Raw genomic sequence first — 57553 nt, 5'->3', positions numbered from 1 at the left:
TCGGCGACGATGCGCGACAGGTCCTTCGGGTCCTTGACGTCCTTGCCGTCGAACTTCACGACGACGTCGCCGGGCTCGATGCCGGCCGGCTTGGCCGGGCCCTTGTCGTCGACGCCGGCGACCAGCGCGCCGCGCGCCGGCTTGATGTTGAGGCTGTCGGCGATCTCGTCGGTGACCTGCTGGATGCGCACGCCGAGCCAGCCGCGGCGCAGCTCACCGAACTTCTGCAGCTGGTCGACCACGCCGGCCACGGTCTTCGACGGCACCGCGAAGCCGAGGCCGATCGAACCGCCGGTCGGCGAAATGATCAGCGTGTTGACGCCAACCACCTCGCCGTCGAGGTTGAACAGCGGCCCGCCGGAATTGCCGCGGTTGATCGAGGCGTCGGTCTGGATGTAGCTGTCATAGGGTCCCTGGCTGATGTCGCGGTTCTTGGCCGAGACGATGCCCGCGGTCACGGAGCCGCCGAGGCTGAACGGGTTGCCGATCGCGATCACCCATTCGCCGAGACGCAGCTTGTCGCTGTCGCCGAACTTGACCGCGGTGAGCGGCTTCGGCGGCTTGAACTTCAGCACCGCAAGGTCGGTCTTCTTGTCGACGCCGACCACCTCGGCCTTCACCTTGGTGCCATCGTTGAGAATGACATTGATCTCGTCGGCGTCTGCGATGACGTGGTTGTTGGTGACGACGACGCCCGCGGCGTCGACGATGAAGCCGGAGCCGAGCGAGTTGGTCTTGCGCGGCTGGAAGTCGCCGCCCTTGTCGCCGCCCTTGCTGCCGCCCGGCCCGCGGCGGTTCTTGAAGAAGTCGTCGAAGAATTCCTCGAACGGCGAGCCCGGCGGCAGTTGCGGCATCGCGCCGCCGCCACCTTTGGCCTCAACGTTCTGCGACGTCGAGATGTTGACGACGGCGTCGATCACCTTCTCGGCGGTGTCGGCGATGCCTTCAGGACCGCGCGCGAACGCCGGCACCGAGCTCAGCACGGTCGCAGCACCGATCGAGATCGCAGCCCCCATCAGGCGGAGGCGGCGGCTCAGGGCTGGTCTGGCAGCGGTCATGTCGGAATCTCTCCAGGCAAGCGGGTCGAAAATCATTGGTCACAGAGTGCGCCCGAACCGGCGTGCGGGCAAGCATCTCAGCCGGGCATTTCGGCGAAAAACCGGCTGCAGAAGGCTCACGATTGCGTAGAGTTTACGTCGTCATTCCGGGGCAGCCCGACGAGGCTGAACCCGGAATCTCGAGGTTCCCCGGTGCGCAATTGCGCACCTGAGGCTCATGCTTCGCATCGCCCCGGAACGACAATCTCTCTACTTTCGCACCAGCCAGATCAGGATCAGCCCGACCACCGCCGAACCGATGCCGACGACGCGCAGGATGTTGTCCGGCGTCTCCAGCGCGCTCTTCATCGCCCGGCGCATCCAGGACGGGCTTGCCGCGAACAGGATGCCTTCGAGCACGAACAGGATTCCCAAGCCGATGAGGAAGTCGCCGAACGCTATGGACCTCATCAGATGGCAACCTCCCGCTCGATGCTTCTTGTTGTTTGACGGCGGCGAGGCGTGATCCGCTTCGCCGCCGTGCCGCGACGCTACTGTTTGGGCGCAGCGGCCGCCTCAGGCGCCTTGCCGCTAGCGCTGCCGAAATATTTGAAGAACTCCGAATCCGGCCGCAACAGGAAACGCGTATCGCTGGAGCGCAGGCCGTTCTCATAGGCCGTCATCGAGCGATAGAACGCGAAGAAGTCCTGATCCTTGCCATAGGCTTCGGCGAACAGGCGGTTGCGCTCGGCATCGCCGGCGCCACGGGTCTGGTCGGCGGTCGAGTTCGCCTCGGCCACGATCACGGTGGCCTCGCGATCGGCCTTGGACCGGATCTCCTGCGCCTTCTGGCGGCCCTGGGCGCGGAACTCGGCGGCCTCGCGTTGCCGCTCCGTCTTCATCCGCTCGTAGACGGCCTGGCTGTTCTGCTCGGGCAGGTCGGCGCGGCGGATCCTGACGTCGACGACCTCGATGCCGTAGCCGTCGGCTTCCCTGTCGAGCTGCTCGCGGATCCGCGACATCAGGCGCTCGCGCTCGTCGCGCACCACCGTGATGAAGCTGACCTCGCCGAGCACGCGGCGCAGCGCTGCGTTCAACAGCGTGGTCAGCTGGATGTTGGCGGCCTGGATCGAGCCGACGCTGGTGTAGAAGCGCAGCGCATTCTTGATGCGATAGCGCGCGAAGGCGTCGACGACGAGCCGCTTCTGGTCGGAGGCGATCACCTCCTGCGACGGGTTCTCCAGATCGAGAATCCGCTTGTCGATGTTGATCACGGAATTCCAGGGCGCCTTGAAGTGCAGCCCGGGGTCCGTGACGATTTCGACCGGCTCGCCGAACCGCAGGACGATGGTCTGCTCGGTCTGCTGCACCGTGAACATCGAGCTGTAGGCGAGCGCGAGCACCACGAACAGGACGATCAGGGTCATGATGCCCGTGACGGGGGACCTCATCGGGTGCCTCCCTGCTGCTGCTGGCCGGTGGTGGCCGCCGGTGCTGCGGGACGCCGCGGCGTCAATTCGCCGAGCGGCAGATAGGGCACGATGTTCTGGCCCGCGCCGCCGTCATAAACCAGCTTCTCGGAGCCGCCGAGCACGCGTTCCATGGTCTCCAGGTAGATCCGCTCACGCGTCACGTCGGGTGCCTTCTTGTACTCTTCATAGACCTTCAGGAAGCGCGCGCTCTGGCCCTTGGCCTCGGCGACCGCCTGCTCCTTGTAGCCTTCGGCGGCCTGCAGGATCTGCGCGGCGCGGCCGCGCGCCTCGGGCACGACGCTGTTGGCATAAGTCTGCGCCTCGTTCTGCAGACGCTCGAAGTCGGCGCGCGCAGCCTGCACGTCGCGGAACGCGTCGATCACCTGCGCCGGCGGGTCGACCTTCTGCATCTGCACCTGGGTGATCTGGATGCCGGCACCGTAGGTGTCGAGCGTCTTCTGCATCAGTTCCTGGACGTTCTGCTCGGTGACGTTGCGGGCGCCGGTCAGGATCGGCTGGATCTGGGAGCGGCCGATCACCTCGCGCATCGCGCTTTCGGCAACCGCCTTCACGGTGCCTTCGGGATTCTGGATGTTGAACAGGAAGGCGCCGGCGCCGCCCGGCTTGATCCGCCACAACACGGTGAAGTCGACGTCGACGATGTTTTCGTCGCCCGTCAGCATCAGACTCTCCTCCGGCACGTCGCGCATGGTGCGGCCGCGCCGGGAAGGATCGTCGATCAGGGTCATGCCGATCGAGATCGTGCTGACGCGCAGTGCCTTCGGCAGCAGCACCGTCTCGATCGGATACGGCAGGTGATAGCGCAGGCCCGGCTGGGCGTCGCGCACATACTTGCCGAAGCGCAGCACGACGCCGAGCTCCTCCGACTGCACGCGGAAGATGCCGGTCGCAAACCAGATCACCAGCGCGGCGGCCACGACCAGCGCGACCCCCATGCCGCTGAAATGCCCGCCGGGCAGCCACTGCTGCAGCCGGTCCTGGCCGCGGCGCAGCAGGTCCTCAAGGTCCGGCGGCCTCGGCCCGACCGACTGCGGACCGGAGCCCCATGGTCCTTTCGGACCCGAGCCCCACGGCCCCCCGCCCTGATTTTTCCACGGCATCAAATCTCTCCTCGGGCAAGCCCGGACCGGATCGGTCAAGGGCTCGAATGTCCGGCCCGGTTATAGGGGACCGTCGGGACCCTTACAACGCAAGCTTCATGGCGGGACGAGCTATGCGCCGGGGCATAATTGTCAATGCAAACATTGGTTAACCGCGGCCGCGCCGACGATATGTCACATACGAAAAGTCGGCGCTGTCGCCCTCGCCGGCCGGATGCCGCACGCGCGCCACCTCTTCCCAGTGCTTCGCATCGATGGCGTCGAACCGCGTGTTACCCTCCGGCCTGGCATGGACTTCGGTAAGCTCGAGGCGATCGGCGACATCCATCCATTGCCGGTAGATTTCCGCGCCGCCGATCACGGCGATCTCAGTGGCGAAACGCCGCAGCGCGTCGCCGAGCGCAACCGCGCGGGCACTCTCGAACGACGTCGTGACGATCACCCCGCGCGCCCGGTAGGCGGGATCGCGCGTCACCACGATGTTGGTGCGCCCGGCAAGCGGCCGGCGCAGCGATTCAAAGGTCTTGCGTCCCATCACGACCGGCTTGTTCATGGTGATGGCCTTGAAGCGCTGCTGGTCGGCCTTGAGCCGCCACGGAATTGCATTGTCGCGGCCGATCACGCCGTTCTCGGCGACTGCAACGACGAGCACGATCTCCATCAACGCGCCCCTTCCGCCAGCGCCGCGAGCGCCGGGCCGGAGACGCGGCAGATCGTCCATTCGTCCATCAGCTCGGCACCGAGCGATTTGTAGAATGCGATCGACGGCGCATTCCAGTCCAGCACCGCCCATTGCAGGCGCGACCAGCCCTGCGCGACGCATTCCCTTGCAAGATGCATCAGCAACGCCTTGCCGATGCCCTTGCCGCGCAACGCCGGACGCACGAACAGGTCTTCGAGATAGATGCCATGGCGGCCGGCGAAGGTGGAGAAGTTGACGAACCACACCGCGAAGCCGGCCGGCTCGCCATTCCATTCGGCGATGTCGCAGTACAGCCGCGGATTGGCGCCGAACAGCGCCTCGGCGATGTCGGCCTCGCTGGCCTGCACCTCGTGCAGCAGCTTCTCGTATTCGGCGAGCTCACGGACCAGCGAGAACACCAGTCCGGCCTCGTCGGGCCGCGCGCGGCGGATGGTGAGAGACATCAATCCCTCACACCGCGACTTCGGCCTTGATGTGCGGATGCGGGTCGTAACCTTCGAGTTTGAAGTCCTCGTAGCGGAACGCGAAGATGTCCTTCACGTCGGGATTGATCGTCATGGTCGGCAGCGGCCGCGTCGGCCGCGTCAATTGCAGGCGCGCCTGCTCGAGATGGTTCGAGTAGAGATGCGCATCGCCGAGCGAATGCACGAAGTCGCCCGGCTTCAGGCCGGTGACCTGCGCGACCATCATCGTCAGCAGCGCATAGGAGGCGATGTTGAAGGGCACGCCGAGGAAGACGTCGCCGGAGCGCTGATAGAGCTGGCACGACAATTTGCCGTTCGCGACATAGAACTGGAACAGGCAGTGGCACGGCGGCAGCGCCATCTTGTCGACCTCGGCCGGATTCCAGGCGCTGACGATCAGCCGCCGCGAGTCCGGATTGCGCTTGATCATCTCGATCACGCCAGCGATCTGGTCGATGCTGTGGCCGTCGGGTGCGGGCCACGAGCGCCATTGCGAGCCGTAGACCGGACCGAGATCGCCATTGGCGTCGGCCCATTCGTCCCAGATCGTGACACCGTTGTCGTTGAGATATTTGATGTTGGTGTCGCCGGCGAGGAACCAGAGCAGTTCGTGCACGATCGCCTTCAGCGGCAGCCGCTTTGTCGTCAGCATCGGGAAGCCGGCCGACAGATTGAAGCGCATCTGATGGCCGAAGACCGACAGCGTGCCGGTGCCGGTGCGGTCATGCTTCTCCGCACCATCGGCGAGGATGCGTTCGAGCAGGTCGTGATACTGGTTCATGGGCGTCTGTTTCGGGGGCTCCAGGGAGCGGCGAATGTAGCGGCCGAGGCCGCCGGTCGACACGCCCGATTCGGCTGATTGCACCGATTATACCCTGAAAAATGAACACTCTTCCGGCAAACGACAAGGGGCGGAACTCGCGTTCCGCCCCTTGCCTATCTACCTGATTGCGCTGGTTTAAGTCGCCGGCTTGAGCACCGGCGTCCACTTCGCGATCTCGCTTTTGACGAGCGCGGCGAGCGCCTCCGGCGTGCGGTTGGCCGGCGCCGGGATCACGCTGCCAAGTTCGAGCAGCCGCTTCTTGACGTTCTCATCGTCGAGCGCCTTGACCGCAGCGGCGTTCAGCGTGGCGATGATCGCCGGCGAAGTTCCCTTCGGCGCGAAGATCGCGTTCCAGGCCTGGGCCTGGAACTCCGGCAGGCCGGCTTCCGTCGTGGTCGGCACGTTGGGCAGCGACGGATTGCGCTCGGGCGTTGCCACCGCGTAGGCCTTGATGGTGCCGGCGTTGATCTGCGGCACCGCGTTGACGATCTGGTCGCACATGTAGTCGACCTGGCCGGCGACCAGCGCGTTCATCGCGGGACCGGTGCCATTGAAGGGCACGCCGACCGGCTTGATCCCGAGGATCGAATTGAGCAGTTCGCAGGACACATGCGAGACCGAGCCGATGCCGGCATGCGCGGCGTTGACCTTCTCGGCATTGGCCTTCACGTAGGCGACGAACTCCTTGAGGTCCTTCGGCGGAAAATCCTTGCGGGCGAGGATCAGGATCGGCGTGCCGGCGAGCAGCGCGACCGGCTCGAAATCCTTTTCCGGATGGTAGGCGAGCTTCGGGTACAGCGGCGCGGAGGCCGCGTGCGTGCCCATATGCCCGGTGATCAACGTATAGCCGTCATTGGCGGCGCGCGCGGCCCGCGTGGCCCCGGTGGTACCGCCGGCGCCGACCACGTTCTCGATGATGATGCTCTGCCCCAGCGTCGGTGCCATGTGCCCGGTGACGATGCGCGAAATCACGTCGGTCGGCCCGCCGGCCGCGAACGGCACGATCATGGTGATGTTGCGCGTCGGATATTTTTGCGCCGCAGCGGGTGCAACTGCGCACAGCGAAGCGAGCGCAGCAAGGCAAGCGCCCGCAAACGAGCGAATGGGCATCATCTCAATCTCCTCGGAACGTCCAACCAACAAAAATGCCGGCCAATGGCCGGCATTTTCATTTCATGAAGCTGCCGTGAAAGTCTACTCGACTTCCGGCTGCGCGCCTGCGGCGCGCCGACGCAGGCCGCAGCTATCCCTCGGACTCCGTGAACACCTCGTCGCGCTTGGCACGCAGGCTCGGCAGTACCGCGAGCACCAAGAGGCCGGCCGCGATCGCAAGCAGCACCGCCGACAGCGGCCGCGAGAGGAACACGCTCCAATCGCCGCGCGAGATCAAGAGCGCACGGCGCAGGTTCTCCTCCATCAGCGGGCCGAGCACCATGCCGAGCAGCAGCGGTGCCGGCTCGAAATCGTGCTTGATCAGCCAGTAGCCGACCAGGCCGAACACGCCGGCGAGGATGACGTCGACCGGCGCGTTGTTCACCGAGTAGATGCCGATCGCGCAGAAGATCACGATCGAGGGGAACATCAGCCGGTACGGCACACGCAGCAGACGGACCCAGATGCCGACCAGCGGCAGGTTGATGATGATCAGCATCAGATTGCCGATCCACATCGAGGCGATCATGCCCCAGACCAGGTCGGGCTGCTTCTGCATCACCTGCGGACCCGGCACGATGCCGTGAATGGTCATCGCGCCGACCATCAACGCCATCACCGCGTTCGGCGGGATGCCGAGGGTGAGCAGCGGGATGAACGAGGTCTGCGCCGCGGCATTGTTGGCGCTTTCCGGCGCCGCCACGCCCTCGATCGCGCCGCGGCCGAACCGCGACGGATTTTTCGCCAGCTTCTTCTCCAGCGTATAGGCCGCGAACGAGGCGATCACGGCGCCGCCGCCCGGCAGGATGCCGAGGATCGAGCCGAGCACGGTGCCGCGCCCGATCGCCGGCGCCGAGTCGATGAGATCCTTTCTGGTCGGCATCAGGCCGGTGATCTTCTGCTGCACCAGATCGCGGCTCATCTCGGCGCCATGATCGAGGTTGCGGATGATCTCGGCGAAGCCGAACACGCCCATCGCCACGGTTGCAAAACCAAGGCCGTCCGCAAGTTCCGGGATGTTGAAGGCCATGCGCGAGGCGCCGGTCTCGATGTCGGAGCCGACCATCGACAGCAGCAGGCCGAACACGATCATGGCGATCGCCTTCAGCACGCTTCCCTTGGCGAGCACCACCGCGAAGATCAGGCCGAGCACCATCAGCGAGAAATATTCGGCCGGGCCGAACGCCAGCGCGAGCTTGGTCAGCGGCGCGCCGAGCACGGCGATCAGCACCGTTGCGACGCAGCCGGCGAAGAACGAGCCGATCGCGGCGATCGCCAGCGCCGGACCGGCACGGCCCTGCTTGGCCATCTGGTGGCCGTCGAGCGCGGTGACCACCGAGGTCGCCTCACCGGGAATATTGACCAGGATCGAGGTGGTCGAGCCGCCATACTGCGCGCCGTAATAGATGCCGGCGAGCATGATCAGCGCACCGACCGGCGGCAGGCCGAAGGTGATCGGCAGCAGCATCGCGACGGTGGCGATGGTGCCGATGCCCGGCAGCACGCCGACCAGCGTGCCGACCAGCGCACCGATCAGACACATCAGAAGGTTGATCGGCGAGAACGCGACCGCGAAACCGTGAGCGAGGTTGGCAAACAGATCCATCACGTCCTCACTGGATCAGAAAACGCGGGAACATCGGCATCGGAAGTCCGAGGATGTAGGGAAACAGGATCGCGCAGCCGAGCGTCAGGCAGGCGCCGACAATGACGGCCTCGAGCCACGTCGTCTCATGCGAACCGATCGCCGCGATCAGGAAGCTCGAAAATGCGGTGACGACGAGCCCGAGCGGCCGGATCGCCAGCGCGAAGAAGATGATCGCCGCCGACACGAACAGCGGCCCTCGCCAGGAATAGTGGGAAAGCCCCTCCCCCTCGTGGAGAAGCCCGGTCAGGGCGATGCTGGCGCTCAGCGCCACCAGCAGCACACCGAACATCCGCGGCGCGGTTCCGGCGCCGAAGGAGAAGCCGTGCATACCCTGCAGATCGCTGGACGCCCACAGCGCAAACAGCGCCACCGCCATCAGCACGACACCGCCGATATAGTCCTGCGGCGCCCGGATCCTGACGAACAGCGTCAGGATCGCGACGGCAAACAGAGGGTAGGAATAGATCAGCGCCAGAAGCTCGTCCGACGACAGCGTCGACTTCGCGGCCGCGGCAGCCGATCCCGGAGAAAAATAGCTCAGGATCATGCCGGGAACGGCGGCCAGAACGGCAATGAGGCTGGGGACCGAGGTCACGAGGGCCGTCAGATGCGCGGTCACCACCTGCAGCGGACCACGGCCGGCCCCCAGTCCGACGAGCGTTCCCAACGACCACACCAGTTCAAAGATCTGCGGCGCCAGCCCCAACAGGACGATTCCGAGCGCGACTGACGTATTTCGCGTCATATTGTCCGTCGCTGACGCCGTGTGGCCCATCGTGTCGGCCATGCGTGTCTCCTCCATGACCCGCTATCGCGGGCCTTGCTTCTTCTATCGGCTGGAATAGGTCCCGCCCCGCCCCTGCCTAGCGATTTTCGTCAGACAACGCCAGCAAAACCCAAGACGCCCCCGGCGAGCAGCAGCCAGAACGGATTGATCCGTGTCGCAAAGGCGAGTGCAGCTGCGATAATCGTGATCAGGGCCGCGATCCAACTTTGGTCTGATGTCCGCGCCAGGATCAGCCCGCTCGCCGCCATCAGGCCGATCGAGAGCGGAACAAGTGCGGCCTGGATGATCGCGGGCCAGCGTGCATGCTTCGAGCGCTCGAGGAAGCGGCTGACATAATAGGCCAACAGCGCAGTCGGCCCGCACATCGCGACCGTCGCTGCCAATGCGCCGCCGATCCCGGCGACGGAATAGCCGATCAGCGTCACGATCAGCACGTTCGGTCCCGGGGACAGTTGCGAGATCGCGAACACATCGGCGAACTGCTTGTCGGTCATCCAGTGATGGACGTCGACCGCGGCACGGTGCATTTCCGGTATAGCCGAATTGGCGCCGCCGACCGCAAACAGCGACATCAGGGCGAAGGTCCAGACCAGTTCCGCAATCGGATTGGAATTGCTGCTCATGCCTTCACCATGCGGCGCGTCAGGATCGTGATCGCAAGGCTCAGCGGGATCGCGACCAGCAGCACGATCTGCAGCGGCCATCGGATCAGGCCGATCGCCGCGAACACTGCGGTCAGGATGACGAGGCCGGTGACATCGCGCCGCTTGATTAGCGGCATCATCATCTTGAACACGACCGCGATCAGCAGCCCGACCGCGGCGCAGGCGACGCCGGCGAGGGTGCGGCGCAGCGCAGGGATATCGCCGTAATGCATGTAGAGCGCGGCCAGGATGGTCGCGATCACCATCGGCGGGCCGACCAGGCCGGCGAACGCCGCGAACCCGCCGGCGATGCCGCGGAAGCGCGCCCCGAACACGACCGACAGGTTGACGATGTTCGGCCCTGGCAGAAAATGGCACAGCGCGAAGGTCTCGTTGAATTCCTCCGCGGTCATCCAGCGGTGCTGCTCGACGATGCCCCGCCGGGCCCAGACCAGCACCCCGCCGAAGCCGGCCAGCGACATCTTGGCAAAGGCAAGGAACAGCTCGAGCAGGCCGGGCTGGGTGGGCGGGGATGGTGCAGAGGCATCCGGCGCCGGGGCGGCAACCGGCAGGGATTCCGGGGGCATGGGCAAAATCTAGAACGGCCACGGGACACAGGCCAACCCAAATCGGCGTGTTTTCACAGCCGAAGGCGCCTGAATCGGCACTGTTTTTCTCTGAGCCAGCCGCCTATATTGGGGGTGCCGGTTCGCCGGCTATGGAAATAAATGACCGTCGCAATAAACCATTCGGACCCGGGGGCGGTACCCGGCGCCTCCACCAAAGCCCATCCGGGGAACGTTTCCAGGGTGGCTTTTGGCGGGGGCGAAATAGGATCGACGAGGGCGTAAAGGGCGCGTTTTTTCTCGGTATGGTTCCGCCGACATCGGGCCAATGCAATAGTTGCCAACGACAACTTTGCTCCGGTTGCTCAGGCTGCGTAACGCAGTTTGAAAGACCATCTTAAAGTCCTAGCGGGTTAAGCTCCGCTAGGCGGGGTTCGGAGGCACCTGGCAACAGAAGCCTCCACTTCCACCTCTTTTTAGACCGGGGTGTTTCCGCCCTGCATTTTCAGTTTGCCGTCCCTGCTGATTTCCGGCTCCCGGCAGGTTAGATTGGCCAAGACAGGGGGCGAGTCGGATGGGTCCGGCAGCGCCTTCAGACATGCTGGCCATTTTCGAAAGCGACGGAATTACCATGGCGACCGATCACATCCGATATGACGTGCTGGCGCGGGACGCGCTGCGCGGGGTGCTGCGCCGGGTGCTGGCCGACGCTGCCGAACATGGCCTGCCGGGCGAGCACCATTTCTACATCACCTTCCTGTCGGGCGCCGACGGCGTGAAGCTGTCGTCACGGCTGCTCGCGCAATATCCGGAGGAGATGACGATCATCCTGCAGCACCAGTTCTGGGACCTGGTGGTGACCGAGGACCGGTTCGAGGTCGGCCTGTCGTTCGGCGGCATCCCCGAGCGGTTGACCGTGCCGTTCGCCTCGGTGACGCGTTTCCTCGATCCTTCGGCGCCGTTCGACCTCAGGTTCGACGTTTCGGACGCGCTCTCCGAAGCCCCGCCCGCCAAAGTGCCGGCCGCGCCGGCGGCCTCCTCGCTCGCCGCGACGCCGGCCCGCGCTGCCGCCGAGAGCAATGCAGCCGAGACCGAGGACGAGCCGGAGAAGCCGAGCGAAGGCGCCGAGGTGGTGCGGCTCGATCGTTTCCGCAAGAAATGATCCGAGAAATAATCTAAGCGCAGAGCACTCCCCGACCCTGTAGGATGCCGGCGAAGATCGGGATGACAGACCGTCGTCCCGCACTATCTTCTGCTTGAACGTGACCTTGGCGCAGACGCCTGGCGTTGCCGCCTGAACGCTGGCGCGATTGCCGGATCACGTGCTGATGACGCAACGGAGAGCATCCATGGCTCAGTCGACGACACCATCCCACGCCGCCACCCGCAGCGAGACCGACAGCTTCGGTCCGATCGACGTGCCCGCCGACCGCTACTGGGGCGCGCAGACCGAGCGCTCACGGCAGAATTTCAAGATCGGCCACGACCGGATGCCGATCGCGATCATCCACGCACTCGGCATCGTCAAGCTCGCAGCCGCCGAGACCAATCGCGAACTCGGCCAGCTCGATGCGCGCCGCGCCGACGCCATCATCAGCGCTGCAAAGGAAGTGATCGACGGCAAGCTCGACGATCATTTTCCGCTGGTGGTCTATCAGACCGGCTCGGGCACCCAGACCAACATGAACGTCAACGAGGTGATCGCCAACCGCGCCAACCAGATGCTCGGCGGCGAGCTCGGCGCCAAGCAGCCGATCCACCCGAACGACCAGGTCAACATGAGCCAGTCGTCGAACGATTCATTCCCGACCGCGATGCACATCGCCGCGGCGACGCGGATCATCGCCGACCTGATCCCGGCGCTGACCGAGCTGCATCAGGCGCTGCACGACAAGCAGGACGCGTTTGCCAAGATCGTGAAGATCGGGCGCACCCATACCCAGGACGCGACCCCGCTGACGCTCGGCCAGGAATTCTCCGGCTATGCCGCGCAGGTCGAGAGCGGCATCGCGCGGCTCAAGACGGCGGTGAAGGAGCTGTTTCCACTGGCGCAGGGCGGCACCGCGGTCGGCACCGGCCTCAACTCGAAGCCGGAATTCCCAAACGCCTTCGCCAGGCATGTTGCCGAGATCACCAAGCTGCCGTTCACCAGCGCGGCGAACAAGTTCGAATCGCTGGCGTCGAACGACGCCTATGTGCTGGTGCACGGCGCGATCAACTCGGTGGCGACCGGGCTGTTCAAGATCGCCAACGACATCCGCTTCCTCGGCTCGGGGCCGCGCTCGGGCCTCGGCGAATTGATCCTGCCGGAGAACGAGCCGGGCTCATCGATCATGCCGGGCAAGGTCAATCCGACGCAGTGCGAGGCGATGACCATGGTGTGCTGCCAGGTGTTCGGCAATCAGACCACGATCACGGTCGCCGGCAGCCAGGGCCATTTCGAGCTCAACGTGTACAAGCCGGTTTTGGCATATTGTATGATAAATTCCATTCAGCTGCTGGCCGACGTCGTCCGCTCATTCACCGAGCATTGCGTTGTCGGCATACGCGCCGACGAAAAGCGCATCAGCGAACTGATGCAGCGCTCGCTGATGCTGGTGACGGCGCTCGCGCCGAAGATCGGCTACGACAACGCGGCCAAGGTCGCCAAGTCGGCGCATGCGCACGGCACCACGTTGAAGGAAGAGGCGTTGCGGCTTGGATTCGTGTCTGCAGATGAATTCGATCGTCTGGTGCAGCCGGACAAAATGACACACCCGGGCTGAGTGCCCGGCGCAATGTCCGGATAATTGATCCGGATAATTACGGCCAACGTGCGTGATATAATTATGGATCATAACGCCTAAAGACTAAGGCCGTTCATCTATCAGCTCTGCGCTGGCGCATGGTACAGCATGCAGACGTCTAGTTTTCGCAGAGCGAAACCAGTTCTTTGATGCTATCACAAGCATCAAACGGGGATTCTGGATGGAAACCGAGCCAGGCGCGCAGCGCGACCACACTTGCTTTCGTCACGATGCATCACCAATTCGGACCAGGGGACGATGAGGGACAAGCATGGGCGACGTGGTCAACTTGAAACGATTCAAGAAGCGCGGTGAGCGCGAACAAGCAGCGAAGCAGGCCGAAGCCAACCGTGCGTTATTCGGTCGCACGAAGTCCGAACGCACGCGCGATGAATTTGTTGCCGAGCGCAATGCGCGTCAGCTGGATCAGCATCGCATCGACGGTGGAGACGCATCATGAAGTCTCCCGTGGTGAAACGTTCGATCGTCGTCGCCGGACACAAGACCAGCGTCAGCCTCGAAGAGGCGTTCTGGAACGGCATGAAGGAAATCTCCGGACTGCGGAACATGACGCTGTCGGAGCTGGTCGGCGAGATCGACAGCAATCGCCAGCAGGGCAATCTGTCCTCTGCGATCCGTCTCTTCGTGCTGGACTACTTCCGCTCGCGCGCCGCGCCGGCCGTGCCGGAGGTGCGCTCCCAGCAAGTCGATACGCGTCAGCAGGCCTGAGCGGCCTGCACGCCCCTTAACCTGATTCCTAGTTCTGCATCGCCGGCCGCGGCGGCGGATTGGCAACCTGCGGCGTCAGCGACAATGGCGGACGCAGCTGCTTTTGTTTGGCTGCGCCCGGCAGCGGCTTGACGTCGATCGGCGGCGGCAGCGGCGCGAGCTGGGGCTGGCTTCCGACCGGCGGCGCTGACGGCACGATGGCCGGCGCGTTCGCCACCGGCGGCACGATCGGCGGATGCGGTGCCACGATCTTCGGCTTCGCCGGCGCGCGGCGCGGCAGCGGCACTTCGCCGGGCGGCACCGGCGCATCGGGCGCGGCGGCCCCGGTCGATGGCTGAATCGCCGCAGGCTGCGGGTCGGCCGGAGGCGGCGGCTCGCCGCGTTCGATCGCATCGAGCCGCCTGGTCTCGCGATCGATCGCACGCACGGCAAGCCATGACGACAGCGCCGCGATGTCGACGCTGCGCGAAAGGCCGTCCGGCGTCCCCACCGCGAGCAGCTGGATTTCCGGACGACTGTTCGCGGTGCCGATCTGCGTCGATGCCAGCGCGACACGGATGTCGGCCTGGTCGTCGGGAATGGCGTAGCCGCCCGACACGACGACATTGGCGCCGCTGGCCGCGAGCGTGGTGGCGCCGACCCGGATGCGGCCGTCGCGGATGTTGAACGGGATTTGCGCCGACGCGACTGGCAGCGCACCGCCTGCGAGCGCCGGCTCGACGATCTGCCGCAGCCGGTTGTCGTCGGTCGCCTGTCCGGAGTCGCTGGCACGGATCGCGACGTCGAAGGCGCGCGGATCGAGCCCCGGCAGGCTGATCTCCTCCAGCGTCACAGTGCCGCTACCGGAGAGCGCGCCCATGAGCGCCGAGGCGCTGCGGCCCTGGGTCAGCAGCGTCATCTGCATCGCGGCGCGCCCCTTTGGCAGCGCCAGACTGCGATAGCGCAGCGCCGAGCCGTCGACGCCGGAGAGCTGGAGGTTGGCGTTCAGCGCGAGCCCGTTGACGCCCTGCCGCGCATCGATGCTGGCGCTCGCCTCGCCGCCGCCGATCTTGCCCTTGATGCCGTCGAAGGTCACCGCCTGCCCGTCGGACCTGATGGTGCCGCTCACCGGCTGCAGCTCGGCGCCGCCCGGCAACAGGCCGCGCAGCGCCTCGAACGTGACCTTGCCGCGCCAGCCGCCGGTCAGGCCGGCGCCGAGCGGCTCCTTCGCATCATGGCCCGCAGCCCCGATCGCGGCGGCAAAGACCGGCGCCAGCGAAATCTGGTCGAGGCCGATCTCACCCTCGATGCTCTTCTGATCGGCAAGCGTCACCGCAAGCCGCCCGCGCAGCCGCGAGCCGGCGACGATGCTGTCGAGATCGTCAAAGCTCAGGCGGTCGCCCGCGATCGTCAGGCGCGACGTCAGGCGGATATTTCCGGCCGCATCCGATGGTTTCAGATTGAGCAGCGGTGTGATGTCGGCGCTGCGGACGCGCAGGCTGACGCTCGATTTGGCATCCTTCGCCCACGGCTCCGCGGTGCCTTCGGCATCGGCGTCGAGTCCGCCGCCCCAGAGCTTCGCCTTCAGTCGCAGCGGCGCGTGCCACACGCCATTGACGCTGCCCTCGAACTGCAGCGGGCCCGCGCCGGCGGCGATCGTCCGATCAAGTCCAAGCAGCGCCAGCAGGGCATTGCCCTGGCCGGCCGAGACCTTGGCCTCCGCGGCGACCTCGCTGCGCCCGAGCGCATCGATATCCAGCGCGCGGATTGCGGCGACCGGCGGCGTTGCCGACAGCACCGTTCGTCCCTTGAGCTGCGGCGCGTCGAGATCGAGCGTCGCCTGTGCGGCGGTGCGATCGGCCGCCTTGCCCTTGCCGAGCTCGAGCGCCAGCTTGGCTCTGATAGGGCCGGCATCGGCCTGCAGCACGCCGAGCCGCGCGGCAGCCGACGGCGCGAACGGCTGCACGATCGCAGCGAACCGGCCGAGCGAGGCGGCGGTCGCATCGATCGTCAATTTGCCGGTCGCGTTGCCGCGGTCGAAGGTGCCGCTGCCATCCAGCGTGACATTGTCGGGCTGGCCGATCCTGACGCGCTCGACCACGATGCTGCTCGGCCCATAGGCAATCTTCGCCTGCAGCGGCCGCAGTTCCTGGCCTGCGGAAATCGCGCGGCCGACGTCGAGCGACAGCTGCATCTCGTCGGGCCATTCGCCCTGCGGGCCGGCCAGCGAGCGGATGAATGCCGTGGTCGCATCGAGATCGAGCCGCTCCGCCTTCAGCTGCGCCTCGATCTTCGATCCCTTGCTCGCCGCGCGGTGCGAGACCGCGATACGGCCCTCGAGCGTGCCCCCCTCGAGCTCCGCCTTCATGGCATCGATCGCAAAGCCTGCCGGCGACACCGCGACGTCGCCGCGCAGCCGCAGCGGCTTCTGGCTGCGATAGGCGGCGTCGCCGCGCCCCTCCAGCCAGTTCATCAGCGCATCGGGATCCGTCGATTCGATGTTGAGCGCGGTCTTGAAGCTGTCGGCTGCTCCCGCCTGCGCGCTGGCGCCGCTCATCGACACCCGCGTCGATCCCGGCGCACGGAACTCCAGCCGGCGCACCGTCCAGGATTTCGCATCGGTCTGCAGCTCGGCCGCGATGTCCTGCAGCGGACGGCCGCCGAGCATGATCTGCTCTGCGGCCAGTTCGATCTGCGCCGCGATCGGGCTTTGCGGAAGGCCCGACAACACCGCGCGCAGCGCCGGCAACACTTTCGCCGGCTCGGCATTGCCGTCCTTGCCGGTATCCTTACCCGTATCCTTGGCGGCGAACCTGTCGGCATCGAGCTGCCGTGCCGCGAGCGAGGCGCGCAGCAGCGGCGTCGCGCCGAAACGGATATCGCCGCTGCCGGCAAGCTTCAGCGCGCGGTCCTCGGCGCCATAGCTCAACTCGACCTGGTCGAGGCGCGCCGCCGCAGAGTCCGATTTCACCTTGGCGGCAATCCGCCATGGCGGCGCATCGCTGCCGCCGCGCTGGCCCGGCAGGCCCGCCAGCGTCACGTTCCCCTCGAAGCGCGGCGCGCGGTTCTCGAAGCTCAGGACGCCGTCGAGATCGGCCGACACCGGCCGCTGGCCGGGATCGACGGAAAAATGCACGCGGGTGCCGTTGCTATCAGCGCCCTGCCCCGAGGAGATCCGAAACGGGTAGCGATTGCCGCCCATCATGAAATTGCCGTCGCCGCGGATCGCGCCGGCGAGCGAGCGGACATCGCCGCTGAAGGCGATGTCGTTCAGCTCGAGCGTGCTGCGGCTCGCCGCATCGTGCAGCGCGACGCGGCCGGTCAGGTTGAGGCGGTCGATCGCCAGCGACGCCAGGCTGAGGGCCCCGCTCGACACCGGCCAGTCGACCCGCCCCTTCGGATCGAGCCCGAGATCGAGCGACACGCCGTTGATGGTGAGCTCGGTCGCGCGCCACTCGCCGCGCATCAGCGAGCCGAGGCTGAACTCGACGTCGAGGTTGGCGGCGCGGACCTTGCCGAGGTCGTTGGCGCCGCCGATGGTGACGGTCTTCAGCCGCAGCCAGGGCGCCGGCAGCAGGCGCGCATCGAGGTTGCCGGCGACACGTACCGGCGCACCGATGATCCTCGTCGCCTCTGCCTCGAACTGCGGCCTGAACTGGTTCCAGTCGACGAAATACGGACCGACCAGCGCGGCCACCAGTGCAAGAATGAATGCGATTGCCAGGCCGAGCAGCGTCGTCTGCACGGTGTCTCCCTTTGAGCCCGCTCCGCGGCAGCCGCCTCACGCTGAACCTTGGCAAACCTTTGGCCGGAGCAGCTCAATATATAGAGACAAGTATGGCGAAGTCACAGCGACTTTCCCGCTGTAACTTCAGACTGGACACCGGTTTTCCCCGTGAGCGCGGCGGGAACGCTGCCCGCCGCAACTCCGGGAGATCACCAGCTGGCGGGCAAGCACTTCAGCCCACGCAGCACGAAGGTCGGCCGCCACTCGGGATTTTCCGCGTCATCGAGCCGCAGGTCCGGGATCCGGCGCAGCAGGGTCGAGATCGCGATCTCCGCCTCGATCCGCGCCAGCTGGGCGCCGAGGCAGAAATGGATGCCGCCGCCGAACGACAGCGGCTTCACGTTCGGCCGCCGGATGTCGAGCTTCTCGGGGTGGTCGGGATACACCGCGGGATCGTGATTGGCCGAGCCGAGCAGACAGAGCACGGTTTCGCCCTTCGGAATCCGCTTGCCGCCGAGATCCTCGATGTCCTCCAGCGCGACACGGCCGGTCGCCTGCACCGAGGAATCATAACGCAGGAACTCTTCGATGGCGTTGGTGATCAGGCCGGGATTGGCCTTGAGCAGCGCCAGCTGATCCGGGTTGCGATGGAGCGCCAGCAGGCCGTTGCCGATCAGGTTCACGGTCGTCTCGTGGCCGGCGCCGAACAGCAGGATGATGTTGGCGGTGAGCTCCTCGTTGGTGAGCTTGTGACCATTCTCCTCGGCCTGCACCAGCTGCGTGGTGAGGTCATCGCCCGGCTGCTTGCGGCGCAGCTCGAACAGTTGGTGGAAATACATCGCCGCCATCACGTTCCCGGCATTGGCCTGCTTGATCTCCTCGGGCGACAGCGGCACCGGATCGAGCAGGCGTCCGCCGTCGCGGGAGCCGTTGTAGAAGGCCTCGCGGTGCTCCTCGGGAATCCCGAGCATGTCGCAGATGATCGTGACCGGCAGGCGGAACGCGAAATCCTCGATCAGGTCCATCTTTCCCTGCGGAATGATGCGGTCGAGCGTCTCGTCGACCACCTGCTGGATGCGCGGACGCATGTCCTCGACCCGGCGCGCGGTGAAGGCCTTGACGACGAGGCCGCGCAGGCGGGTGTGATCGGGCGGATCCTGCTGCAGCATCCAGTGGCTCATGCTGCGGAACGCCGGCTCCTCCATGATCTTGGGGCCGTAGCGGCGGATGGTGCGCTCGGAAAAATCCTTGCCGAAGCGCTTGTCGCGCATCACCAGGCTGACCTCGGCGTGACGGCTGGCGACGAAGGCGCCGTGCACATTGAGGTGCACCGGGTCCATGGTGCGCAACCGCTCGTAATACGGATAGGGATTGCGGATGTATTCGGGCGCCAGCGGATTGAAAAGCGGCTCGCTGCCTGTCGACTGAACATGCTCGTTCATGGTGACCTCGTTCGCTCGCTGCGCCGGGTGCCCGCACCGTGACGCGCCTTGGTGTCATCCTCGGGCCGGCGGCTTTGGCCGGATATTCTGGTTTTGCTGAAATGCAATTCGATACACTCTTGTATCGAGTTGCATTGTGCCCTAAACTGCGCCAATGTCAAGGGTTCGAACCAGACCAACACGCGACGACACCCGCGAGAAGCTGTTCGAGGCGGCGGCGCGGGTGTTCGAGGAACAGGGTATCGGCGGCGCCAGCATCGAGGCGATCGCGGCCGCGGCCGGCTTCACCCGCGGCGCGTTCTATTCGAACTTCACCAGCAAGGACGAGTTGATCTTCGCGATGCTCGAGGATCACGTCGAGCAATCGGTTAGGCGATGTCTCGATTTGCTCGCCCAGCACCAGAATCTCGCCGATTTTCTCGAGGCGCTCCGCACCATGGATCGCAGCCGGCAGGATCCGCTCGGCCGCTCGCCACTGCTGCACATGGAGATGATCCTGTTCGTGGCGCGCGCCGAGAAGCGCCGGCCCGAACTGGCCAAGCGGCTGCGCGCGCGGCGCAAGCTGATCACGGATATCGTCACCGCCACGGCGAAGAATGGCGGCCGCAACAACGCGCTCAACCCGGAATGGACCGGCGCGGTTGTGCTGGCGCTGGAGGACGGATTTCGGCTTCACCGCCTGATCGACCCGGAGACCACGCCGGCGGACAGTTTTCTGCGCGCCATCACCGATCTACACCGCGCGATCGGCGTCGCGTCGGCCTGAGATCAGGGGGCGCTTGCGATCTTGTGCATCTGTCCGGCGACGGCGCGGACCTTGCCGGGCGAGGCCTGCCAGATCGCGAACGCCGACAGCAGGCTGGCCGCGATGCCGAGCACGAATGCAGCCGTGTAGCTGCCGGTGAGATCGTAGAGCTGTCCCGTCAACCACGGCCCGGCGGCGCCGCCGGCAAGCGCGGCCAGCATCACGGTGCCGAAGATGCTGCCGTAATGCTTGCCCTGAAAAATCTCCAGCACGACCGGTCCCATCACCGAGGTGAGGCCGTAGCCGAGCGCGCCCTGGGTCAGCACCATCAGCCAGACCAGCGGCATCGCCGGCCAGTATCGCAGCGCCACCAGCGCCGCAAAGCAGATGACGAAGCCGAAGCAGGAGATCGCCCACACCCATTCGCGGCCGATCCGATCGGACAGATGGCCGAGCCAGATCTGGCCGGGAATGCCGAGCAAGCTGACGACGCCGAGCGCCCAGACGCCGACATTGGAGCTGAAGCCGATGTCGAGCAGGAATTTGGTTTGGTGCACCTGCACCGCGTACCAGATGTACAGGCCGCAGAAATAGCCGACCGCGATCCACCAGAACCGCGCGGTGCGCAGCGCGCGCGGCAGCGTCCAGTCGGTGCCGGCCCAGACCGGATCGACGATGTTCGAGGCCGGCTTCGCCGAGGCCGCCGTCGGCGCGGCATCGCCGTCCGGCCGCAAGCCGATGTCCTCCGGCCGCTTGCGCAGCAACAGATTGATCGGCGCGAGCACGACCAGCACCATGATCCCCATCGCGGTGCAGGCGGTGCGCCAGCCGGTCTGCTCGATCATGTGCTGCACCCACGGCAACAGCGTCACCGAGCCGATGCCGACGCCGGCAAAGGCTAGTCCGATTGCAAGGCCACGGCGGCGGATGAACCAATTCGGCACGAACAGCGATTGGCCGGAATAGCCGAGGCACACGCTGCCGGAGCCGACCAGCACGCCGATCGTGAGGTAAAGGTGCCAGGGCTGCGTGGTCAGCGGCGCCAGCAGCAGCCCCGATCCCATCAGCAGCACGCCGAGCTCCATCACCGCGCGCGGACCGCTGCGGTCCATCAGCCGCCCGATCAGCGGGCTCGCGATCGCCGACGCCACGAAGCCGAACGAGAACGCGCCGGCGGTGACGCCGCGCTCCCAGCCGAACTCGGTGATGATCGGCGGATAGAACAGCGAGAACGCGGTGCGCGCGTTGACGCCGATCGCCATGGTGACGAAGGTCACCACGACGATGATCCAGCCGTAGAAGGGGAGACGCATGGAATTCTTTCATTCCGCGATCGGTGACAAGATGCCGCGGTGCTGGTTCAATGACACGGCTGGTATTTAACGCCCTATAGAGCATGAAATACCGGTCGCTGTGAAATTGATCACAACCTCTCCTCAGGAAAAATGGCATAATAGTCAGGAGCCTGGATCATAGTCAGGAGCCTGGATCGGCGGATCGGTTGGAAATTCTCCCGTAACATGAGCCTTGGGAGGTTTTGGTGCATTCGACCTGCTCGGCTCAGTCGCCAACAGGCCCAAGCCGGAATGGCGACGGCGGGCCATCCGCGCCCTATGGGGTGGACGAAGATGACGAGAACCACGCGCAAGATGCGCTGTCCGGTCGTCCGATCGCGGACGGCGGTCTTGTGCGACAACAGGCGGTCGTCCTGCTGGTCGACCTCGTGGAATCAGTGCGGCTCATGCGCGAGCATGAAGCCGAAACTGTGCGCCGCTGGACAAGCTTCGTCCACACCGTAACCACGCAGATTTTGCGTCGCCATCACGGCGTTCTGGTCAAGAGCCTTGGCGACGGATTGATGGTGCGGTTCGAGACCGTGTCTGATGCCGTGGCCGCAGCCGCGGAAATGCATCGCGCACTCGCTGCGCAAAACGCGACGATACCCGAAGACCGCCGCTTCCACCTCCGTGCCGGGATCAACTCCGCCATCGCCTGGACCGACGGCGTGGATATCTATGGAACGGGCGTGAACCTGGCAGCCCGGCTGGCAACGCTGGCAGGACCCGGTGAGACCATTGCCAGCGCGTCGGTGCACGAACAATTGGCCGCCGGGCTGGCAAGCCTGGCGGAGCCGGGCGAGACCATTGGCAGCGCATCCGCGCGCGATGAGCTGACGCATGGCGTGGATGCAATATGCGAGGACATGGGCGAATGCGTACTCAAACATTTTGACAAGCCGGTTCGCGCCTATCGCGTCGGTCCGGCGGGTCCATATCCGAGCCTCGCCGCCCGGCGCGATTACGGCACTCCCATGGAACCAACGATCGCCATCATCCCCTTCAACGCGCGCCGTGACACCCACGAACATTTCGACGTCGGCAACCTGATCGCGGACAGCGTGATCTGGCGATTGTCCAAGACGCCGAATTTGAAGGTGATCTCACGTCTGTCCACGAATGTGTTTCGCGGACGGGTGAACGACGTTGCCGAAGTCTCCGCTTATCTCGGTGCCACCTACATCCTGAGCGGTGGTTATGTTGTGGATGCCGGTGAGGTGATGGTGACCGCAGAACTTTCGGCCGCGCGCACCAACCGCGTGGTTTGGACCGACCGCATTCGCGGAACCGTTGCGGATCTCCTGCAGCCCGACAGCGAGCTCGCGCAAAGGATCGCCAGTGCCGCACATCTGGCGGTCTTCGACGCCGAGGTCGAACACGTCCTGACCCAGCCGCTGCCGACACTGGAAAGCTATTCGCTGCTGCTTGGCAGCATCCGGTTGATGCATTGCTCCGGCAAGGACGAGTTTCTCCAAACCCGCAAGATCCTCGACGAACTGATCAACCGGCACAGCCGGATTGCGGCGCCGCGCGCCTGGCTCGCCAACTGGTTCATTTTGCGTGTCACACGCGGGTGGTCGGAAGACCGCAAGCGCGAAGCAACCGAAGCACTGAACGCGACGCACGCGGCACTGGATCGCGATCCCTCCGATGCGCTTGCACTGGCGACCGAAGGATTCGTTCACTGCCATCTGCTGAAAGATCTCGACGCCGCCCGCGAGCGATGCGATCAGGCCGTCGAAGCGAACCCGAGCCACGCGCTCGGCTGGCTGTACCGCGGCACGGTGGATGCGTTCAACGGGCGGGGGCAAGCCGCCGTCGAGGCGACCCGGCGGGCATTGCAGCTCTCGCCGCTTGATCCTCAGCGCTACTACTTCGAGTCGCTCGGTGCCACCGCCGAACTATCCGCGCACAACTATCAGGAAGCCGAGCGACTGGCGCGCTCGTCGCTGAGCCTCAATCGCATGCATCCTTCGACCTGGAGGGTGCTGACAATTGCGCTTGTGCTGCAGGACCGAATCGACGAGGCGCGCGCAGCGTTGGCCGGTATGCGCAGGCTGGAACCGGCGTTGACCGTCCAGAGATACATCGCACGCATTCCGAATGCACAACTCGAAACCGGCAGGCAATGGGCGCGCTGCCTTGAAATCGCGGGCTTACCGACGACGGGCTGATTTTACGCAAGCATATTGATCATGAGGAGGCAGCAATGGCTCAGCTAGGCGGTGCTGGAGGTGCAGGTGGCGCGGGCGGTGCCGGTGGTGCCGGCGGCGCCGGCGGCGCCGGCGGGGCTGGTGGAGCCGGAGGAGCCGGCGGGGCCGGCGGCGCGGGAGGCTCGTTCCTCGGGACGATGGCCGATGCCTACGCAAATTCGATCATGGTCGACGCGCTCATCCAGAGCCGCGAGGGGACCATCGTTCCCGAATTCAACACCTATGCACCGGGACTGCCTTCGATAGAAGACGCTGCGCAGTTGGAGCGCTGGGAGCCATGGGTCCGCGCCTACACGGCGATCGGCGAGATGCTGCAAGGCATCAGCTTCGCACCGACGACAACAGGCAACGGCTTCCAGGTGCAGTCGTCGCAGTCCGCCGCCTCGTCGACGACCGCTTCCCCGTTCGTCATTGCCGCGATCGAACGACCGAACCAGGCAACCTTCGTTGCGCAGCTTCCGATCGTGCTGAGCTGGGCCGAGCTGCGCGACGAACGCGCGACCGAGACCATGGCGCAGATCGATCCGCAATACGCCTTCTGGTCGTCGATCATCTACATGCATCCGGACCGCACCAAGCGCACCTTCGAACTGATCAACATGCTGTTGCAGTTCTGCGTCTATGTGGAGATGCGCTTCAAGCATGCGCTGGCATGCTGGCGTCCCGTCGAGTACAACGCGGAAGTCCAGCCCATGATCACGACGCCGGGGCACGGCAGTTTCCCCAGCGGGCACTCCACCCAGGCCCATGCCGTCGCCTACATGCTGAAGCAACTGTTGTTCCTGGATCGCGGCGGCGCCTCCACCACGGGATATGACAAGATCAAGGATCAGCTCGATCGCCAGGCCGCGCGCATCGCCGTCAACCGCACCGTTGCGGGCGTTCATTTTCCCGTCGACAGCATGGCGGGACGAATGCTCGGGGTTGCACTCGGCGAGTACTTCGTCGGCCGATGCCTCGGCACCACGACGAGATCGGGCTCGACCGCATCGACGATCCGGACATTCAACGCGACGTGGATCGATCATCACGCGAGCACGGACTTCAATCCGTTCAGCTCGGATCAAGATCTTGGCGCCGGCAAGCTCTATTCGACGTCCACGGGAGTCAACATCCAGCAGTCTCTCTTGATGCAGCACCTGTGGGCCGCGGCCCAGGCGGAATGGCAAACGAGATTCCCCTACCCTTGAGGAACGCCCGAGCGCAATCATCCGAGTGGAGAATTCTCCATGTACGATCGGCCGAACTGCTTCGATCCATATCTGCGCTACGCCATCGCGAGCGACTTCAAGAATTTTGCGTCGTTCGACGAGAAGACCTTTCGGGTCTTCCTGCTCGTGGAGTTCAGGAGCCTCGACCGGGCAAACGCCTTCAAGAAGGCCGTCGCCGATCCGAAATACGCCGTCGAATTCAGCCCGGTGGACCGGGACTCGCTCTACACGACGATGCGCGCGCACAAGAGCGTGGTGACCGACGCATTCAGGGACACGAGCAAGGACGCGCGACCCGACGGGAACTACTTGTTCGACGCCTGGAACGACAATGTATCCCGGGTCGAATTGTCGTTGCCGCTGGTGCCGACCGACCAGCGAGCCTTCGCACGGAAGATCGTCGAACGCTCTCGTGCCAACCCGCCGGAGCATCTGATTGGCCTGCTCGACGACGGCTGTCCGTTCGCGGCGGCTCAATTTCTGACAACTCTCGGAGGAACGGATACAAGGGTGCTCGGCATCTGGGACCAGAACCAGACGCTCGGCCCCTGGTACGGCTCCATGAGCCGACAGCCGATCCCGGCCGGGACCAACGCACAGTTCGGCCGATTTCTGCCCGACTTCAACTATGGGATCGAGTTTCTGCACGATTCGACCGCCGGTACGCCGACGGTCGTCGGGCTCAGCGATTGGATGGCGTCGCATCGGACCGGTGCCGGGAGCGTCGATGAGGATAGTTGCTATGCGGACGCCGAGTTCACGACCCTGAGGCGGCAGGTATCGCACGGGGCTCATGTGATGGACGTACTCGCCGGGCGCATCCCGACTTCGTCGCGCATTGTCGGCCGGAAGCCGCCGAGTTGGGAGGCGAACGCCGACCCCGCATCGACGACCGGCGTGGTCTTCGTACAATTCGCGGATCAGTGCATTCGCGATGCGACCGGAGTCTGGCTCAAGGCGTACGTCAAGGATGGGATCGACTACATCATGACGTTCACCAAGCCGTACGTGACGAAGACGGTCGTCATCAATATCAGCTATGGACCGACCACGGGACCGCATGACGGTACGGCTGAACTCGAGGACACGCTGAGGGACTTGGTCTCCGAATACGATGGCTCGTCGGGCAAGCCGAAGCTCCATATCGCGCTGGCCGCCGGCAATGCCTACCTCACCGAGGGGCACATCGCCTATGTCAGAAGTGAGGCGACAATGCCCGACAGCGTCGCCTGGACGTGGCGCCTTCCGCCGGACAACACGGTGCTTTGCTTTGCCGAGGTCTGGATGCAAACGCATGACGCTGCGCATGTCACGGTAACGCTGACGTCGCCCGGCGGAATCGTCTTCAGCTCGACGAGCGGCCCGGTCTCTCCCGGTCCCGGCGTGCCGATTCCACCGTACACCGGGGTGTTCGCACCGGTGGCATGGGGCAGCAGCACGGTGTGGCTGCTGGCAGTCGAACCGACCGTCGCAACAGCCGGGACTGTAGCGGAACACGGAGACTGGACTGTCAAGGTCGAGTACGTCGACACGCACGCCAAGGTCCATGCCTACGTCGCACGAAGCGATCCCAATATGGGCATGCATACCGGCGCCAAACGTTCCTACTTCGTGGATGCGGCCTGGGAAGCCGACCACGGGGCTTCAGCCGGCTGCACTTATGCGAACGGTGTGTTCGAGAAGCACGGTTCTCTGATCCACCGCAGGGGTACCCTCAACGGCATCGCGACGGAGAAGGTTCGGAGAATCCACGTTGCCGGCAGCTACATCCTTTCGAATGGCCGCAAGGCACCGTACTCCTCGGCAGGTCCGGCGCGCGGAGGCCCGCGCCTCGGGCCCGACTACGTCCTGCCAGGCGATGAATCCTGCGCCCTCCAAGGCATCCGCGCCGGTGGCAACCGCAGCGGCTCGGTATTCAGGCTCGAAGGAACAAGCACCGCGGCACCACAATTGGCTCGGTTGTTCGTCGACACCACGCCGCTCTCACCGTCCAACATCCCGGGCACTCCCGGGGAAATCGCCGAGCGCGGCGGGGGCAATTTGCCACCGCCCTAGAGCTATTTCCGTTCCGATGGAATCGGAACGGAGCTCTAGATTCTTGTTCTGACGCGTTTTCTTCACGCGAACCGGTATCCACTTCGCTCGAAAACGCTCTAGCCCAGCGCATGGCTTTCGTGGCCGAAATAGGCGCGCTCCAGCCGGTGCGGCAGATCGCTTTCGCTGGTCGGTGCTTCCAGCGCAATCGCACCCTGCACCAGCGCGTAGACGCGATCGGCGGATGCCAGGGCCTTTTCGAGCAGTTGCTCGACCAGCAGTACGGACGTGCCCTGCTCGCGCAGCCGGCGCACGACGGTGAGAACACGGTCGACCAGCACCGGCGAGAGACCCGCGGACGGCTCGTCCAGCATCAACAGTCGCGGCCGGCGCACCAGGCCCTGCGCTACCGTCAGCATCTGCTGCTGCCCGCCCGACAGCGCGCCGCCGCGCTCGTGACGCTTCTCGGCAATCTCCGGGAAGAACGACAGCGCCTCCTCGACGCGCGACGCGCGCTCGGCCCGCGGCAGGTCGTAGCCGGCGAGCAGCAGATTGTCGGTGACGCTGATTTGCGTGAACACGCGATGGCCCTCGATCACATGGACGAGGCCGGCGCGCGCGGCATCGCGCGGCGTGGCGTTGGTCATGTCGCGGCCGTCAAAGCGGACCTGGCCGGCGCTGACCGGCAACAGTCCCGACATCGCGCGCAATAGCGTGGTCTTGCCGGCGCCGTTGGGGCCGAGCAGCGCCACCACCTCGCCGGCTGCGATCCTGATGTCGATGCCGTGCAACACGCGGATCTTGCCGTAGCCGGACTGCAGCGCGCTCACCGCGAGCAGGGATTCAGCCGCCGAGATAGGCACTGACCACCTCCTTGTGGACGCGAATTTCCGCCGGCGTGCCCGCCGCCAGCGTGCGGCCGAGATTGAGCACGGTGACCTGGTGGCAGATGTCGAAGATCAGATCGGCATGATGCTCGACCAGCAGCACGCCGGTGCCGCGGTCGCACACCGCCTTGATCAGCGCAGCCAGCCGCTCGATCTCGTCATTGGAGAGGCCCGCGGCGGGCTCGTCGAGCAGCAGGAAATCCGGATCGAGCATCAGGGCACGTGCGATCTCGATGAAGCGCAGCTCGCTGTGCTGCAGCCGATCGGCACGCACGTCGGCCAGCGCCTCGAGACCGACGACGCCCAGCAGCGCGCGCGCCTTCTCGGCCAGCAGACGCTCGTCCGCGCCGTTGCGCGGCAGCGCCAGCATCGCCTCCAGGAACAGCGCCGTGCCCTCGATCGAGCCGCCGATCATGACGTTCTGGAGCACCGAGGCTTCGCCGATCACCCGCGGCGTCTGAAAAGTGCGGGCGATGCCGCGCGCCGCGCGCAGCACCGGCTGGCCCGCGGGCAGCGCCGCGCCGCCGAGCGTCATGGTGCCGGCCTTCGCGGCGTAGTAGCCCGAGATCACGTTCAGCGTCGTGGTCTTGCCGCTGCCGTTCGGGCCGATCAGGCCGTGGATCTGGCCGGGCGCGACGTCGAGATCGAGGCCGTCGATCGCCTTCACATTGCCGAAGCTGAGCGCGATGCCGCGCAGCTGCAGCGTCTTGCCACCGGCACGCCGCCGCACGATGTCGGCGAGCGCGGCCGGTCGCGGCACGATGGCGCGGTTGCTGGCCAGCGGCCGGCGGTTGCGGAAGTCGAGCAGCGCCGCGATGCCGCCCGGCATCACCAGCACGATCAGCAGCAGCAGCACCGCGTAGAGGAAGGTCGACCACGCCGCGAGCGGGGCCGCGATCTCCGGCAGGATGGTGAGGATGATGGTGCCGAGCAGCGGCCCGAGGATCGAGCCGCGGCCGCCGATCAGGATCGCGATGAAGAACAGCACCGAGAGATCGAAGGTGAAGGCATCGGGCGTGATGTAGGTCTGCAGCGTTGCGAACAGCCCGCCGGCGATGGCCGCGAGCGCACCGGCGAACAGGAAGATCGCGACCAGCATCCTTGGCTTGGAAATGCCGCTGGCTTCGGCGGCCACTTCAGCGTCGCGCACCGCAATCAGGGCGCGGCCAAACCGGCTGCGCGCGACGTTGGCGCTCATCCAGGTCGTCACGGCGGCGAATGCGATGCAGAGACCGTAAAAACCCCATGGCGTGTTGAACGGTTCGGGGAATTCAGGCCCCGCAATGCCGATGCCGCCGCCGGTGACGCTCTGCCAGGCCAGCGCGATCTGGGTCACGATGGTGGCAAAGCCCAATGTCGACATCGCAAAATAGAAGGTGCGCAGCCGCAGTGCCGGCAAGCCGACGATGACGCCGAAGATCGCGCCGATGCAGCCCGCGATCGGCAAGGCCGCGAATACCGGAATGGCCGGCATCACATTGCCGGCGACCAGCACGCTGGTGGTGTAGGCACCGAGCGTCAGCAGCGCGACATAGCCGATCGCGAGATGGCCGGCGAAGCCGACGACCAGATTGAGGCCGGAGACCAGCACCCAGTAGATCGCTGCGCGGGTGCCGATCAGCACCCAATAGTCGTTGCTGACGAACGGTAGCAAAAATGCCGCCGCGAGGATGCCGAGGAACGGTGCGACATGCGGCAGCACGGCGCGCCAGGCGCCGCTATCGGTTCGGGACGGAGTGTCGGTGACCGCGGTCATCACACCCTCCGCGCGGTCGAGGCGCCGAACAGACCCTGCGGCGCGGCGAGCAGCACCACGATGAACAGCGTGAACACCGCGACCGAGGAGAAGATGCCGCCGACCAGGAAGTTCGCCGCCTGCTGGAACAGGCCCAGCGCCAGCCCGCCGATGATCGCGCCGCGATTGTTGCCGAGCCCGCCGAGCGCCACCGGCACGAAGCCGTAGAAGTTCAGCAGCGCGCCGTTGGTGAAGAAGGCAAGCAGCAGCTGCCCGCCGGAATATCCGGCAATGCCGCCGACCACGCCGGCGAGCGCATAGCTCGCAACGCGCAGATTGCGTTCCGGCAGGCCGAGCGCCCGCGCGGCAAAATTGTCCTCGGCGATGGCGACGAAGGCGCGGCCGACCAGCGTGCGGCGGTAGAGATATTCGAGGCCGATGATCGTGATGGCGCAGGCCACCACCGGCAGCCAGAACTTTTCGTCGAGCACGCCCTCGCCCAGTCCTGTGATGCGCGGAAACGGCTGCGGCTCGGTGCCCCATTTGATCGCGGCGATCTGCTGGATCATCAGCGCGACCGCCAGGGTCGAGAGCACGTAGAGGTGCTGGTCAAGGCTTTTCAGCACCGGCCGCACCGCGACGAACTCGGTGATGATGCCGATGATGGCGCAGCACAGCAGCGTCAGCACGAAGCCCACGGCAATGGGCAGACCGAGCTTCAGCGTGAACATCGAGCCGAACACGCCGCCCAGCATCGCGAGCTGGCCGGCGGTAAAGCTCATCACCCGCGAGGTCGAGAACATCGTGTTGTAGGTGACGCCGACCAGCGCGTAGATCGCGCCCGCCGCGAGGCCGGAGGCAAGGATCGAGGCGAGCATCGGCTGCGCCCTCGCCGCTGGCTCAACTGTATCCCGGCGCCAGCGCGAAGGTGCCGTTCTTCGCCGTGCTCGACTCCGACATCACGATCTCTTCGGTCAAATAGCCGTTATGCTCGGTCGGCGAGAAGCGGTAGTTGCCGAAATAGCCCGGATAGGCCGACAGCGTGTTCCAGTATTTGATGATGTCGGCGCTGCTGGTCGAGCCGCTCTCCGCCACCGCCTTGGCGATCAGCTCGATGCAGTCGATGCCGCCGGCGACCCACCAGAGCAGCGTATCGTTCAGCGCGATATTGGCCTTAGCGAGCCGCGCCACCAGATCCTCGCTCTTCGGCGGCAGCTTGCCGGCGCTGTCATAGCTGCAGCTTTTGTAGCCGATCGCATAGACCTTCTTCCAGTTCTCCGGCTTGGCGACCAGGCCCGCGAGCTCGCCCGACGCCATCGATGGATGGCCGACGAAGGGCACGTCCCAGTTCATCGTGGCGCGGGTGTTGAACATGCGCGCCTCCATGCCGGTCGAGACGCTCCACACCACGATCGCCTCGGCGCCGGCGTTCTTGGCGCGCAGCATGTCCGGCGTCATGTCGGGCTGGGTCGAATCGACATTGGCCTGATAGACCACATCGGCGCCGTCCTTCTTGAAGGCGGCGACCGAGGCGCCGACCGCGGTGACGCCGTAGCCGGTGGTGTCGCCGATCACGGCGACCTTCTTCACCTTGAGGATCTTCAGGCAATAATTGCGCACTGCGTCGTCCCACTGGTTGTTCGACGGCGCGATCCGGAACGCGTTGGGGAACTTGGCCGGGTCGATCAGGCTTTCGACCACGCAGGGGTGCAGATCCGGCATCTTGGCGCGCGCCATGATCGGCGTTGTCGCCAACGCCTCGCCGGAGTTCAGCGGCCCCCACATCGCGTGAACCTTGGCCTGGCTGATCAGCTCCTGGGTGGCATTCACCGCCTTGGTCGGATCGCCCTGGGTGTCGCGCATCACGATCTCGATCTTGCGGCCTTTCACCCCGCCGGCATTGTTGATGGCGTCGACCGCGAAGTTGACGCCGCGGTTGAAGCCGACGGTCGGCGCCGAGCTCGGCCCGGTGATTGCCGCAAGGCAGCCGATCTTGATCGGTTCCGATTGTGCAATGGCGGGAGCGGGGAAGGAGAACGAGGCGGCGCCCAATGCGCCGGCGCTGCCCAACAAAACGTCACGGCGTGAAACGGCCATGTGATGCACTCCCTCTTTGCGGCGCCCGTCGTTGGCTGCGGGACGTCCGTTCGTTGATTCCGCGCGCTCGTGGGCGGCGGTTGACGGATACAAGTTTGGGCTGGATGCAAACGGCTTGTCCAGCCCCGGGGCGATGCGCCCTGCGAGGGGAGCAATGCAAAAGGCCTCCGGCTGTCGCCGGAGGCCTCATTTGCGCTCGATTTGGATCGGTTGGTTTGTGCGACCTGCTTACCAGGAGTAACGCACCACGCCCTTGCCGGCGTAGCTCTGCGTGACGTCGGAGAATTCGCCCTCGAAGGTCGCGGCGACCGAGAAGCCGTTGCGCCAGCGCATCTCGGCCGAGCCGGTGATCAGCGCGAGGTCGGAAGCGGGCCTCGCGCCGTTCACGACGAAAGAGGCGCCGGGCAGCGTCTGGAACGTCGCGCTGACGGTGCGGTCGGTGTTGAAGTCATGCGCCCAGGCGGCGCGGCCGCGCAGGATCAGGACGCCGTCCTGCACCAGATAGGACTTGTCGCTGCGCAGGCCGAGTTCGCTGCGGCTCGCCGTCACCGTCTTCGAGCTGTAGGTCTGCGCGAAGGCGTTGGTTCCGGTGATCACCTGCTCGGAATAGGCCGGCAGATCGAAGCTGGTGAACTGGCCGGCGGCGTACGGCGTGATGCCCATCCACGGCGTCGCGTAGCGCCAGCCGCCCTCGACGCGGCCCGACCAGGCATTGGCGTTGAAGTTGGCGCGCAGCTGGTCGAGCCCGGCGATGGTCACCGTGCGGTTGGTGGTGACGTCCTGCCAGCCATAGGCGAGCGCGCCGGTGATGTAGGCCGGACCCTCGTTGTGGCGGATGAAGGCGCCGGCCTGGAACAGGTCGGAGCGGCCGGTGCCCAGCGCATTGCCGAGCGAGAAGCTGGTGCCGCCGCCGCCGAGCGCAAAGCCGGCGATGGTGTTTGGCGAGAAGCGATAGTCGGCGCCCACAGCGGTGCCGTAGATGCTGCTGCGGGTGTCGGCGGTGCCGAGCACCGCATTGCCGTCGGTGGTCTGCGAGCCGCCGAAGCCGGCCGCCCAGACGCTCCAGCGCGGTTCATAGACGACCGGCGGCGGCGCCTTGCGATAGATCGCGGCATAGGCCTCGCGCTCGCCCTGCGACCGAGCCTTGCCCTTCGACGCATAGGCGAGCGCCTCGCTGTCGTCGGCGGCGTATTGTGCGGCAGCGGCAGGCACCGCCGCCTCGCCGCGGCCGTCGATGTTCGGATCGGTCATCACGCCCAGGAACTGGGTCATGGCGTTGAACGTGGTCTGCTGCGAGCCGGTCGCGCCCTGTCCTTCCGCCTGCTCCAGGTTGCGGGCGACGTTGCCGTTGAAGATGCCGGCAAGCCCGCCAACCGAAGCGCCGCCGTTGAAGGCGCCGTCGAGCGCGTTCGCGACCGACCGCTGGTTGGCGTTGAGGCCGCTGATCTGGCCGAGGCCCGAGTTCAAGGTCACCGTCACCGCGTTGCCGGAATAGCCGAGCGAGCCATTGATGCCGGTCGGCGTCACCAGCGACGCGAAGGTGGTGCCGTTCAGCCCGGCCGAGGTCAGGATGGTCTGGGCCTGGTTGAACTTGAAGCTGTTGGTCGGTGAGGACACCTGCACGGTGGCGCCGGTCAGGGTCGCGGTGCCCGTCACATTGGTGGAGCCGACCGACGTCGACGTCGCCTGCACCAGATAAAGCGCGCCGGACTGCAACGCGAGGCTGCCGTTGATCCGCAGCGCGCCCTGGCCGTTGGCGCCGCCCTGCAGTGCGCCGCCGCTCAGAACCGTGGTCGTCGCAATGGCGCCGGTACCGCCCAGCACACCGCCATTGGCGACGGTGACGTTGGTGGTGACGACGTCGCTCGCGGCCAGCCTCAGGGTGCCGGTCACCCCCTGGAAATAGGTGACAGCGGAGAACAGGTCGAGGCGCGCCCAGTAGCTCAGCGCGGTGCCGTAGAACGGCGCGATCGCGTTGGTCTCGGTGTTCACCAGAATCTGGTTGATGGTGCTGGTCGACAGGCTGCCGAACATGCCGCCGGTCGGCGCGATGGTCTTGGCCGCAGCCGAATCGCCGCCATAGACCGTCGCCAGCAGGATCGATGCGTCGGGGCCGCCGGCCGGCGCGGCCTCGCGCGGCGCCTGGGCGAACGACAGCGTCGGCAGGCCGTACGTCAGCCGCGCGGTGTAGTCGGCCTTGTCCTTGGCCAGATCGCTGAAGCGGTCCGGCGCGCCGCTTGCGGCGCAGGCCGCGATGCTGATGCCGCCGCACCCGGCCACCAGCAGATTGGTCACGTCGGTCCGCGCCGCGTTGAACACGGCCTGGAAGTTGCCGGTGGTGGTGACGTCGCCGATGCCGAACACGCCGTTGACGGTGGCGTTGGTGTATTGCGGATTGTTGTTGAGCATCTGCACCACGTCATAGGTGCCGAGCACGCGGCCGGCGATGACGTCGAGCGGATAGTGCACGCCGAGCACGATACGGCTGTCGCCGTATTCCGACCCGCGGGTCAGCATCTCGGTGTAGCGCTCCGGCACCAGCATCGCGAACAGCAGCGACGTGGTGTAGCCGAAGGTGGTGTGGCCGCTCGGCAGCGAGGCGTTGGCGAACAGGCCGGAGCCGCTGTTGGCGGTGTTGGTGCCGAGGATGTTCGTGTTCGAGGTCGGATTGCCGAAATAGTCGACGCCGCTGAAGCTCACGATGCTGTTCGGATTGACCTGGATCGGGCGGGAGTTGCCGGTCCGGTTCTGCTGGGCGATCGGCGCATAGGACTTGTCGTAGACGTTGAAGGTGCCGTTCGCCGGCAACGAGATGCCGACGATCGGGGTGTTCGAGGTCGCGGTCTTGCCGAGCGACAGATTGGCGTTGCTGACGAACACGGTGCCGTTCGCCGACCCGTCGGCGAAGAAGTTCTTCGCCTTGCCGGAATCGTCCTGCGAGATCGCGTTGATCTGCCGGAACAGGGTCAGCAGATTGGGCGAGAACGTCGTGGTCGTGCCGTTCGCCGCCTGGCTGTTGTTGGCGTTCCAGATCGCGCCCAGCTTGGTGCCGAGGCCGTCGGACAGCACCACGCCGTTGTCGGTGGTGATGGTGTTGTCGATCAGCGCCTGCGCCCGCTGCGCGGCGGTCGAATTGTTGTTGATCGACACCGCATTGGTCAGATTCTGCGAGATCGTGGTCGTGCCGAGCAGCGTGCTCAACGGCATCAAGACGTTGATCGCATTGGCGTTCAGCGGCGTCGCAATGGTCTGCGTCTGGGCCAGGGCGAGGTGCGACGAGGTCGCGACAAAAACGGCTGCAAGCGATGATAATTTGACGGCGCGCATGGTCAGCCCCCCAACAGCAATGTTTTTCCGCCCCCGGAAACAGAGCGAAACAAACATTCGGGCATGACAGCGCAGTGACGATCGGTCGCATTGTCAGCGCTCGTGATGTTTCTGCAACACGCCGCGCGCTCATGCGCCTGCCGAGGTCCGGTTCTACGGCCGCCGCCTCCAGCGATCGCCATTGACGGCACCAACGGGAATTTCGCCGGCGACGATTTTTGCGACCTGGCGCACCGTCTCCGACGATTGATGTTCGATCGCCTGCGGCGTCAAGCCGCCGACATGCGGCGTCGCGATGACGCTCGTGAGTTTGGCAAGCTCCGGCGACGGCATCTGGTCCGGCGCGCGGCCGACATCCATCGCCGCGCCGGCGATACGTCCCTCGCGCAGCGCCGCCGCGAGCGCGGCTTCATCGACCAGATTGCCGCGCGACAGGTTGATGAAGACGGCGTGCCGCTGCATCCGCGCCAGCGCCGCCTGCCCGATCAAATTCTCGGTCTGCTCATTGGCGACCGCGAGGCAGACGACATAATCGGCACGCGCCAGGAGGTCGTCGAGCGGCAGATGGGAGATCGCAGGATCTTCCGGCCTGACAAAGGGATCGGCGACCAACACCTGCATGCCGAGCACTTTCGCGATGCTTGCGAGATAGCGGCCGATGCTGCCATAGCCGATGATGCCGATCGTGCTGCCGGCCAGCTGGCGGCCCATCGCGACCTCAGGCTTGCGGCCGGCGTGATAATCGGCCGTCGCGCGCGAGACACCGCGCGAAAAATCGACCATGAAGCCGAGCGCGAGCTCGGCGACCGACTGCACAAAACCTGCGCTCGCCTGCGTCACCAGCACGCCGGCGGCGGAGGCCGCGCTCACGTCGATGTTGCGGATATCGACCGCGCAGCGCACGAAGGCGCGCAGCTTTGGCAGAAGCGGAAAGATCTCGCCCGGGCCGGCGGTCATGCGGTCGGCAACGATGATGTCGACCTCTTCCGCGGCGCAGACCAGCGCGGCGGCGTCGAGCGCGTCATCGCCCTTGTGCAGCTTGACGTCGGCGACCGCGCGCAGGCCGCTCAGGCTGCGCTCGCCGTAATAGTCGCGGCGCATTTGCGGGGTGTGGGCGAGCAACACTCTCATTGTCCCGCTCCTCTAGTAGCCCATTTGTCCCGCTCCTCTAGTAGCCCATCGCGTGCGGCAACGCGGTGCTGATGACGGGCACGAAGGCGATCACCAGGAGGCATAGCAGCAGCAGGCCGAGATAGCCCAGGATCGGCTTGATGGTCTGCTCGATCGGCACGTTGCCGATCAGGCAGGCGCCATAGAGCCCGAGGCCGAGTGGCGGTGCGAAGAGCCCGAGCCCCATCGAGATGACCAGCACGACCCCGAAATGCAGCGGATCGATGCCGAGCTTGACCGCGACCGGCAACAGCAGCGGCCCGAAGATGATCAGCGCCGCGGCGCCCTCGAGCACCGAGCCCATCACCACCAGCACCACGATCGACAGCAACATGAACAGCCAGACGCCGTGGCTGCCGGAGATCGACAGCATGAAGTCGCCGACCTCGTGCGGCACCTGCTGCAGGGTCAGGATGAAGGCCAGCGACTGCGCGGCGGCGACGATGAACAGCACCAGGCCTGAGCGCGTCGCCGATTGCACGAAGCAGTGCGCGAGATTCTTCACGCCGAGTTCGCGGAACAGCAGGCTGCCGACCGCGATGGCGTACACCGCGGCAAAGGCCGAGATCTCGGTCGCGGTGGCAAAGCCGCTCTTGAAGCCGAAGAAGATCATGAAGATCAGGCCGAACGAGGCGATCGCGCCGGTCCACAGCCCGGAGACCGCCGCGCGCGGCTCGGCCTCGCCGCTCGCGGCGGGGCGCTTGCCGAAAATGATCGACACCGCGACCAGCGCCAGCGCCATCAGCGCGGCCGGCAGCATGCCGGCGACGAACAGCCCGCCGATCGAGAGGTTAGCGACGAAGCCGAGGATGATCAGGTTGATGCAGGGCGGAATCGTCTCCGCCATCACGGCGGATGCCGCGAGCAGCGCCACCGCGCCACCCGGGTTCTGTCGCGAGCGACGCGCCGCCGGGATCAAGACCGAGCCGACCGCGGCGACGTCGGCCATCTTCGAGCCCGAGATGCCGGAGAACAGCACCATCGACAGCACCATCACGACGTTGAGCCCGCCGCGCATCTTGCCGACGGCACGCTGCAACAGCTCGATCAGCCGCACCGACATGCCGTTGGCTTCCATCAGGTAGCCGACCAGGATGAAGAACGGGATCGCCAGCAGCACGAAATTGTCGATGCCGCGCGCCATCTGCTGGGCGAAGATCACGCCGGGCAGCGTGCCCTCGACCCAGATGAAGATCAGCGCCGCCAGCGCCAGCGCAAACCCGATCGGCAGGCCGCCAAACAAGGTGAGGAAGAAGCCGACCAGCATCAGCGTCTGCGATGACGGCACCGACGCGGGCGCGAGCGCATCCCAGACCAGATAGAGCCCGGCGATCACGGCGGCGGCGACGATGCCCGCGATCATGTCGCGCAGCGGACGGCCGCCAAACGTCTCGAGCGCGAAGATCGTCATGAAGGCTGCGCCGACGCCCATCGGATAGAACGTCCATTCCAGCGGCAGGCCGGAGCCCGAGGTCTGGCCGGTGGTCAGCCAGCCCATCTTCAGCGCATTGAACGCGACATAGAACGAGATGATAGCGACCAGCAGCGCGCCGACGGCGTCGACGGTGCGCCGCACGCCCGGTGGCAGCATGTCGACGAAGAAGGCGACGCCGAGGTTTTCGCTGCGCGCCAGCGCGCTCGCCGCGCCGAAGAAGCTCGAACCGACCATCAGGCCGCGGGCGACGTCATCGGACCATTCGACCGGAGCGTTGAACAGGAAGCGGGCCAGCACCGAGACGCAGACCACGACCAGGTCAGCGGCGAGCAGGACCGCGGCGATCGTATCGCTGACGGCGACCAGCGGCGCCGTGATCCGGCCGGCGCTGCGGCCCTCCGCAATTGCGGCAACTGACATGCGAGGGCCTCAGGCCTGGGTGGCGCGGATCATATCGACGACGGCCTTCGCCTCCGGCCGCGCCTTGATGAAATTGTCGGTCTGCGGCAGCACGCGCTTGCGGAACGCCTCCTTGTCGCATTCGACGACGGTGACACCCTTCTCGACCAGCGTGGTCTGCGCCTCCTTCTCCACCGCCAGACCGTGGGCGCGGCTGTCGGCGGCGGCCTTCTTGGCGGCGTCGAGAAAACCCTCGCGCAGCTTGGGGTCCATGCGGTTGAAGGTGGTGTCGCTGAAATAGATCGCGAGCGGCGAGAAGTTGTGCTGGGTCAGCGCATAGTGCTTCGAGGTCTCGTAGAACTTGCTGGCCAGAATGGTCGGCGGATCGTGCTCGAGGCCGTCGAGCACGCCTGCCTGCAGTGCGGTGTAGATCTCGCCGAACGCCAGCGGCGTCGCCGCCGCGCCCATCAGGCGCAAGCATTCGGTGATGATCGGATTGGGCAGCGTGCGGATCTTCAGGCCGGCGAGATCCTCCGGCGTCTTCACCGGCTTCTTCGCCAGCACGCTGCGCGCGCCGAAATTATAAGCCCAGGCGATGATGCGGATGTTGCCGCCCTTGAGCAGTGCATCCTCGATCGGCTTGGCCGCGCCGGCGTCGAACGCCTTGGTCTGCTGCTGAAAGCTGGTGAAGAGGTAGCCGAGGCCGAAGGTGCCGACCAGCGGCACCAGATTGGCCGAGATCGACGAGCCCGACACCATCAGGTCGATGACGCCGAGCTTCACCGAGTTGATGACGTCGATCTCCTGGCCGAGCTGGTTGTCGGGGAAGAAGGTGACGTCGATCTGCTCGCCGAGCCCGGCTGCTTTGATCTGCTTGACGAGGTTGTCGTAGTAGACGCGGCCGTTGGCGTATTTCGGATCGTTGGGCAGCGACGACGAGCAGCGCATCTTCATCACGGCGGCCTCGGCGCGGCCGATCAGCGCAGGCGCGGCGGCAAGCCACGCGGAGGCTGCGACCGACGACTGCAACACAAGGCGGCGGCTGACGCGCTTCGATGTCATGATGGCTTCTCCCCGGGAACGGTTCGTTGTTGCCCGCCGCGTTGGCTGCGGCGCGCTTGGCAGAATATTTGTCGTAATGTATGACAAAAGAGGTAGGGCTACGCAAGGGCGTAGCCGGGTTGCGTAAATGCGCCGCGCCGATCGGCGCCGGCAACCAAACCAGCGAGGCGTTTCGTGTTCCAAAGCTCCACCGCGTTGCGCCGGAACGTGCACAGCCAGGTCGCCGACCGCGTCGGCGCCAGCATCGTGCGCGGCGACATCGGCGTCGGCGAGACGCTGCCGCCGGAGATGCAGATCTGCGCGATGATGGATGTCAGCCGCACCGTGGTGCGCGAGGCGATGCGCACGCTGATCGGCAAGGGGCTGATCGAATCGCGGCCCAAGAGCGGCACGCGGGTGCGGCCGCCCGAGCAGTGGAACCAGCTCGATCCCGACGTGCTGCGCTGGCGGCTCGAGGCCGCCGACATCGACCGTTATCTGGCAAAGCTGTTCCAGCTGCGCACAGCGGTCGAGCCCGCCGCCGCGGCGCTGGCGGCGCTGCACGCCGGCGACGACGACATCGCCCGCATCCGCGCCGGCTGCGACGGCATGGATGCGGCCACGACCAACGAGGCGTTCGTCGCCGCCGATATCGCCTTTCACCAGTCGATCTATTTCGCCACCCGCAACGAGTTCTTCTGGCCGATCGCGCAGATGTTCGAGATCACGCTGCGCCAGAGCTTTACCATCGCAGCCCCCGGCTCGCACCGCCCGCGCGCCCTGATCGAGCATCGCGCCGTGCTCGACGCGATCGCCGCCGGCGACGCCGAGGCGGCGCGGCAGGCGACGGTCGTGCTGCTGAAGCATTCCGCCGACGACCTGGTGCGGATCCGAGGCCGCGAGTTCGAGACGCCGGCACGGAAGCGCTGACGCTGAGGAGCGCGCAGCTCTCCCCATCGTCGTCCCGGCGAAGGCCGGGACCCACACTCCGCGGCGGATTTTGCCGGCGGGACTCGTCATTCCAACGCAGCAAGACCATCAGCATTTGTGGTTATGGGTCCCTGCTTTCGCAGGAACGACGGCGAGTGTGTGGCACGGCCGTTAGTCCCGTCACCCTGATGAGGTGCGAGCGGCACCACCAGACGCAAGTGAGGTGAGCACGCGACCAGGGTTCCCTCTCCCCTTGCGGGAGAGGGTTAGGGAGAGGGGTGCCACACGGCGTACTCTCTCCATCTTGCGTGTCGACACGAGCGAGACGGCGTTGCGAAAGCAGTGACTCCGTCCATCATCCCGCCCGGGGCACCCCTCTCCCCACCCTCTCCCGCAAGGGGAGAGGGAGCCTGACTGGCGCTCTCACCTCACATCCACGCCGGGACATCGAACCTTGCGGCACCGCCCCGCACACGGGCCTGTGACCATAGTTGAATGCGCCGGCGCGGAAACTTCTGGATTGTTTAAGGCGTAGACGCCATGACAGAACAGTTATCCTCGAAGGTTCATTGATGCACGACGTCTCGATCCCGGCGGCCTTGATTGCCGGCCTTGTCAGCTTCCTGTCGCCCTGCGTGCTGCCGCTGGTGCCGCCCTATCTGATCTATCTGACCGGCGCGACCATCGAGCAAGTCAACCAGGACGGCGCCAGCCCCGCCTCCAAGCGCGCGGTGATGATGGCTGCGCTGATGTTCGTGCTCGGCTTCTCCACCGTGTTCGTCGCGCTCGGCGCCAGCGCGTCGTTTGTCGGCGGCCTGGTGCGGGCCTGGTCGGCCGAGCTGTCGATCCTGGCCGGCATCGTCATCATCATCATGGGCCTGCACTTCCTCGGCATCACCCGTATCGGCCTGTTGATGCGCGAGGGACGAATGACCGCGCCAAAGCCGGTCGGGCTGTGGGGCGCCTATGTGATGGGGCTCGCCTTCGCGTTCGGCTGGACGCCGTGCATCGGGCCGATCCTGGCCGCGATCCTCTCGATCGCCGCCGCCGAGGCCACGGTCACGAAAGGCGCCGGCCTGCTCGCGGTGTATTCCGCCGGGCTCGGCATCCCGTTCCTGCTCGCCGCCTTCATGATCAAGCACTTCTCCTCGCTATTCGCGCGGATGAAGCGCCATCTCGACACCGTCGAGCGGGTGATGGGCGTGCTGATGGTGGTGACCGGCATCGGCTTCCTGACCGGCGCCGTCTCCAACGTCAGCGTCTGGCTGCTGGAGACGTTTCCGGCGCTGCAGAATATTGGGTAGGCCGCGGGCTGCAATACAAGCCGTCATTGCGAGCGAAGCGAAGCAATCCATGGCTCCGCATGTGCGGCACGATGGATTGCTTCGCTGCGCTCGCAATGACGTGGAGCGAACCTTCGAGGTCACCGCCCTTCGCGATTGCACACAGACCAACTGCTGGCTTTTGGCCGCGCCTTGTCCGATGATTTCCCGGCAGCCGCTGGGAGTAGCAAGAGCCGATGGGCCAGGACCAACCATCACGCGCCAACTGGCCGATCTTCCGTTCGCTCGCGCGCTTCCGGCCGAGCGACCTGCCTGGTGACCTGATCGCGGGGCTGACGCTGGCCGCGATCGCGATCCCCGAGCAGATGGCCACCGCGCGGCTCGGCGGCTTCTCGCCGCAGATCGGCTTCTTCGCCTTCCTCGCCGGCTCGATCGGCTTTGCGATGTTCGGCGCCAACCGCTTTTTGTCCTGCGGCGCCGACTCCACGATCACGCCGATCTTCGCCGGCGGGCTGGCGCTGATGGCGACCGCGGGCACACACGACTACCAGGCGCTGGCGATGGGGCTGGCGCTTTTGGTCGGCGCGATCATGATCGCCGGCAGCTTGTTTCGGCTCGGCTGGATCGCCAATTTGCTGTCGACGCCGGTGACGGTCGGCTTCCTCGCCGGCATCTCCGTGCACATCCTGGTCTCGCAACTATCAGGCGTGCTCGGCCTCGCCGCGCCGGACGGGCCGACGCTCTACAAGCTCGTCGTGCTCGCCGAGCACATCGGCCAGACCAACTTCCATACGCTCGCGATCGGCCTCGGCGTGCTGGCGCTGGTTGCCGGATCGGAGAGGATCAGCGCGCGGATTCCCGGCGCGCTGATCGGTCTCGTCGTAGCCACGGTCGCCGTGATCGCCGGGCAGCTCGAGAGCAAGGGCGTCAGGGTGGTCGGCGCGGTGCCGGGCACGCTGCCGACGCCGTCGTTTCCGGAGATCGCGCCGGAGAAATGGATAAAACTGCTGTCGCTGGCATTCCTGATCGCGGTCGTCGTCATGGTGCAGACCGCGGCCACGACGCGCTCGTTCCTGTCGGACCCGGACAAGCCGGCGGATGTCGACCGCGACTTCCTCGGCGTCGGCGCCGGCAGCCTGCTCGCCGGCCTGTTCGGCGCCTTTCCGGTCAACGCCTCGCCGCCGCGCACCGGCATCGTGTCGGAGACCGGCGGCCAAACCCAGCTCGCCGGGCTGGTTGCCGCGGCGATCGTGCTGGCGCTATTGGCGTTCGGCGCGACGCTGTTGCAGCACGTGCCCGATGCGGCGCTCGGCGGCGTGCTGCTGTTCGTCGCGCTGCGCATCATCCGCGTCGGCCAGATCGTCGCGATCTTCCGGCAGTCGTTCTACGAATTCCTGCTGGTGGTGGCGACCGCGGCGGCGATCATCGTGCTGCCGATCGAGCAAGGTGTTGCGCTCGGCATCGCGCTGTCGCTGCTGCACGGCGTCTGGACCACGACGCGGGGGCGGCTGGTCGAATTCGTCCACGTCCCCGGCACCACGATCTGGTGGCCGGCGGGCCCGAACGTCACCGGCGAGCGCAAGCCGGGCATCGCCGTGCTCGGCATGCAGGCGCCGCTGTCGTTCCTCAATGCCGAAGGGTTTCACAGCGACGTGCTGAAGGTGATCGGCACCGCGACGCCGAAACCGCATCTCGTGGTGATCGAGGCCAGCGGCCTGATCGAGATCGATTTCACCGCGGCGCAGGAGCTACGCGGCCTGTTCCGCGAATGCCGCGAACAGGGCGTGACAGTCGCGGTGGCGCGGCTGGAATCCGCCCGCGCCCATGCCGCGTTCGAACGGTTCAAGCTTTACGAGGTGCTGCCGAACGACCGCATCTTCCGCAGCGTCGATGAAGCGGTGCGCGCGTTGGGCGGACAGACGTCAATCTGATGCAATCGCCGCTGCGCAGCCCGGATGACGCGAAGCGCAATCCGGGATTCTCTCCGCGGATAGACTGGCCCCGGATTGCGCTGCGCTCCATCCGGGCTCCGGGCTGCGGGACCGCCGGAACGGTTAGCCCTGCTCGCCCTCGAGCGTCGGGTGCTCCTGCAACACCTCGGCCTTGATCGAGCCGGCGTGGATGGCACGGTACAGGGCCCGTGCGGTCTTGATGTTGTTGGCCTTCATGCAGAGGCCGATGATCTCGCGCACCGCGGAGTCGCGCATCAACTCGTCGGAAATCTTCATCGCGATCTCCATCGCGAGCCTGGCGGCGCGCTCGTAGCGGTCGCGCTCGATCTCCTGATTCTTCGCCGCACGGCCCTCCGGCCGGCCCAGCTTCTCGGCGCTGTCGGCTGCATCGCGGCAGATCGCGCGGATGATGTTCACCGCCTCGATGTCGCCGTGCGGCTGCTCGACGGGATCGTCCCAAATCTCCTTTTGCTTGGCCTTGCTGAACCACCACATCGCCGCACCTCAAACGCCGGCAAGCATAGCTGGCCTTCACGCAGCCTGTGAACCGTAGAGTCTTCGTAACGAAGAGTGATGAGGCATCACTATGGCACGGCCGCCACACCCTTCGGGCTACCGCGAACGGGCTAAGCGTCAAAATCGCCGGCTCCATGGCTTTCCCGCGAAGCGGATTCCCGTTCGGGTCAAGCAGCTACGCCGATCGCCTTGGTCCGATCGCCTCGAACTGCGCCTTTTGCTCGTCGTCGAGGGTGGCGTAGAACGCCTCGAGCGCGGCGCGTACGTCCTTGACCGCCTGCAGCATGGTATCGAGTCGTTTGGCGATGGCAGCAAGCCGCGCCGGCGGCGTCATGGCATCGCTCGCCTTGCACGCAGCTTGCAGCCTTTGCGCGGCATCGGCGCTGGCGTTCTGCAGCACCTGCAGCGCGGCGCGCTGGGTGTCGTTCAAATGCAGCCGGGCGTCGATCTCGCCGGTCGGCCATTGCTGCGCCGCCGGTTGTGCCACCGAACAATTGTCGGCAGACGGCGCACTGCCTGCACTCGCGGCCGATGCCTTGCGCTGATCCTCGGCCAACGCGTTCAGCCGCGCCTTCTGTTCGTCGTCGAGCAGGCCGTAGAACTTGTCCAGCGGCGGCTGCACGGTGGCGGCCGCTGCGATCATCGCCTCGATCCGCTGCTGCATGGCGGCAAGGCGGCTCGGCGCCGTCAACATCACCTGCGCAGGACATGCCGCACGAATGCTCTGCGCCGCGGCGATCGAGGCATTTCCGAGTTCGTCGAGCGCAGCGCCCTGCGCCGCCGTCGGCTGCACCGCAGCCGCGATCTGATCGATCGGCAGGCCCGCAAGCGAGCGGCTGTCGTTGCCGCACATCTGCTCGATCCGCCCGCCGCCACGGCTGCGCCGGCCCGGCCTGCGTTCGACGAAATAGCCCCTGAGGTCGTCATAGCCATAGGGCGCGAAAATGCCGGCATAGATGTCCGGATAGCCATAGCCCCAGAAGCCGATGTCGTCGCCCCAGATGGCGTAGTCATAGATGTCGTTGTAGGCGAACGGCCAGAACAGCGGGCCGACCCATCCATAACCGCCGCCGGCATGCTGCCACCAGCCGCCTGCGGCCGCGCCACCGTGCCAGCCGCCAAGCGCCGCAGCCGCCGCCATCTGCGCGCGCGCCGCCGGATTGCTCAGCAATCGGCCGTTTCGCAATGCGCCCGAGCGCGACAGCGAATTGAACGCGTTGTGCACGTTGCCGGCGTGCAGATTGCCGGATCTGATCGCGGCATTTCGCATCTGGCCGAAATTCGCGCCACCGCGCGTTGCGAAGGATCGATGGCCGGCAAAGCCCGAGCGCCGGATCGCGTGCGAACGGGCGAACCCGCCATGATGTCCGCCGCCGAAATGCATGTGGCCGCCGCCGTGCCCGCCAAATCCGTGCCCGCCATGCCCATGGCCGCCACCGTGACCTCCGCCATGACCACCACCATGGCCCCCTCCGTGACCTCCGCCGCCACCCTTGCCGAGTGCGGTGCCTGACAGGGCCAACGCGAGAACAATGACCGCAATTCCAATTGCCCGTCTGACCACGGTGCTCTCCCTGGCGCTGCGCCGCTCACACTGCGGCATAAGACAGACGTCGCGCGAACGGAAAAGTTCCATGGGCCAGCCGCTACACGCGCGGCCAGCGGGCGCAAATTGCGCGGAAATTGGCGGCGCTTCAGGCCGCGGGGACGATCTTTCCCGGATTGAAAATGTTCTGCGGATCGAGCGCCTGCTTCAGCGCCCGCATCGCGTCGAGCGCCTCGGGGCCGAGCTCGGCCTGCAGATATTTCTGCTTGCCCTGGCCGATGCCGTGCTCGCCGGTGCAGGTGCCGCCCATCGCCTGGGCGCGCTCGACCAAACGGTGCATGAACTCCTCGCCGCGCGCCATCTCGTCCTTGTTGTCGACGTCGCAGACCAGCGAGCAGTGGAAATTGCCGTCACCGACATGGCCGACGATCGGCGACAGCAGATTGAGCCGCTTCAGATCGTCCTCGGTCTCGGTGACGCAGTCGGCGAGCCGCGAGATCGGCACGCAGACGTCGGTCGCGACCACGCCGATGCGGTCGCCGGGGCGCAGCGCCTTCACCGACCAATAGGCGTCGTGCCGGGCCTGCCACAGCTTGGTGCGGTCCTCCGGCTTGGTGGTCCAGGAGAAGTCGCCGCCGCCGCATTCGGCGGCGATGTCGCGAAAATTCTTCGACTGCTCGGCGACCTCGACCTCGCTGCCGTGGAATTCCAAGAGCAGCAGCGGCGTCTCCGGCAGCGACAGCTTTGAATAATTGTTGCAGGCCTTGACCTGCTCGGCATTGAGCAGCTCGATCCGCGCCAGCGGGATGCCGGTCTGGATCGCGAGGATGGTGGCCTGGCAGGCGCCGCGCACGGTGTCAAACGAGCAAGCCGCCGCAGCGATGGTGTCGGGAATGCCGCGCAGGCGGATGGTGAGCTCGGAGATGATGCCGAGCGTGCCCTCTGCGCCGACGAACAGATGGGTCAGATCGTAGCCGGCCGACGATTTCTTGGCCCGCGTGCCTGTGGTGATGATCTCGCCGTCGCCGCGCACCACCTTCAGCGCCAGCACGTTCTCGCGCATGGTGCCGTAGCGCACCGCGTTGGTGCCGGAGGCGCGGGTCGAGGTCATGCCGCCGAGCGAGGCGTCGGCGCCGGGATCGATCGGGAAGAACAGGCCCTGGTCGCGCAGATGCTCGTTGAGCGCCTTGCGGGTCACGCCGGGCTGGATCACGCAGTCGAGGTCCTCGGCATGGACTGCGAGCACCTTGTTCATGTCGCGCAGATCGATACAGACGCCGCCGCCCGGCGCATTGACCTGGCCTTCGAGCGAGGTTCCGGTGCCGAACGCGATCACCGGCACGCGGTGTTTTGCGCAGATCCGCACCACGTCCTGGATGTCGGCGGTTTCCTGCGCCATCACCACCGCGTCCGGCGGCTGGTTCGGCAGCCAGGTGGTGGTATGGGCGTGCTGTTCGCGCACCGCCTGCGACGTGACGAGCCGGTTGCCGAACCGCGCCGCCAGCGCGTCGACCGCGCTTTTCAGGGCTTGCGGCTCAGGTCGCGTCACATTGCTCGAAATCGTCGTCGCCACGTCAAAATTCCTCCCGGATTTAGCCGACCGTGGCAAAGCTTGTATAAGGGGTCAAGAGAGCCTGACTTGAAAAAGGCGGCGATGCGGTCGCAGAAAAGCTCATGCTCGAACGCCAGCGAACCGGGATGGACCATGACCTCAGTGACTGCCGCCAGCGAACTGCCGCTTCCGCCCACCCCGTTCAAGTCCTCGATCATGCAGATCGAGCCGCAATGGATCGACTATAACGGCCATCTCAACATGGCCTATTACAACGTGATGTTCGACCGCGCCATCGACGAGATGTGGTTGCAGCTCGGCATCGGCCCGGCCTACATGAAGGCGCGGCACTGCTCGACCTTCACCGCCGAATGCCACGTGCGATATTTGCGGGAGATCCATCTCGGCGATCCCGTGCAGGTTTCGGTGTTCCTGCTCGGCGCCGACGAGAAGCGCCTGCATACGTTCGAGCAGCTGCGCCACGCCGAAGAGGGCTGGCTGTCGGCGACCTCGGAAAACCTGACGCTGCATGTCGACATGCAGGCGCGCAAGGTGGCGCCGTTTCCGCCTGACATCCGCGCCCGCGTGACCGCGATCGTCGACAGCTACGCGAGCGTGCCCCGGCCCGAGGGCATCGGCCGCAGCGTGGCGATGCCATCGAAATAGCCCGTAGCGTTTTCGAGCGAAGTGGTTCCCGGTTCGCGTGAAGAAAACGCGTCAGAACAGGAGCGCTTCGCTAGACCCTTGTGCGGCCGCGCACCAATCCGACCACGGCCGACACCAGGAACAGGATGACGGCGATGAAGAAGATCGCCTTGGCGATTTCGACCGAGGCGCCGGCGATGCCGCCGAAGCCCAAAATGCCCGCGATCAGGGCGATGACCAGAAACGTGACGACCCAGCTCAGCATGATCCAACCTCTGTCTCGTTGCCGTGCGCGGGCCGAAGCCCGGCGCCGTATCTGCTGAGACAATCCGGCGGGGAAACGCAGGTTCCTGGCCGCGAAACCGCGAAATTTTCGCCGATTTCCGGAACCGGGCGCGCTGTGGATTGCTGCGAGGATCGTTCCTGCCGTGCGCGATAAACCTGTCAAAACGGCCGATCAGGCCCTATATGGCCTGCGATCCCTGTTAAGAAGGCTCCCCTTCACCGTCCCGCGGTGCCATCGTGGGCCACAACGATTCGCCTATGACCGAGCCAAGCAAATTGCCCCATCGCGGCGTTCCCGAGCACCAGCCACAGGCTGGCGGCATCGCCGCGCGTGCGCGGGCGGCGGCCGGTGCTCCGCAATATCTGAGCGGGCTCAATCCGGAGCAGCGCGAGGCGGTCGAGACGCTCGACGGCCCGGTGCTGGTGCTCGCCGGCGCCGGCACCGGCAAGACGCGGGTGCTGACCACACGCATCGCGCACATCCTGAGCCAGGGCCGCGCCCGGCCGCACGAGATCCTGTCGGTGACCTTCACCAACAAGGCAGCGCGCGAGATGAAGCTGCGGCTCGGCCAGATGCTGGGCCAGGCAGTCGAGGGCATGCCGTGGCTCGGCACCTTCCACTCGATCGGCGGCCGCATCCTGCGCACCCATGCCGAGCTGGTGCAGCTGAAATCCAATTTCACCGTGCTCGATGTCGACGACCAGGTGCGGCTGCTCAAGCAGCTGCTGCAGGCGGAGAACATCGACGACAAGCGCTGGCCGGCACGGATGCTGGCCGGGCTGATCGACAGCTGGAAGAACCGCGGGCTGTTGCCACAGCAGGTGCCCTCGGGCGAGGCCGCCTCGTTCGGCAACGGCAAGGGCGGCAAGATCTACGCGACCTATCAGGAGCGGCTGAAGATCTTGAATGCCGCCGACTTCGGCGACCTCTTGCTGGAGAACATCCGCCTGTTCCGCGAGAACCCGGACGTGCTGCGCTCCTACCAGAACCGCTTCAAGTTCATCCTGGTCGACGAATATCAGGACACCAACGTCGCGCAGTATCTGTGGCTGCGGCTCCTGTCACAGGCGCCGTCGCGGCCGGGCCGTGCGCTGTCTGAGGTGATTCCGGGAGATGTCACCTCGCCCCGCTTGCGGGGAGAGGTCGGCGCGCAGAGCGCGCCGGGTGAGGGGGAGTCTCCGCAGACTGAGCTCGCGGAGGCAGCCCCTCACCCCGACCCTCTCCCCGTAAAGGACGGGGAGAGGGAGAAGAGTCCACCCAAAAACATCTGCTGCGTCGGCGACGACGACCAGTCGATCTATGGCTGGCGCGGCGCCGAGGTCGACAACATCCTGCGCTTCGAGCACGATTTTCCCGGCGCAAAAGTCATCCGTCTGGAGCGCAACTACCGTTCCACCGGCCACATCCTCGCCGCCGCCTCGCATCTGATCGCGCACAATGAAGGGCGGCTCGGCAAGACGCTGCGCACCGAGGATGTCGACGGCGAGAAGGTCACCGTCACCGGCTCCTGGGACTCCGAGGAAGAAGCGCGCGCGATCGGCGAGGAGCTCGAGGAGCTGCAGCGCGCCGGCGAAAACCTCAACGACGTCGCAATCCTGGTGCGCGCCTCGTTCCAGATGCGCGAGTTCGAAGACCGTTTTGTCACGCTCGGCCTGCCCTATCGCGTGATCGGCGGTCCCAGATTCTATGAGCGCGCCGAGATCCGCGACGCGCTGGCCTATTTGCGCACCATCAACTCGCCGGCCGACGATCTCGCCTTCGAGCGCATCGTCAACGTGCCGAAGCGCGGCCTCGGCGACGCCACCGTGCAGATGCTGCACGACCACGCCCGCAAGAAACGCATTCCCTTGTTCGAGGCGGCGCGCGCCGTGGTCGAGACCGACGAGCTGAAGCCGAAGGCGCGCGGCTCGTTGCGCGACCTCGTGATGCAGTTCGACCGCTGGCGGGCGCAGAGCGAGGTGACGTCGCATACCGAATTGGCCGAGATCGTGCTCGATGAGAGCGGCTACACCGAGATGTGGCAGAAGGACCGCTCGGCGGATGCCGCCGGCCGGCTGGACAATTTGAAAGAACTGGTCCGCTCGATGGAGGAATTCGAGAACCTGCAAGGCTTCCTCGAACACATCTCGCTGGTGATGGACCGCGATGGCGAGGCCGGCGAGGAAGCGGTGTCGCTGATGACGCTGCACTCCGCCAAGGGTCTCGAATTCGACAACGTATTCCTGCCGGGCTGGGAGGAAGGCCTGTTCCCGAGCCAGCGCACGCTGGACGAACAGGGTCGCGCCGGGCTCGAAGAGGAGCGCCGCCTCGCCCATGTCGGACTGACGCGGGCGCGCCGCCGCGCAAAAATCTATTTCGCCACCAACCGCCGCATCCATGGCACCTGGTCGACCACCATCCCCTCGCGCTTCCTCGACGAGCTGCCGGCGCACAACGTCGAGATCACCGAATCCAAGGGCGGCTCGGGCTGGGGCGGCAGCGGCGGCTATGGCGCCTCGCGCTTCGACAACCTGGAATCCTTCGGCTCGAGCTATTCCACCCCGGGCTGGCAACGCGCCCAGGCCAATCGCAACCGCGGCGGCGGTGGGCGCAGCGGCGGCTTCGAGGAGCGGCAGTCGTCGTTTTCATCGGGGCACGGCAAGCACGGCCCGCTGGTGATCGAGGGCGAGCTGGTGGCGAAATCCACCGGCACGGTGTCCGAATTCTCGCTCGACGATCGCGTGTTTCACCAAAAGTTCGGCTACGGCCATGTGGTGAAGATCGACGGCAACAAGCTCACCATCGCGTTCGAGAAGGCCGGCGAGAAGAAGGTCGTCGACAGCTTTGTGGAGCGGGTGTGACAGAGTCGAATTCCCTGCCTCGTGGCACTTGACCCCAGCTAAATTCATGGGTTCAGATGGACCCATGGTCCGGGGACGTCTTTTCATTTTTGTCGTCGCTCTCACTGCGCCGTCGTTCGCGGCGGCGGAGACGATGAGCTTTGGCGATGCCGCAGCCCAGCTCGCCAGGATCTGCGGCGCAGACATCACAGCCAATTGCCGCGGCGTCAACCTCGACTCCAACCGCCTCAAGGAGTGCCTGTCGCGCAACCGCGACGTGATGTCGCCGCAGTGCAAGGAGGGCTACCTCTCGACGCTGGATGCGATCCAGAAGCGGATCGCGGCGCGCATCACCGTCGCCAATGCCTGCACCCGCGAGATCGTCAAGGTGTGCGGCGGCTCGACCAAGGAGACCAGCAAGTCGGTGCCTTGCCTCGTCACCGCCAAGGGCGTCAGCCGCAACTGCGCCCAGGCGATCACCGACGCGGGGTATCAGTGATGCGCGCCCTGACGCGAGGGCTGTGCGGCGCCGGCCTGCTCGGCGCGCTGCTGCTGGCGGCGCCGCTCGCGCGAGCGCAGACGCAGACCGCCGCCGTCACGCGTGACGACGTCATCGCAAAACTCAATCATTTCGAGACGCCGGCAGAGATCGACGTGCCGGCGCTGCGCCGGCAGGTGCTGGAGCGCTCGCGCTCGCGCGGCAAGAACGAGCCGCCGCCGCAGAAGCGGCCGCCGATCGCCCCCGACCTGACCAAGCTGCCGGCGTTCGACGTCGACATCAAGTTCGACGTCGACACGCCGATCGTGCTGCCGGAGTCCTACCAGACCATCGGGCGGATCGCCGATGCGCTGACCCATTCGTCGCTGCTGCCCTACACCTTCCTGATCGTCGGCCATGTCGAATCCGGCGGCCGGCGCGACAACGCAGCGCTGCTGAGCCAGCGGCGCGCCGACGCTGTCCGCGACATTCTGGTCAACACCTTCAAGATCGCGACCAAGCGGCTGCACCCGGTCGGGCTCGGCGAAGAGCAACTGCTCGACCCCGCCCGCCCCAACGGCCCGGCCAATGCGCAGACCCAGTTCCTGACCGTCGCCAAGGTCGCCGACGCCGAGCCGCCCGCGCACCCGGCCCCCGCCGCGGCCGCCAAGAAGCCGGCGAAGAAGAAGCACTGAGAGAAGTCACTCACTTAACGCGGAATGGCTCCAGCCACAGCGTCCACACACTGATTCGAAGAAGCCGGCAAAGACACGCCGGGAAGACTCAGAACGCTCTCACTTAACGCGGGACGCGCCTGACCATAATGCTCGGATGCTTGGTTCGGGGAAATCGTCATGTTGACCAACAGCCGCGACATTATCCGGCGCCTGGAGCGGGAGGGCTGGAGCCTTGTTCGAATAACCGGCTCCCACCACGTCTTTAAGCGTCCCGTTTCGGGAGAAACGCTGGTCGTTCCGCACCCAAAGTAGGACTTGGGAAAAGGCTTGGTGCGTGCCATTTATAAGGGGGCGGGTTGGAAACCCGATTGAGGCAGACTTTGACCCACTACGTCGCCATCATCGAGGATGCCGGACCGGACTACGCCGTCGGCGTGTGGTTTCCGGACCTGCCCGGCTGCACGTCTGCCGGAGACGACATCGACGAGGCATTGCGCAATGCGCCGGAGGCTCTGGCTCTCTATGCCGAAGGACTTGAGCAGGACGGCGATGAATTGCCGCGTCCGCGAACGCTGACCGAACTAAGAGCCGACCCCGAAGTCGCCGACGACCTGAAGACCTGCATGGTCGCGCTGGTCGAATTGCCGGTCCGGGCCCACGCCGCAGAATAGTTTTTCTGCCCAGCGGGGTGATTGCAGAATGGATTGACCGTCCCTATCTGCGCTTGGCCCCCATTTCCCGCCCTCGCCGGGCTCAGTTCCGCGCGCCCCCATCCCTTACGGCTATCGACCCTGCATGTCGCCGATCATCTCCGTTTCCAATCTTTCCAAGACGTACGGCTCCGGGTTCAAGGCGCTGAACAACATCAATCTCGGGATCAACCGCGGCGAAATCTTTGCGCTGCTCGGACCGAACGGGGCCGGCAAGACCACGCTGATCAGCATCATCTGCGGCATCGCCAACCCGAGCCAGGGCAGCATCTCGATCGGCGGCCACGACATCATCAAGGACTACCGCGCGGCGCGCTCGATGATCGGGCTGGTTCCGCAGGAGCTGCACACCGACGCCTTCGAGTCGGTCTGGGCCACCGTGAGCTTCAGCCGCGGCCTGTTCGGCAAGCCGAAGAACCCGGCCCACATCGAGAAGGTTTTGAAGGACCTGTCGCTGTGGGACAAGAAGGACAACAAGATCATCACGCTGTCCGGCGGCATGAAGCGCCGCGTGATGATCGCCAAGGCGCTGTCGCACGAGCCGCAGATCCTGTTCCTGGACGAGCCCACCGCCGGCGTCGACGTCGAGCTGCGCAAGGGCATGTGGGAGGTTGTGCGCACGCTGCAGGCCTCCGGCGTCACCATCATCCTGACCACGCATTACATCGAGGAAGCCGAGGAGATGGCCGACCGCATCGGCGTCATCAACAAGGGCGAGATCATCCTGATCGAGGACAAGGCGACCTTGATGCAGAAGCTCGGCAAGAAGCACCTGACCTTGCAGCTGCAGCACAAGCTCGATGCGATCCCCGAGGCGCTCGCCGCCTACAAGTTGGAGCTGTCCGGCGACGGCCGCGTGGTGACCTACGATTACGACACCAAGGGCGACCGCACCGGCATCACCAGCCTACTCAACGACCTGCGCAACGCCGGCATCCGCATCTCCGATCTCGACACCACGCAGAGTTCGCTTGAAGACATCTTCGTCAGCCTGGTGAGGGCGCCATGAACTACCGCGCAATCCGGGCCATCTATCTGTTCGAAATGGCGCGCACCTGGCGCACGCTGCTGCAGAGCATCGTCTCGCCGGTGGTCTCGACCTCGCTGTATTTCGTGGTGTTCGGCGCCGCGATCGGCTCGCGCATCACCGAGGTCGAAGGCGTCAGCTACGGCACCTTCATCGTGCCCGGCCTCGTGATGCTGTCGGTGCTGACCCAGAGCATCGCCAACGCCTCGTTCGGCATCTACTTCCCGAAATTCGCCGGCACGATCTACGAGATCCTGTCGGCGCCGATCTCCTATCTGGAGATCGTGATCGGCTATGTCGGCGCCGCCGCCACCAAGTCGATCATCCTCGGCCTGATCATCCTGGCGACTGCCGGACTCTTTGTTCCGTTGCACATTAATCATCCGGTCTGGATGCTGACCTTCCTGGTGCTGACCGCGGTCACCTTCAGCCTGTTCGGCTTCATCATCGGCATCTGGGCCGACGGTTTCGAGAAGCTGCAGATGATCCCGATGCTGGTGGTGACGCCGCTGACCTTCCTCGGCGGCAGCTTCTACTCGGTGAACATGCTGCCGTCGGGCTGGCGCACCATCACGCTGTTCAACCCGGTGGTCTATCTGATCTCCGGCTTCCGCTGGAGCTTCTTCGAGATCGCCGACGTCAGCGTCGCGGTGAGCCTCGGCATGACCGTCGGCTTCCTGGTGGTCTGCATGTTCATTGTGGCGTGGATCTTCAGGACCGGATACCGCCTGAAGAATTGATTTGCGAAAGCGCCGACGGGTAACGGGCTCTTACCTCCCCTTGAAAAGGGGAGGTCGCTTTGCTCGCCAGAGCAAAGCGGGTGGAGATGGGTCGTCGCCGTGCTGGACGAGAACCGGCGGGTTATCAGCGACGGCGTGCAATAGATATTGCAGAAGCGGTCTGGCATCGGCTGGAAATCGCGCTCCTACTGCCGCACCAAGGAAGCGCTGATCCGCCGCTACGGTGGCGGCACGCCCGAACTCGATGCGCTGCCGACCGCATCGCGCCGACCACCGACATGCAGGAGGCGGCGGAGTGACCCAGCGCGAGTGGGCTGAGGCGCGTTCGGGGCGCGCTACGTACAGAGTCAATGCCTCCCGAGAAATCCCCAGGGATTGAGCGAACCACGTCCGGCTGCAGTCGTGAAGGAATAATCAAACTCATTAAAAATGGAAGACGCCGCGTAGTAGCCTCATTTGTACGGGAAGGTAACAGCACGCAGTAGCCTTATCATTCTGGAAGTAACAGAATGGCTACCAGATTTTACCAAGATAGCTACTACGCTCGTCAGCGCGCTGGCTCACGCGCGAGCGCAAGCGTCATCCTACCGATAGTATTCGACTTCGTTAAACCTAAGACGCTCGTCGATGTCGGCTGCGGCGTCGGTACTTGGCTTTCCGTAGCAGGCGATCTGGGCGTTACGACATTAATCGGATTCGAGGGCGCTTGGGTCAGGGATGTTACGACAGAGCCCGGCAACCTGACTGTCAACGTTTGCGAACTAGATTCCTATATTGTACTGCCACCAGATCTCCCGGCACGGTACGACTTGGCACTATGTACGGAAGTTGCCGAGCACCTGCCGGAAAAAAGATCGACATCTCTTGTCAACGATCTTTGCGCCCTCTCTGACGTCGTCCTCTTCAGCGCAGCTATTCCGGGCCAAGGCGGCAGCGGGCACATCAATGAGCAATGGCAGGGTTATTGGGCGGAAAAGTTTCGCGCTCACGAGTTTTATCCTTATGACGTTGTCCGACCAAGAGTGTGGAACAATGCGACGGTTGAGCCGTGGTATCGTCAAAACATGCTTTTCTATGTGAGTAAGAAACTCGCTAGCACGATGAAGGGTCTGCAACCCTCGGAGATGCTCAACGTCATGCACCCTGAGTTGTATGGATGGAAGCACCCGCCTGGAATAAGATACCTGCTGCGCGAACTTCCACCCGCAATCAAAAGACTGGCCAACCGGCGGCTCGGAAGAGCCGCTTCCTAAGCACGTCATCGGGCGTGCTCAACAACTATACCGGCGGCTACTGGGAGGATGAAGGTTACAACTGGTTGTCCGGCCCGATCTCGCCCTGCTCGAAGTCGGACAGGAAGATGCCATCCACGCGCCTTGCCAGCAGCGAAGCGGAATCCGGGAAGGTCCATCCGCGGACAGCGCGGCCCCGGATTTCGCTGCGCTTCATCCTGGCTACGGGTGCGCGCTACCGATAGCAGTAGAAATGCCCGTGGCGGTAATAGCCGCGGCAGCGGTGGCCGCGGCGCCAGCCGCGATCGGGAATCCCGAACACACCCTTGACCGCGCCGACGGCACCGCCGACGCCGGCGCCGATGACGCCGCCGACCACACCGCCGACCGGACCGGCGGCCCGGTTACCTTCGTAGGCGCCTTCCTGCGCGCCGCGGACGATACCCTGGGTGTGGCCGGCATGAGGTATCGCCAGCAGCGCGAGCGCGAGCGCTGCGGCCGCAAGCAGGAGCCGCGCGGAAAGGCCGGCGGGAAGCACGGCCGCGGTCTTAACCTTGGTATTGTTCATTTCGATTCCTTGAAACGCGGCGCGAACGCGCCGCCCGGCGGGATTGTGAAACGCCCATGCGGCCAAATGGTTGCGTGGTGACGGCCAATTGAGGCCTGCTCGCGAAAAAGTCAGCACCCGGCGCCCGGCGCGCCCGCTTCGGCCTTGTTTGCGCCGCGGCCCCGATTAACGATGGCCGGGTCCGCCACTGGAACCAAGTTCCGATTCCATGCATATTGGTTGCCGGGGACGGAGAGCCGCGGCGTTGCGATCAGGCCTGGAGGCCAAGGGTAAGATGCGTTCGTTCCTCGTTGCCTTCACGTCCGTGATGCTTTTCACCGCCGGTGCCGCGCAGGCCAAGGTCGATATCACCATCGACAAGGACAACCAGCAGATGACCGTCGCGGTCGACGGCGTCGCGCGCTATCACTGGCCGGTCTCCAGCGGCATCCCGTCGCGTGAAACGCCGAACGGCACCTTCCGCGCCTTCCGCATGGAAGAGGATCACTACTCCAAGGAATTCGACGACGCGCCGATGCCGCACTCGATCTTCTTCACCAAGATCGGGCATGCGATCCACGGCACCGACTCGGTGAACCGGCTCGGCACCCCGGCGTCGCACGGCTGCGTGCGGCTGTCGCGCGCCAACGCCTCGACACTCTATGCGCTGGTGCAGAAGGAAGGCGTGCTCAACACCACGGTGACGCTGACCGGCTCGTCGCAGGTCGCGCTGGCGCGCAATCCGCGCGGCACCGCAGTGGCCCGCCGCGCGCCGCAGCAGCTCGAACAGCAAACTGCCACCGCCGGCGATCCCGTCGTGCTGACGCCGCAGCCGCGCGAATATCCGGCGCAGGCCCGCGCCGACGACGGCTACATCTATCCGGCCGACGGCAGCTCGAGCGACCAGCGCTATCCGGCGCCGCGCCCCACCCGCCGCGTCTACGACGCGCAAGGTTATGGTCAGCAAGGCTACGGCCAGCAGGGCTACGGCCAGCAGCCATATTACACCAACGACAGCTACGTGCCGGCGCCGCAATATTACCAGCCGCAGCCGCGGACCTATTACCAGCCGCGCGGCTACCATCAGAACTGAATCCCATCTCACTGCGTCGCCCGCATGAGCGCAGCGGCATGCGGGGACCGACCCCGGATATCGCTCCGCTCATCCGGGCTACAGGTCTTCCCCTTCCCCCTGAAAGGGGGAAGGTCGGGATGTGGGTCAGCCGCAGGCTCCGCTCCAAGTGGAGAGAGCAGATCCCCACCCGCTTTGCTCTGGCGAGCAAAGCGACCTCCCCTTTTCAAGGGGAGGTTGGAGCCGTAGCCCGGATTTCGCTGCGCTCCATCCGGGCTTCTGTAACGGGCCCTGGTTAGTCAATCCCTTTTTGCATCATCCGCTCGCCGGGAACCTGCTTCTGTACGGGATCGGCGCGGTGGCCGTCGCCTGATGGGGTTCTAAGAGGAGCAGGTCGGCCAATCTACGGAAGCGTGATCGCATCGTGGGATGCGTCGACAACCCGGATGACGGCCTGACCTGATCCATCGTCCCGGCGAAGGGACTTCGCTTCGGGAAGGCTGGTGTGGTGACCCGCCCGAAAACTTGTTTGCTCCTGTTTTAAGCCGCCATGGCGGTTGCCTTGGCAGTCGCGTTGAAGGGGACGTTGTCCTTGAGCATGCGCAGCATGATCACGGCGAGCTTGCGCGCCAGCGCCACCTTGGCCTTGCTGATGCCGGCGCGGCGGGCGATCCGCATCGCCCAGCTCTTGAGCTGCGCGCAGCCCTTGATCGGCTTGCTCAGGATGCTGTGGGCGGCCTCATAGAGCGCCTCGCGCACCGCGGCGTCGCCGTTTTTGCTGATGCGGCCGGAATAGTCGGTCTCGCCCGACTGATACTTCTTCGGCGTCA

At 65.6% G+C, this 57553-nt stretch carries 51 protein-coding genes and 1 other RNA gene (1 of these 52 cut by a window edge); 22 read left to right on the top strand and 30 right to left on the bottom strand.

Annotation, left to right across the window (positions count from 1 at the left end; all coding sequences use genetic code 11):
• From CI41S_RS31455 to CI41S_RS31400, 12 genes are all read right to left on the bottom strand, one after another.
• Positions 1-1058: the 5' portion of a Do family serine endopeptidase gene (locus CI41S_RS31455; protein ID WP_139485602.1), read on the bottom strand. It extends 448 nt beyond the left edge of the window; 1058 of the gene's 1506 nt are visible here — the first part of the coding sequence; its start codon is at positions 1056-1058; its stop codon lies off the left edge, out of view.
• A 249-nt stretch (positions 1059-1307) separates the two neighbouring features.
• The gene (locus CI41S_RS31450; protein WP_139863015.1) at positions 1308-1508 is read right to left on the bottom strand and encodes a DUF2065 domain-containing protein; all 201 of its coding nucleotides are present in this window, start codon (positions 1506-1508) and stop codon (positions 1308-1310) included.
• Between the two features lie 80 nt (positions 1509-1588).
• A complete protein-coding gene (gene hflC / locus CI41S_RS31445; RefSeq protein WP_139485604.1) occupies positions 1589-2488 on the bottom strand; it encodes a protease modulator HflC in 900 nt (299 codons plus the stop codon).
• A complete protein-coding gene (hflK, locus tag CI41S_RS31440) occupies positions 2485-3630 on the bottom strand; it encodes an FtsH protease activity modulator HflK (protein ID WP_139485605.1) in 1146 nt (381 codons plus the stop codon). The genes hflC and hflK overlap by 4 nt, the downstream gene beginning before the upstream one ends.
• Before the next feature lie 148 nt (positions 3631-3778).
• Positions 3779-4291: a dihydrofolate reductase gene (locus CI41S_RS31435; RefSeq protein ID WP_139863011.1), complete on the bottom strand. Its 513-nt coding sequence runs from the start codon at positions 4289-4291 to the stop codon at positions 3779-3781.
• Entirely contained in the window at positions 4291-4776 is a 486-nt protein-coding gene (locus tag CI41S_RS31430; RefSeq protein WP_139863010.1) for a GNAT family N-acetyltransferase, read from the bottom strand. The genes CI41S_RS31435 and CI41S_RS31430 overlap by 1 nt, the downstream gene beginning before the upstream one ends.
• Positions 4777-4783: 7 nt before the next feature.
• Entirely contained in the window at positions 4784-5578 is a 795-nt protein-coding gene (locus CI41S_RS31425) for a thymidylate synthase (RefSeq protein WP_139863538.1), read from the bottom strand.
• Between the two features lie 177 nt (positions 5579-5755).
• Positions 5756-6733, bottom strand: a complete 978-nt coding sequence (locus CI41S_RS31420; protein ID WP_139863009.1) for a tripartite tricarboxylate transporter substrate binding protein BugD — start codon at positions 6731-6733, stop codon at positions 5756-5758.
• A gap of 130 nt (positions 6734-6863) precedes the next feature.
• On the bottom strand, positions 6864-8378 hold the full coding sequence (locus tag CI41S_RS31415; RefSeq protein WP_172627066.1) for a tripartite tricarboxylate transporter permease: 1515 nt from the start codon (positions 8376-8378) through the stop codon (positions 6864-6866).
• Positions 8379-8385: 7 nt separating this feature from the next.
• Entirely contained in the window at positions 8386-9207 is an 822-nt protein-coding gene (locus tag CI41S_RS31410) for a tripartite tricarboxylate transporter TctB family protein (RefSeq protein WP_139863008.1), read from the bottom strand.
• An 89-nt stretch (positions 9208-9296) separates the two neighbouring features.
• Positions 9297-9830, bottom strand: coding sequence for a chromate transporter (locus CI41S_RS31405; RefSeq protein WP_139863007.1), 534 nt, complete (start codon positions 9828-9830; stop codon positions 9297-9299).
• The gene (locus CI41S_RS31400) at positions 9827-10438 is read right to left on the bottom strand and encodes a chromate transporter (protein ID WP_172628261.1); all 612 of its coding nucleotides are present in this window, start codon (positions 10436-10438) and stop codon (positions 9827-9829) included. Before CI41S_RS31400 ends, CI41S_RS31405 begins: the two co-directional genes overlap by 4 nt.
• Positions 10439-10515: 77 nt before the next feature.
• On the opposite strand from CI41S_RS31400, the gene ssrA reads away from it, so the two are divergent.
• The 5 genes from ssrA to CI41S_RS31375 all read left to right on the top strand — a co-directional run bounded on the left by ssrA (position 10516) and on the right by CI41S_RS31375 (position 13932).
• Positions 10516-10882, top strand: a transfer-messenger RNA (tmRNA) gene (gene ssrA / locus CI41S_RS31395).
• Between the two features lie 166 nt (positions 10883-11048).
• On the top strand, positions 11049-11579 hold the full coding sequence (locus CI41S_RS31390) for an SspB family protein (RefSeq protein ID WP_139863006.1): 531 nt from the start codon (positions 11049-11051) through the stop codon (positions 11577-11579).
• Between the two features lie 187 nt (positions 11580-11766).
• Positions 11767-13182, top strand: coding sequence for a class II fumarate hydratase (fumC, locus tag CI41S_RS31385; protein ID WP_139863005.1), 1416 nt, complete (start codon positions 11767-11769; stop codon positions 13180-13182).
• A gap of 292 nt (positions 13183-13474) precedes the next feature.
• Positions 13475-13663, top strand: coding sequence for a DUF4169 family protein (locus CI41S_RS31380; RefSeq protein WP_139863004.1), 189 nt, complete (start codon positions 13475-13477; stop codon positions 13661-13663).
• On the top strand, positions 13660-13932 hold the full coding sequence (locus CI41S_RS31375; protein WP_139485616.1) for a ribbon-helix-helix domain-containing protein: 273 nt from the start codon (positions 13660-13662) through the stop codon (positions 13930-13932). The genes CI41S_RS31380 and CI41S_RS31375 overlap by 4 nt, the downstream gene beginning before the upstream one ends.
• Positions 13933-13960: 28 nt before the next feature.
• Here CI41S_RS31375 and CI41S_RS31370 read toward each other — a convergent pair whose 3' ends face one another.
• Positions 13961-17656, bottom strand: coding sequence for an AsmA family protein (locus CI41S_RS31370; protein ID WP_139863003.1), 3696 nt, complete (start codon positions 17654-17656; stop codon positions 13961-13963).
• Positions 17657-17847: 191 nt separating this feature from the next.
• Positions 17848-19080, bottom strand: coding sequence for a cytochrome P450 (locus CI41S_RS31365; protein ID WP_139485618.1), 1233 nt, complete (start codon positions 19078-19080; stop codon positions 17848-17850).
• Positions 19081-19234: 154 nt separating this feature from the next.
• Between CI41S_RS31365 and CI41S_RS31360 the strand changes: the two genes are divergently transcribed.
• Positions 19235-19846, top strand: coding sequence for a TetR/AcrR family transcriptional regulator (locus CI41S_RS31360; protein ID WP_139485619.1), 612 nt, complete (start codon positions 19235-19237; stop codon positions 19844-19846).
• Positions 19847-19848: 2 nt separating this feature from the next.
• On the opposite strand, the gene CI41S_RS31355 is transcribed toward CI41S_RS31360, so the two are convergent.
• Positions 19849-21138: an MFS transporter gene (locus CI41S_RS31355; protein ID WP_139485620.1), complete on the bottom strand. Its 1290-nt coding sequence runs from the start codon at positions 21136-21138 to the stop codon at positions 19849-19851.
• Positions 21139-21443: 305 nt separating this feature from the next.
• On the opposite strand from CI41S_RS31355, the gene CI41S_RS31350 reads away from it, so the two are divergent.
• The 3 genes from CI41S_RS31350 to CI41S_RS43800 are packed head-to-tail and all read left to right on the top strand — an operon-like array spanning position 21444 to position 26641.
• Positions 21444-23336, top strand: a complete 1893-nt coding sequence (locus CI41S_RS31350) for an adenylate/guanylate cyclase domain-containing protein (protein ID WP_139863002.1) — start codon at positions 21444-21446, stop codon at positions 23334-23336.
• Between the two features lie 35 nt (positions 23337-23371).
• Positions 23372-24565, top strand: coding sequence for a phosphatase PAP2 family protein (locus tag CI41S_RS31345; RefSeq protein ID WP_139863001.1), 1194 nt, complete (start codon positions 23372-23374; stop codon positions 24563-24565).
• A gap of 39 nt (positions 24566-24604) precedes the next feature.
• Positions 24605-26641 (top strand): S8/S53 family peptidase, encoded by a 2037-nt coding sequence (locus CI41S_RS43800; protein ID WP_172628260.1) that lies wholly within the window; start codon positions 24605-24607, stop codon positions 26639-26641.
• 98 nt (positions 26642-26739) lie between these two features.
• Here the strand turns inward: CI41S_RS43800 and CI41S_RS31335 are convergent, their stop codons facing one another.
• The 8 genes from CI41S_RS31335 to CI41S_RS31300 all read right to left on the bottom strand — a co-directional run bounded on the left by CI41S_RS31335 (position 26740) and on the right by CI41S_RS31300 (position 38732).
• Positions 26740-27483: an ABC transporter ATP-binding protein gene (locus CI41S_RS31335; RefSeq protein WP_172628259.1), complete on the bottom strand. Its 744-nt coding sequence runs from the start codon at positions 27481-27483 to the stop codon at positions 26740-26742.
• Positions 27464-29263 (bottom strand): branched-chain amino acid ABC transporter ATP-binding protein/permease, encoded by a 1800-nt coding sequence (locus CI41S_RS31330; protein WP_139862998.1) that lies wholly within the window; start codon positions 29261-29263, stop codon positions 27464-27466. The genes CI41S_RS31335 and CI41S_RS31330 overlap by 20 nt, the downstream gene beginning before the upstream one ends.
• Positions 29263-30120, bottom strand: coding sequence for a branched-chain amino acid ABC transporter permease (locus CI41S_RS31325; RefSeq protein WP_139862997.1), 858 nt, complete (start codon positions 30118-30120; stop codon positions 29263-29265). Before CI41S_RS31325 ends, CI41S_RS31330 begins: the two co-directional genes overlap by 1 nt.
• A gap of 22 nt (positions 30121-30142) precedes the next feature.
• Positions 30143-31339, bottom strand: coding sequence for an ABC transporter substrate-binding protein (locus CI41S_RS31320; protein ID WP_244626744.1), 1197 nt, complete (start codon positions 31337-31339; stop codon positions 30143-30145).
• Positions 31340-31567: 228 nt separating this feature from the next.
• On the bottom strand, positions 31568-34666 hold the full coding sequence (locus CI41S_RS31315; RefSeq protein ID WP_172628258.1) for an autotransporter family protein: 3099 nt from the start codon (positions 34664-34666) through the stop codon (positions 31568-31570).
• A 153-nt stretch (positions 34667-34819) separates the two neighbouring features.
• Positions 34820-35797 (bottom strand): NAD(P)-dependent oxidoreductase, encoded by a 978-nt coding sequence (locus tag CI41S_RS31310; RefSeq protein ID WP_139862995.1) that lies wholly within the window; start codon positions 35795-35797, stop codon positions 34820-34822.
• A 37-nt stretch (positions 35798-35834) separates the two neighbouring features.
• Positions 35835-37691 carry a TRAP transporter large permease gene (locus tag CI41S_RS31305; RefSeq protein WP_139862994.1) on the bottom strand — a complete coding sequence of 619 codons (1857 nt, stop codon included), beginning with the start codon at positions 37689-37691 and terminating at the stop codon, positions 35835-35837.
• Positions 37692-37700: 9 nt separating this feature from the next.
• Complete coding sequence (locus CI41S_RS31300; protein WP_139862993.1) at positions 37701-38732, bottom strand: TRAP transporter substrate-binding protein; 1032 nt, start codon at positions 38730-38732, stop codon at positions 37701-37703.
• A gap of 174 nt (positions 38733-38906) precedes the next feature.
• Between CI41S_RS31300 and CI41S_RS31295 the strand changes: the two genes are divergently transcribed.
• The 3 genes from CI41S_RS31295 to CI41S_RS31285 all read left to right on the top strand — a co-directional run bounded on the left by CI41S_RS31295 (position 38907) and on the right by CI41S_RS31285 (position 42855).
• On the top strand, positions 38907-39641 hold the full coding sequence (locus CI41S_RS31295) for a FadR/GntR family transcriptional regulator (protein WP_139862992.1): 735 nt from the start codon (positions 38907-38909) through the stop codon (positions 39639-39641).
• A 572-nt stretch (positions 39642-40213) separates the two neighbouring features.
• A complete protein-coding gene (locus CI41S_RS31290; protein WP_139485632.1) occupies positions 40214-40945 on the top strand; it encodes a cytochrome c biogenesis CcdA family protein in 732 nt (243 codons plus the stop codon).
• 215 nt (positions 40946-41160) lie between these two features.
• Positions 41161-42855, top strand: coding sequence for a SulP family inorganic anion transporter (locus tag CI41S_RS31285; RefSeq protein WP_139862991.1), 1695 nt, complete (start codon positions 41161-41163; stop codon positions 42853-42855).
• Positions 42856-42978: 123 nt separating this feature from the next.
• Here the strand turns inward: CI41S_RS31285 and CI41S_RS31280 are convergent, their stop codons facing one another.
• The 3 genes from CI41S_RS31280 to CI41S_RS31270 all read right to left on the bottom strand — a co-directional run bounded on the left by CI41S_RS31280 (position 42979) and on the right by CI41S_RS31270 (position 46511).
• Positions 42979-43371 carry a hypothetical protein gene (locus CI41S_RS31280; RefSeq protein ID WP_139862990.1) on the bottom strand — a complete coding sequence of 131 codons (393 nt, stop codon included), beginning with the start codon at positions 43369-43371 and terminating at the stop codon, positions 42979-42981.
• A 196-nt stretch (positions 43372-43567) separates the two neighbouring features.
• Positions 43568-44956, bottom strand: coding sequence for a Spy/CpxP family protein refolding chaperone (locus tag CI41S_RS31275; protein WP_139862989.1), 1389 nt, complete (start codon positions 44954-44956; stop codon positions 43568-43570).
• A gap of 130 nt (positions 44957-45086) precedes the next feature.
• A complete protein-coding gene (locus tag CI41S_RS31270; RefSeq protein WP_139862988.1) occupies positions 45087-46511 on the bottom strand; it encodes an FAD-binding oxidoreductase in 1425 nt (474 codons plus the stop codon).
• Between the two features lie 132 nt (positions 46512-46643).
• On the opposite strand from CI41S_RS31270, the gene CI41S_RS31265 reads away from it, so the two are divergent.
• Positions 46644-47156, top strand: a complete 513-nt coding sequence (locus CI41S_RS31265; RefSeq protein WP_139862987.1) for a thioesterase family protein — start codon at positions 46644-46646, stop codon at positions 47154-47156.
• Positions 47157-47226: 70 nt separating this feature from the next.
• On the opposite strand, the gene CI41S_RS31260 is transcribed toward CI41S_RS31265, so the two are convergent.
• Positions 47227-47400: a DUF1328 domain-containing protein gene (locus CI41S_RS31260; protein ID WP_016846258.1), complete on the bottom strand. Its 174-nt coding sequence runs from the start codon at positions 47398-47400 to the stop codon at positions 47227-47229.
• 278 nt (positions 47401-47678) lie between these two features.
• On the opposite strand from CI41S_RS31260, the gene CI41S_RS31255 reads away from it, so the two are divergent.
• The 8 genes from CI41S_RS31255 to CI41S_RS31220 all read left to right on the top strand — a co-directional run bounded on the left by CI41S_RS31255 (position 47679) and on the right by CI41S_RS31220 (position 55125).
• Positions 47679-50261 (top strand): ATP-dependent helicase, encoded by a 2583-nt coding sequence (locus CI41S_RS31255; protein ID WP_139862986.1) that lies wholly within the window; start codon positions 47679-47681, stop codon positions 50259-50261.
• Between the two features lie 64 nt (positions 50262-50325).
• Positions 50326-50739 (top strand): hypothetical protein, encoded by a 414-nt coding sequence (locus CI41S_RS31250; RefSeq protein WP_139862985.1) that lies wholly within the window; start codon positions 50326-50328, stop codon positions 50737-50739.
• Positions 50739-51413 carry an OmpA family protein gene (locus CI41S_RS31245; RefSeq protein WP_139862984.1) on the top strand — a complete coding sequence of 225 codons (675 nt, stop codon included), beginning with the start codon at positions 50739-50741 and terminating at the stop codon, positions 51411-51413. The genes CI41S_RS31250 and CI41S_RS31245 overlap by 1 nt, the downstream gene beginning before the upstream one ends.
• Positions 51414-51572: 159 nt before the next feature.
• Positions 51573-51707: a type II toxin-antitoxin system HicA family toxin gene (locus CI41S_RS31240; RefSeq protein WP_139862983.1), complete on the top strand. Its 135-nt coding sequence runs from the start codon at positions 51573-51575 to the stop codon at positions 51705-51707.
• A gap of 68 nt (positions 51708-51775) precedes the next feature.
• Positions 51776-52066 (top strand): type II toxin-antitoxin system HicB family antitoxin, encoded by a 291-nt coding sequence (locus tag CI41S_RS31235; protein WP_139863535.1) that lies wholly within the window; start codon positions 51776-51778, stop codon positions 52064-52066.
• Between the two features lie 124 nt (positions 52067-52190).
• On the top strand, positions 52191-53114 hold the full coding sequence (locus CI41S_RS31230; protein WP_139862982.1) for an ABC transporter ATP-binding protein: 924 nt from the start codon (positions 52191-52193) through the stop codon (positions 53112-53114).
• Complete coding sequence (locus CI41S_RS31225) at positions 53111-53872, top strand: ABC transporter permease (RefSeq protein ID WP_139862981.1); 762 nt, start codon at positions 53111-53113, stop codon at positions 53870-53872. The genes CI41S_RS31230 and CI41S_RS31225 overlap by 4 nt, the downstream gene beginning before the upstream one ends.
• Before the next feature lie 509 nt (positions 53873-54381).
• On the top strand, positions 54382-55125 hold the full coding sequence (locus CI41S_RS31220; RefSeq protein WP_139862980.1) for a methyltransferase domain-containing protein: 744 nt from the start codon (positions 54382-54384) through the stop codon (positions 55123-55125).
• A gap of 55 nt (positions 55126-55180) precedes the next feature.
• Here the strand turns inward: CI41S_RS31220 and CI41S_RS43795 are convergent, their stop codons facing one another.
• Both CI41S_RS43795 and CI41S_RS31215 read right to left on the bottom strand, forming a co-directional pair.
• The gene (locus CI41S_RS43795; RefSeq protein ID WP_172628257.1) at positions 55181-55321 is read right to left on the bottom strand and encodes a hypothetical protein; all 141 of its coding nucleotides are present in this window, start codon (positions 55319-55321) and stop codon (positions 55181-55183) included.
• 18 nt (positions 55322-55339) lie between these two features.
• A complete protein-coding gene (locus tag CI41S_RS31215; RefSeq protein ID WP_139862979.1) occupies positions 55340-55672 on the bottom strand; it encodes a hypothetical protein in 333 nt (110 codons plus the stop codon).
• Positions 55673-55946: 274 nt separating this feature from the next.
• Here CI41S_RS31215 and CI41S_RS31210 point away from each other — a divergent pair, with 274 nt between their 5' ends.
• Positions 55947-56744 carry a L,D-transpeptidase gene (locus CI41S_RS31210; RefSeq protein WP_139863534.1) on the top strand — a complete coding sequence of 266 codons (798 nt, stop codon included), beginning with the start codon at positions 55947-55949 and terminating at the stop codon, positions 56742-56744.
• A gap of 519 nt (positions 56745-57263) precedes the next feature.
• Here the strand turns inward: CI41S_RS31210 and CI41S_RS31205 are convergent.
• The coding region (locus CI41S_RS31205; protein ID WP_139862978.1) for a transposase at positions 57264-57553 on the bottom strand (290 nt) is incomplete at its 5' end.

Source organism: Bradyrhizobium ivorense, from assembly GCF_900696085.1.
GTDB classification, from domain to species: Bacteria; Pseudomonadota; Alphaproteobacteria; order Rhizobiales; family Xanthobacteraceae; genus Bradyrhizobium; species Bradyrhizobium ivorense.
This window is presented reverse-complemented; position numbering and strand designations above follow the sequence as displayed.

Bases quoted from the DNA above. Each gene is read 5' to 3' on its own strand.
- CI41S_RS31450 (WP_139863015.1), bottom strand. From the start codon at position 1,508: ATGAGGTCCATAGCGTTCGGCGACTTCCTCATCGGCTTGGGAATCCTG.
- hflC (WP_139485604.1), bottom strand. From the start codon at position 2,488: ATGAGGTCCCCCGTCACGGGCATCATGACCCTGATCGTCCTGTTCGTG.
- hflK (WP_139485605.1), bottom strand. From the start codon at position 3,630: ATGCCGTGGAAAAATCAGGGCGGGGGGCCGTGGGGCTCGGGTCCGAAA.
- CI41S_RS31435 (WP_139863011.1), bottom strand. From the start codon at position 4,291: ATGGAGATCGTGCTCGTCGTTGCAGTCGCCGAGAACGGCGTGATCGGC.
- CI41S_RS31430 (WP_139863010.1), bottom strand. From the start codon at position 4,776: ATGTCTCTCACCATCCGCCGCGCGCGGCCCGACGAGGCCGGACTGGTG.
- CI41S_RS31425 (WP_139863538.1), bottom strand. From the start codon at position 5,578: ATGAACCAGTATCACGACCTGCTCGAACGCATCCTCGCCGATGGTGCG.
- CI41S_RS31420 (WP_139863009.1), bottom strand. From the start codon at position 6,733: ATGATGCCCATTCGCTCGTTTGCGGGCGCTTGCCTTGCTGCGCTCGCT.
- CI41S_RS31415 (WP_172627066.1), bottom strand. From the start codon at position 8,378: ATGGATCTGTTTGCCAACCTCGCTCACGGTTTCGCGGTCGCGTTCTCG.
- CI41S_RS31410 (WP_139863008.1), bottom strand. From the start codon at position 9,207: ATGGCCGACACGATGGGCCACACGGCGTCAGCGACGGACAATATGACG.
- CI41S_RS31405 (WP_139863007.1), bottom strand. From the start codon at position 9,830: ATGAGCAGCAATTCCAATCCGATTGCGGAACTGGTCTGGACCTTCGCC.
- CI41S_RS31400 (WP_172628261.1), bottom strand. From the start codon at position 10,438: ATGCCCCCGGAATCCCTGCCGGTTGCCGCCCCGGCGCCGGATGCCTCT.
- CI41S_RS31390 (WP_139863006.1), top strand. From the start codon at position 11,049: ATGGCGACCGATCACATCCGATATGACGTGCTGGCGCGGGACGCGCTG.
- fumC (WP_139863005.1), top strand. From the start codon at position 11,767: ATGGCTCAGTCGACGACACCATCCCACGCCGCCACCCGCAGCGAGACC.
- CI41S_RS31380 (WP_139863004.1), top strand. From the start codon at position 13,475: ATGGGCGACGTGGTCAACTTGAAACGATTCAAGAAGCGCGGTGAGCGC.
- CI41S_RS31375 (WP_139485616.1), top strand. From the start codon at position 13,660: ATGAAGTCTCCCGTGGTGAAACGTTCGATCGTCGTCGCCGGACACAAG.
- CI41S_RS31365 (WP_139485618.1), bottom strand. From the start codon at position 19,080: ATGAACGAGCATGTTCAGTCGACAGGCAGCGAGCCGCTTTTCAATCCG.
- CI41S_RS31360 (WP_139485619.1), top strand. From the start codon at position 19,235: ATGTCAAGGGTTCGAACCAGACCAACACGCGACGACACCCGCGAGAAG.
- CI41S_RS31355 (WP_139485620.1), bottom strand. From the start codon at position 21,138: ATGCGTCTCCCCTTCTACGGCTGGATCATCGTCGTGGTGACCTTCGTC.
- CI41S_RS31345 (WP_139863001.1), top strand. From the start codon at position 23,372: ATGGCTCAGCTAGGCGGTGCTGGAGGTGCAGGTGGCGCGGGCGGTGCC.
- CI41S_RS43800 (WP_172628260.1), top strand. From the start codon at position 24,605: ATGTACGATCGGCCGAACTGCTTCGATCCATATCTGCGCTACGCCATC.
- CI41S_RS31330 (WP_139862998.1), bottom strand. From the start codon at position 29,263: ATGACCGCGGTCACCGACACTCCGTCCCGAACCGATAGCGGCGCCTGG.
- CI41S_RS31325 (WP_139862997.1), bottom strand. From the start codon at position 30,120: ATGCTCGCCTCGATCCTTGCCTCCGGCCTCGCGGCGGGCGCGATCTAC.
- CI41S_RS31320 (WP_244626744.1), bottom strand. From the start codon at position 31,339: ATGGCCGTTTCACGCCGTGACGTTTTGTTGGGCAGCGCCGGCGCATTG.
- CI41S_RS31315 (WP_172628258.1), bottom strand. From the start codon at position 34,666: ATGCGCGCCGTCAAATTATCATCGCTTGCAGCCGTTTTTGTCGCGACC.
- CI41S_RS31310 (WP_139862995.1), bottom strand. From the start codon at position 35,797: ATGAGAGTGTTGCTCGCCCACACCCCGCAAATGCGCCGCGACTATTAC.
- CI41S_RS31305 (WP_139862994.1), bottom strand. From the start codon at position 37,691: ATGTCAGTTGCCGCAATTGCGGAGGGCCGCAGCGCCGGCCGGATCACG.
- CI41S_RS31300 (WP_139862993.1), bottom strand. From the start codon at position 38,732: ATGACATCGAAGCGCGTCAGCCGCCGCCTTGTGTTGCAGTCGTCGGTC.
- CI41S_RS31290 (WP_139485632.1), top strand. From the start codon at position 40,214: ATGCACGACGTCTCGATCCCGGCGGCCTTGATTGCCGGCCTTGTCAGC.
- CI41S_RS31285 (WP_139862991.1), top strand. From the start codon at position 41,161: ATGGGCCAGGACCAACCATCACGCGCCAACTGGCCGATCTTCCGTTCG.
- CI41S_RS31280 (WP_139862990.1), bottom strand. From the start codon at position 43,371: ATGTGGTGGTTCAGCAAGGCCAAGCAAAAGGAGATTTGGGACGATCCC.
- CI41S_RS31265 (WP_139862987.1), top strand. From the start codon at position 46,644: ATGACCTCAGTGACTGCCGCCAGCGAACTGCCGCTTCCGCCCACCCCG.
- CI41S_RS31260 (WP_016846258.1), bottom strand. From the start codon at position 47,400: ATGCTGAGCTGGGTCGTCACGTTTCTGGTCATCGCCCTGATCGCGGGC.
- CI41S_RS31255 (WP_139862986.1), top strand. From the start codon at position 47,679: ATGACCGAGCCAAGCAAATTGCCCCATCGCGGCGTTCCCGAGCACCAG.
- CI41S_RS31250 (WP_139862985.1), top strand. From the start codon at position 50,326: ATGGTCCGGGGACGTCTTTTCATTTTTGTCGTCGCTCTCACTGCGCCG.
- CI41S_RS31245 (WP_139862984.1), top strand. From the start codon at position 50,739: ATGCGCGCCCTGACGCGAGGGCTGTGCGGCGCCGGCCTGCTCGGCGCG.
- CI41S_RS31240 (WP_139862983.1), top strand. From the start codon at position 51,573: ATGTTGACCAACAGCCGCGACATTATCCGGCGCCTGGAGCGGGAGGGC.
- CI41S_RS31230 (WP_139862982.1), top strand. From the start codon at position 52,191: ATGTCGCCGATCATCTCCGTTTCCAATCTTTCCAAGACGTACGGCTCC.
- CI41S_RS31225 (WP_139862981.1), top strand. From the start codon at position 53,111: ATGAACTACCGCGCAATCCGGGCCATCTATCTGTTCGAAATGGCGCGC.
- CI41S_RS31220 (WP_139862980.1), top strand. From the start codon at position 54,382: ATGGCTACCAGATTTTACCAAGATAGCTACTACGCTCGTCAGCGCGCT.
- CI41S_RS43795 (WP_172628257.1), bottom strand. From the start codon at position 55,321: ATGAAGCGCAGCGAAATCCGGGGCCGCGCTGTCCGCGGATGGACCTTC.
- CI41S_RS31215 (WP_139862979.1), bottom strand. From the start codon at position 55,672: ATGAACAATACCAAGGTTAAGACCGCGGCCGTGCTTCCCGCCGGCCTT.
- CI41S_RS31210 (WP_139863534.1), top strand. From the start codon at position 55,947: ATGCGTTCGTTCCTCGTTGCCTTCACGTCCGTGATGCTTTTCACCGCC.